The 55,297-nt window shown below is 57.8% G+C and carries 57 protein-coding genes and 4 pseudogenes (2 of these 61 running past the window's edge); 39 read left to right on the top strand and 22 right to left on the bottom strand.

The window, feature by feature from the left end:
- Nucleotides 1-90: the end of a carbonic anhydrase gene (locus RBB80_RS11380; RefSeq protein ID WP_433968281.1), read on the top strand. It extends 555 nt beyond the left edge of the window; only the last 90 of its 645 coding nucleotides appear in the window; its start codon lies beyond the left edge, outside the window; it ends in the stop codon at nt 88-90.
- Nucleotides 87-1,001, top strand: coding sequence for a bestrophin family protein (locus tag RBB80_RS11375; protein ID WP_433968280.1), 915 nt, complete (start codon nt 87-89; stop codon nt 999-1,001). The genes RBB80_RS11380 and RBB80_RS11375 overlap by 4 nt, the downstream gene beginning before the upstream one ends.
- Before the next feature lie 49 nt (nt 1,002-1,050).
- Here RBB80_RS11375 and RBB80_RS11370 read toward each other — a convergent pair whose 3' ends face one another.
- The 3 genes and pseudogenes from RBB80_RS11370 to RBB80_RS11360 form a co-directional block, all read right to left on the bottom strand.
- Nucleotides 1,051-1,311 carry a hypothetical protein gene (locus tag RBB80_RS11370; protein ID WP_433968279.1) on the bottom strand — a complete coding sequence of 87 codons (261 nt, stop codon included), beginning with the start codon at nt 1,309-1,311 and terminating at the stop codon, nt 1,051-1,053.
- A gap of 136 nt (nt 1,312-1,447) precedes the next feature.
- A complete protein-coding gene (locus RBB80_RS11365; protein ID WP_433969619.1) occupies nt 1,448-1,786 on the bottom strand; it encodes a CorA family divalent cation transporter in 339 nt (112 codons plus the stop codon).
- A gap of 31 nt (nt 1,787-1,817) precedes the next feature.
- Nucleotides 1,818-1,970: pseudogene (locus RBB80_RS11360) on the bottom strand (CorA family divalent cation transporter); the annotation flags it as partial.
- Nucleotides 1,971-2,253: 283 nt separating this feature from the next.
- Here RBB80_RS11360 and RBB80_RS11355 point away from each other — a divergent pair.
- Nucleotides 2,254-2,856, top strand: a complete 603-nt coding sequence (locus tag RBB80_RS11355; protein WP_433968278.1) for a hypothetical protein — start codon at nt 2,254-2,256, stop codon at nt 2,854-2,856.
- Nucleotides 2,829-3,125, top strand: a complete 297-nt coding sequence (locus RBB80_RS11350; protein ID WP_433968277.1) for a hypothetical protein — start codon at nt 2,829-2,831, stop codon at nt 3,123-3,125. Before RBB80_RS11355 ends, RBB80_RS11350 begins: the two co-directional genes overlap by 28 nt.
- A 105-nt stretch (nt 3,126-3,230) precedes the next feature.
- Here the strand turns inward: RBB80_RS11350 and RBB80_RS11345 are convergent, their stop codons facing one another.
- Together RBB80_RS11345 and RBB80_RS11340 are read right to left on the bottom strand one after the other, a co-directional pair.
- Nucleotides 3,231-3,971 carry a JmjC domain-containing protein gene (locus RBB80_RS11345; RefSeq protein ID WP_433968276.1) on the bottom strand — a complete coding sequence of 247 codons (741 nt, stop codon included), beginning with the start codon at nt 3,969-3,971 and terminating at the stop codon, nt 3,231-3,233.
- A 326-nt stretch (nt 3,972-4,297) separates the two neighbouring features.
- Nucleotides 4,298-5,086: an ABC transporter ATP-binding protein gene (locus RBB80_RS11340; protein ID WP_433968275.1), complete on the bottom strand. Its 789-nt coding sequence runs from the start codon at nt 5,084-5,086 to the stop codon at nt 4,298-4,300.
- 24 nt (nt 5,087-5,110) lie between these two features.
- Here RBB80_RS11340 and RBB80_RS11335 point away from each other — a divergent pair, with 24 nt between their 5' ends.
- The 5 genes from RBB80_RS11335 to RBB80_RS11315 all read left to right on the top strand — a co-directional run bounded on the left by RBB80_RS11335 (nt 5,111) and on the right by RBB80_RS11315 (nt 10,015).
- The gene (locus RBB80_RS11335) at nt 5,111-5,716 is read left to right on the top strand and encodes a hypothetical protein (RefSeq protein ID WP_433968274.1); all 606 of its coding nucleotides are present in this window, start codon (nt 5,111-5,113) and stop codon (nt 5,714-5,716) included.
- 557 nt (nt 5,717-6,273) lie between these two features.
- Nucleotides 6,274-7,557, top strand: coding sequence for a hypothetical protein (locus RBB80_RS11330; RefSeq protein ID WP_433968273.1), 1,284 nt, complete (start codon nt 6,274-6,276; stop codon nt 7,555-7,557).
- A 73-nt stretch (nt 7,558-7,630) separates the two neighbouring features.
- Entirely contained in the window at nt 7,631-8,038 is a 408-nt protein-coding gene (locus RBB80_RS11325; protein ID WP_433968272.1) for a hypothetical protein, read from the top strand.
- Nucleotides 8,038-8,718, top strand: coding sequence for a C39 family peptidase (locus tag RBB80_RS11320; RefSeq protein WP_433968271.1), 681 nt, complete (start codon nt 8,038-8,040; stop codon nt 8,716-8,718). Before RBB80_RS11325 ends, RBB80_RS11320 begins: the two co-directional genes overlap by 1 nt.
- A gap of 16 nt (nt 8,719-8,734) precedes the next feature.
- Nucleotides 8,735-10,015, top strand: coding sequence for a transporter (locus RBB80_RS11315; protein WP_433968270.1), 1,281 nt, complete (start codon nt 8,735-8,737; stop codon nt 10,013-10,015).
- Here RBB80_RS11315 and RBB80_RS11310 read toward each other — a convergent pair.
- Nucleotides 9,921-10,397: a hypothetical protein gene (locus RBB80_RS11310; RefSeq protein ID WP_433968269.1), complete on the bottom strand. Its 477-nt coding sequence runs from the start codon at nt 10,395-10,397 to the stop codon at nt 9,921-9,923. The two genes, RBB80_RS11315 and RBB80_RS11310, sit on opposite strands and share 95 nt — an antisense overlap.
- Nucleotides 10,398-10,536: 139 nt before the next feature.
- Here RBB80_RS11310 and acpS point away from each other — a divergent pair, with 139 nt between their 5' ends.
- From acpS to RBB80_RS11270, 8 genes and pseudogenes are all read left to right on the top strand, one after another.
- On the top strand, nt 10,537-11,007 hold the full coding sequence (gene acpS / locus RBB80_RS11305; RefSeq protein ID WP_433968268.1) for a holo-ACP synthase: 471 nt from the start codon (nt 10,537-10,539) through the stop codon (nt 11,005-11,007).
- A gap of 222 nt (nt 11,008-11,229) precedes the next feature.
- Entirely contained in the window at nt 11,230-12,090 is an 861-nt protein-coding gene (locus RBB80_RS11300; RefSeq protein WP_433968267.1) for an MlaD family protein, read from the top strand.
- Nucleotides 12,090-12,314 carry a hypothetical protein gene (locus tag RBB80_RS11295; RefSeq protein WP_433968266.1) on the top strand — a complete coding sequence of 75 codons (225 nt, stop codon included), beginning with the start codon at nt 12,090-12,092 and terminating at the stop codon, nt 12,312-12,314. The genes RBB80_RS11300 and RBB80_RS11295 overlap by 1 nt, the downstream gene beginning before the upstream one ends.
- A 196-nt stretch (nt 12,315-12,510) precedes the next feature.
- Nucleotides 12,511-12,951: a hypothetical protein gene (locus RBB80_RS11290; protein ID WP_433968265.1), complete on the top strand. Its 441-nt coding sequence runs from the start codon at nt 12,511-12,513 to the stop codon at nt 12,949-12,951.
- 35 nt (nt 12,952-12,986) lie between these two features.
- Nucleotides 12,987-13,738 (top strand): annotated as a pseudogene (locus RBB80_RS11285) (M13 family peptidase); the annotation flags it as partial.
- Nucleotides 13,730-14,587: a M13-type metalloendopeptidase gene (locus RBB80_RS11280; protein ID WP_433969618.1), complete on the top strand. Its 858-nt coding sequence runs from the start codon at nt 13,730-13,732 to the stop codon at nt 14,585-14,587. The pseudogene RBB80_RS11285 and the gene RBB80_RS11280, both read left to right, overlap by 9 nt.
- Before the next feature lie 276 nt (nt 14,588-14,863).
- Entirely contained in the window at nt 14,864-16,090 is a 1,227-nt protein-coding gene (locus RBB80_RS11275) for a beta-propeller fold lactonase family protein (protein ID WP_433968264.1), read from the top strand.
- 104 nt (nt 16,091-16,194) lie between these two features.
- Nucleotides 16,195-17,514, top strand: a complete 1,320-nt coding sequence (locus RBB80_RS11270; RefSeq protein WP_433968263.1) for a lactonase family protein — start codon at nt 16,195-16,197, stop codon at nt 17,512-17,514.
- A gap of 698 nt (nt 17,515-18,212) precedes the next feature.
- On the opposite strand, the gene RBB80_RS11265 is transcribed toward RBB80_RS11270, so the two are convergent.
- The 3 genes and pseudogenes from RBB80_RS11265 to pyrH all read right to left on the bottom strand — a co-directional run bounded on the left by RBB80_RS11265 (nt 18,213) and on the right by pyrH (nt 20,353).
- Entirely contained in the window at nt 18,213-19,034 is an 822-nt protein-coding gene (locus RBB80_RS11265; protein WP_433968262.1) for an acyltransferase family protein, read from the bottom strand.
- 71 nt (nt 19,035-19,105) lie between these two features.
- A pseudogene (locus RBB80_RS11260) lies at nt 19,106-19,396 on the bottom strand (acyltransferase family protein); the annotation flags it as partial.
- A gap of 252 nt (nt 19,397-19,648) precedes the next feature.
- Complete coding sequence (pyrH, locus tag RBB80_RS11255) at nt 19,649-20,353, bottom strand: UMP kinase (RefSeq protein ID WP_433968261.1); 705 nt, start codon at nt 20,351-20,353, stop codon at nt 19,649-19,651.
- Nucleotides 20,354-20,541: 188 nt separating this feature from the next.
- Here pyrH and RBB80_RS11250 point away from each other — a divergent pair, with 188 nt between their 5' ends.
- From RBB80_RS11250 to RBB80_RS11240, 3 genes are all read left to right on the top strand, one after another.
- Nucleotides 20,542-21,003 carry a hypothetical protein gene (locus RBB80_RS11250; protein ID WP_433968260.1) on the top strand — a complete coding sequence of 154 codons (462 nt, stop codon included), beginning with the start codon at nt 20,542-20,544 and terminating at the stop codon, nt 21,001-21,003.
- A 138-nt stretch (nt 21,004-21,141) separates the two neighbouring features.
- Nucleotides 21,142-21,543, top strand: a complete 402-nt coding sequence (locus RBB80_RS11245) for a hypothetical protein (protein ID WP_433968259.1) — start codon at nt 21,142-21,144, stop codon at nt 21,541-21,543.
- 243 nt (nt 21,544-21,786) lie between these two features.
- On the top strand, nt 21,787-22,257 hold the full coding sequence (locus RBB80_RS11240; RefSeq protein WP_433968258.1) for a hypothetical protein: 471 nt from the start codon (nt 21,787-21,789) through the stop codon (nt 22,255-22,257).
- A gap of 124 nt (nt 22,258-22,381) precedes the next feature.
- Here the strand turns inward: RBB80_RS11240 and RBB80_RS11235 are convergent, their stop codons facing one another.
- The 8 genes and pseudogenes from RBB80_RS11235 to RBB80_RS11200 form a co-directional block, all read right to left on the bottom strand.
- Nucleotides 22,382-23,044 carry a translation elongation factor Ts gene (locus tag RBB80_RS11235; RefSeq protein WP_433968257.1) on the bottom strand — a complete coding sequence of 221 codons (663 nt, stop codon included), beginning with the start codon at nt 23,042-23,044 and terminating at the stop codon, nt 22,382-22,384.
- 143 nt (nt 23,045-23,187) lie between these two features.
- Nucleotides 23,188-24,123 carry a 30S ribosomal protein S2 gene (rpsB, locus tag RBB80_RS11230; protein WP_433968256.1) on the bottom strand — a complete coding sequence of 312 codons (936 nt, stop codon included), beginning with the start codon at nt 24,121-24,123 and terminating at the stop codon, nt 23,188-23,190.
- Between the two features lie 260 nt (nt 24,124-24,383).
- Nucleotides 24,384-24,778, bottom strand: a pseudogene (gene rpsI / locus RBB80_RS11225) (30S ribosomal protein S9).
- A gap of 76 nt (nt 24,779-24,854) precedes the next feature.
- Complete coding sequence (rplM, locus tag RBB80_RS11220; RefSeq protein WP_433968255.1) at nt 24,855-25,211, bottom strand: 50S ribosomal protein L13; 357 nt, start codon at nt 25,209-25,211, stop codon at nt 24,855-24,857.
- Nucleotides 25,150-25,356 (bottom strand): uL13 family ribosomal protein, encoded by a 207-nt coding sequence (locus tag RBB80_RS11215; RefSeq protein WP_433968254.1) that lies wholly within the window; start codon nt 25,354-25,356, stop codon nt 25,150-25,152. The genes rplM and RBB80_RS11215 overlap by 62 nt, the downstream gene beginning before the upstream one ends.
- 858 nt (nt 25,357-26,214) lie before the next feature.
- On the bottom strand, nt 26,215-27,720 hold the full coding sequence (locus RBB80_RS11210) for a hypothetical protein (protein WP_433968253.1): 1,506 nt from the start codon (nt 27,718-27,720) through the stop codon (nt 26,215-26,217).
- Between the two features lie 59 nt (nt 27,721-27,779).
- Entirely contained in the window at nt 27,780-28,976 is a 1,197-nt protein-coding gene (locus tag RBB80_RS11205; protein ID WP_433968252.1) for an acyltransferase family protein, read from the bottom strand.
- Nucleotides 28,977-29,024: 48 nt separating this feature from the next.
- On the bottom strand, nt 29,025-30,704 hold the full coding sequence (locus tag RBB80_RS11200; RefSeq protein WP_433968251.1) for a hypothetical protein: 1,680 nt from the start codon (nt 30,702-30,704) through the stop codon (nt 29,025-29,027).
- Nucleotides 30,705-30,883: 179 nt separating this feature from the next.
- On the opposite strand from RBB80_RS11200, the gene RBB80_RS11195 reads away from it, so the two are divergent.
- On the top strand, nt 30,884-31,054 hold the full coding sequence (locus tag RBB80_RS11195) for a hypothetical protein (protein WP_433968250.1): 171 nt from the start codon (nt 30,884-30,886) through the stop codon (nt 31,052-31,054).
- Entirely contained in the window at nt 31,051-31,887 is an 837-nt protein-coding gene (locus tag RBB80_RS11190) for a hypothetical protein (RefSeq protein WP_433968249.1), read from the top strand. The genes RBB80_RS11195 and RBB80_RS11190 overlap by 4 nt, the downstream gene beginning before the upstream one ends.
- Nucleotides 31,888-32,002: 115 nt before the next feature.
- Here the strand turns inward: RBB80_RS11190 and RBB80_RS11185 are convergent, their stop codons facing one another.
- Nucleotides 32,003-34,837: an ABC transporter permease gene (locus tag RBB80_RS11185; protein WP_433968248.1), complete on the bottom strand. Its 2,835-nt coding sequence runs from the start codon at nt 34,835-34,837 to the stop codon at nt 32,003-32,005.
- A 437-nt stretch (nt 34,838-35,274) separates the two neighbouring features.
- On the opposite strand from RBB80_RS11185, the gene RBB80_RS11180 reads away from it, so the two are divergent.
- From RBB80_RS11180 to RBB80_RS11160, 5 genes are all read left to right on the top strand, one after another.
- Entirely contained in the window at nt 35,275-36,294 is a 1,020-nt protein-coding gene (locus tag RBB80_RS11180; RefSeq protein WP_433968247.1) for an acyltransferase family protein, read from the top strand.
- Nucleotides 36,295-36,544: 250 nt separating this feature from the next.
- Nucleotides 36,545-36,961, top strand: coding sequence for a helix-turn-helix domain-containing protein (locus RBB80_RS11175; RefSeq protein ID WP_433968246.1), 417 nt, complete (start codon nt 36,545-36,547; stop codon nt 36,959-36,961).
- Nucleotides 36,962-37,060: 99 nt separating this feature from the next.
- Complete coding sequence (locus RBB80_RS11170) at nt 37,061-38,224, top strand: acyltransferase family protein (RefSeq protein WP_433968245.1); 1,164 nt, start codon at nt 37,061-37,063, stop codon at nt 38,222-38,224.
- Nucleotides 38,225-38,360: 136 nt separating this feature from the next.
- The gene (gene metK / locus RBB80_RS11165) at nt 38,361-39,533 is read left to right on the top strand and encodes a methionine adenosyltransferase (RefSeq protein ID WP_433968244.1); all 1,173 of its coding nucleotides are present in this window, start codon (nt 38,361-38,363) and stop codon (nt 39,531-39,533) included.
- Nucleotides 39,534-39,684: 151 nt separating this feature from the next.
- Nucleotides 39,685-40,614, top strand: a complete 930-nt coding sequence (locus RBB80_RS11160; protein WP_433968243.1) for a transglutaminase-like domain-containing protein — start codon at nt 39,685-39,687, stop codon at nt 40,612-40,614.
- Here the strand turns inward: RBB80_RS11160 and RBB80_RS11155 are convergent.
- The gene (locus tag RBB80_RS11155) at nt 40,596-41,114 is read right to left on the bottom strand and encodes a DUF3455 domain-containing protein (RefSeq protein WP_433968242.1); all 519 of its coding nucleotides are present in this window, start codon (nt 41,112-41,114) and stop codon (nt 40,596-40,598) included. The two genes, RBB80_RS11160 and RBB80_RS11155, sit on opposite strands and share 19 nt — an antisense overlap.
- Before the next feature lie 93 nt (nt 41,115-41,207).
- Here RBB80_RS11155 and RBB80_RS11150 point away from each other — a divergent pair, with 93 nt between their 5' ends.
- The 5 genes from RBB80_RS11150 (at nt 41,208) to ahcY (ending at nt 46,039) form a co-directional block, all read left to right on the top strand.
- Nucleotides 41,208-42,329 (top strand): bifunctional transcriptional activator/DNA repair enzyme AdaA, encoded by a 1,122-nt coding sequence (locus RBB80_RS11150; RefSeq protein WP_433968241.1) that lies wholly within the window; start codon nt 41,208-41,210, stop codon nt 42,327-42,329.
- Nucleotides 42,330-42,359: 30 nt separating this feature from the next.
- Nucleotides 42,360-42,662, top strand: a complete 303-nt coding sequence (locus tag RBB80_RS11145) for a hypothetical protein (RefSeq protein WP_433968240.1) — start codon at nt 42,360-42,362, stop codon at nt 42,660-42,662.
- Nucleotides 42,663-43,071: 409 nt separating this feature from the next.
- On the top strand, nt 43,072-43,308 hold the full coding sequence (locus RBB80_RS11140) for a hypothetical protein (protein ID WP_433968239.1): 237 nt from the start codon (nt 43,072-43,074) through the stop codon (nt 43,306-43,308).
- Nucleotides 43,308-44,306: an MFS transporter gene (locus RBB80_RS11135; RefSeq protein WP_433968238.1), complete on the top strand. Its 999-nt coding sequence runs from the start codon at nt 43,308-43,310 to the stop codon at nt 44,304-44,306. The genes RBB80_RS11140 and RBB80_RS11135 overlap by 1 nt, the downstream gene beginning before the upstream one ends.
- 290 nt (nt 44,307-44,596) lie before the next feature.
- Nucleotides 44,597-46,039, top strand: coding sequence for an adenosylhomocysteinase (gene ahcY, locus RBB80_RS11130; RefSeq protein WP_433968237.1), 1,443 nt, complete (start codon nt 44,597-44,599; stop codon nt 46,037-46,039).
- Nucleotides 46,040-46,324: 285 nt separating this feature from the next.
- Here ahcY and RBB80_RS11125 read toward each other — a convergent pair whose 3' ends face one another.
- The 3 genes from RBB80_RS11125 to RBB80_RS11115 all read right to left on the bottom strand — a co-directional run bounded on the left by RBB80_RS11125 (nt 46,325) and on the right by RBB80_RS11115 (nt 50,278).
- Nucleotides 46,325-47,110: a DUF4397 domain-containing protein gene (locus tag RBB80_RS11125; RefSeq protein ID WP_433968236.1), complete on the bottom strand. Its 786-nt coding sequence runs from the start codon at nt 47,108-47,110 to the stop codon at nt 46,325-46,327.
- 114 nt (nt 47,111-47,224) lie between these two features.
- Nucleotides 47,225-49,852 (bottom strand): SpoIIE family protein phosphatase, encoded by a 2,628-nt coding sequence (locus RBB80_RS11120; protein ID WP_433968235.1) that lies wholly within the window; start codon nt 49,850-49,852, stop codon nt 47,225-47,227.
- A 117-nt stretch (nt 49,853-49,969) separates the two neighbouring features.
- Complete coding sequence (locus tag RBB80_RS11115; RefSeq protein WP_433968234.1) at nt 49,970-50,278, bottom strand: ComEA family DNA-binding protein; 309 nt, start codon at nt 50,276-50,278, stop codon at nt 49,970-49,972.
- A 333-nt stretch (nt 50,279-50,611) separates the two neighbouring features.
- Between RBB80_RS11115 and hisI the strand changes: the two genes are divergently transcribed.
- The 7 genes in view from hisI to hisH are tightly spaced (at most 47 nt apart) and all read left to right on the top strand, a layout consistent with a single transcriptional unit that may run on beyond the window.
- Entirely contained in the window at nt 50,612-50,953 is a 342-nt protein-coding gene (gene hisI, locus RBB80_RS11110; protein ID WP_433968233.1) for a phosphoribosyl-AMP cyclohydrolase, read from the top strand.
- Nucleotides 50,950-51,831, top strand: coding sequence for an ATP phosphoribosyltransferase (hisG, locus tag RBB80_RS11105; RefSeq protein ID WP_433968232.1), 882 nt, complete (start codon nt 50,950-50,952; stop codon nt 51,829-51,831). Before hisI ends, hisG begins: the two co-directional genes overlap by 4 nt.
- Before the next feature lie 45 nt (nt 51,832-51,876).
- Nucleotides 51,877-53,136 (top strand): histidinol dehydrogenase, encoded by a 1,260-nt coding sequence (hisD, locus tag RBB80_RS11100; protein ID WP_433968231.1) that lies wholly within the window; start codon nt 51,877-51,879, stop codon nt 53,134-53,136.
- Nucleotides 53,133-53,501, top strand: a complete 369-nt coding sequence (locus RBB80_RS11095; RefSeq protein ID WP_433968230.1) for an aminotransferase class I/II-fold pyridoxal phosphate-dependent enzyme — start codon at nt 53,133-53,135, stop codon at nt 53,499-53,501. The genes hisD and RBB80_RS11095 overlap by 4 nt, the downstream gene beginning before the upstream one ends.
- The gene (locus RBB80_RS11090; RefSeq protein WP_433968229.1) at nt 53,489-54,238 is read left to right on the top strand and encodes a pyridoxal phosphate-dependent aminotransferase; all 750 of its coding nucleotides are present in this window, start codon (nt 53,489-53,491) and stop codon (nt 54,236-54,238) included. The genes RBB80_RS11095 and RBB80_RS11090 overlap by 13 nt, the downstream gene beginning before the upstream one ends.
- Nucleotides 54,220-54,846 carry an imidazoleglycerol-phosphate dehydratase HisB gene (gene hisB / locus RBB80_RS11085; protein ID WP_433968228.1) on the top strand — a complete coding sequence of 209 codons (627 nt, stop codon included), beginning with the start codon at nt 54,220-54,222 and terminating at the stop codon, nt 54,844-54,846. Before RBB80_RS11090 ends, hisB begins: the two co-directional genes overlap by 19 nt.
- 47 nt (nt 54,847-54,893) lie before the next feature.
- Nucleotides 54,894-55,297 carry the 5' portion of an imidazole glycerol phosphate synthase subunit HisH gene (gene hisH, locus RBB80_RS11080; RefSeq protein ID WP_433968227.1) on the top strand. 208 nt of this gene lie beyond the right edge of the window, so only the first 404 of its 612 coding nucleotides appear in the window; its start codon is at nt 54,894-54,896; its stop codon lies beyond the right edge, outside the window.

Raw genomic sequence — 55,297 nt, 5'->3', positions numbered from 1 at the left:
GGTTGGGTCTACGACATCGGCACCGGTGAAGTGAGGATCTCGGAGGATGGCGGCCGAGCGTTTGTGCCGGTCGAGATTGAGGGCGAATGATCGTTCCGCGCGGACGACAGCTTATGCCGATGCTCAAGTATGTCGGCACGCCGCTACTGCTGCTGGTTCTGTACGACCTTGCGGTGGTGGCTGCGTATAAGTTGTTGCACTGGGACTGGGTGGCGCTCCCGCATATTCCGTTGGCGCTCTTTGGATCCGCGATCGGAATTATCGTTGCGTTCCGGAATCAGTCTGCCTATGCGCGGTGGTGGGAGGCGCGGATTCTGTGGGGCTCGGTTGTAAACAATTCGCGGAGTTGGGCGCGGCAGGTGACGACCGGAATGCTCTCACTGAAGGGTAATGACGTCGCGGAGTTGAGCGCGATGCAGCGGCGGATGGTGTATCTGCAGATTGCGTTTGTGCATGCGCTGCGGCAACATTTGCGGAAGCTGGAGCCGTGGGCTGAGTTGGCGCCACTGCTCGACGAGCATGAGTTGGAGGCGCTGCGGGTGGAGAAGAATGTGCCACTTGCCATACAGCAGGTGATGGGGAAGTTGCTACTGGAGTGCCAGACGCGGGAGTGGGTGGACGCGTTGCAGTGGCGCGCTATGGACGAGAGTTTGAACGACCTGGCAGATGCGCAAGGCGGTGCGGAGCGGATCAAGAACACGCCGATGCCGAAACAGTACGACTACTTCCCCCAGCTATTTGTGCAGATCTACTGCGTGTTGTTGCCGTTGGCGCTGGTGACGAGCATGGGATGGTTTACACCGCTCGGTTCGACGCTGGTTGGGTTTATCTTTCTGGCGCTGGACAAGATCGGCCGGGATCTTGAGGACCCGTTTGATAACACTATCTTCGATGTGCCGATGACTTCGATTACGACAACGATTGAGGTGAATCTTCGGCAACTGCTGGGCGAAACCGCCTTTCCTGCGGCGACGACACCTATTGACGGCGTGCTTTGGTAAGCGTCGAACGCTGAGGCCCGGCCCTGCGCCGGGGCCTTTTTGAGGAACGTCAGGCATGAGAAGCGCCATCGGAGCCATGAAGTTTTACGAGTTTGTTGTAGATGCCGAGGAGGAGGAAGGGCGCGGCCCACTGGCCTACGAAGAGCGATTCGTGCTGCTTCTTAGCGGCCTGAAGACCGACAGAGATTGCCATGGAGCCGAGTGCCAACGCCAGATACACGGTAGAGGGCACCTGCGAGGTCACTTTTTCGATGGCTGCGGTTATCTGATCTTCCTGAACATCCCCTTGGCTTACACGATAGTCGGTCATAAACAAATCTCCCTGGCGGCTTTGCCGTCATACTCCAGAAGATGCAAGATAGTGGTCGACCGCAGGAATCTCTTTCGTGCGAGTTTTGCGTGGTCAACAGGCGTTTAAATTGCTTTGATGAGGTGGAGCCGATGAGCTAAAGCCAGTTCAGCTTGCGAAGGACGTAGAGGAGGATTGCGGTGGCCAGGATGGTTATACCGGCGACCCATTCGGCTCCGTTCGGAGAGTCTTCAAAGGGGAGACCTTTGAGATTCATACCGTAGATGCCCGAGATGGCAAGCGCGGGTAACGCGATGGTGCCGAGGACGGTGAGGACCTTCATGACTTCGTTTGTCCGGTTGGAGACCGAGGAGGTAGATGTCGAACGTGTTATTGAGGAGGTCGCTGGGTTTCGACCGAGTCGAGCAGACGCGCGATGTGATCGTAAGTGTCGCGTACATAGGGCTGATAGTCGGCGTCGAGATGGTGTTGGCATCGCGCTGGAGGTGGAGCGCGGCATCGCGTGTATCGACAAGGACGCGACGAAGGTCGATGAGTTCTCGCTTGATGGCGAAGACCGCCTGAAGGATCTCGGGGGAGGGATCGTCGAAGACTTTGTCCTCAAGCTGGTCGATGCGGTCGTCGAAGTGGTCGATCGCGGGGAAGTAGAGATCGACAATGGTGTCGAGGATGAGGGAGACGAGTTTTCCGGGTTGCTCGTCGTCTCCGTCCCGCCTGGCATGGGCTGGTACCAGGGCATGAGAGTTCCTTGTTTTGGTTTGCGCTTGGCCAGAGACCGGTTTCCCCAGTCCATCGTACTGCGGCTTGCGTCTATGATCTAGAAAATACCCTCAGATTCTGGAAAGCGAGCCCCGCCCCGTTCGTCTACTCGTGTTGCTGTTGGCTGCCTTTTGGCTTGATTTGAGTGCGGACTTCGTTCTAGCGCAGAGCACTGTCAGTGCGATGTCTGGGTATGATCCGCGACTGACGTTTGCGCCGCGCACTCTGCCGAATCCGGTGAATGGATACCGCTCGAGCAATGGTGCTCGGGGCCCAAACTATTGGCAGAATGAGGCGGATTACGAACTGCATGCGGCACTCGATACCAAGTCGAAGCAGTTGAGCACGACAGAGATCATTGCTTACACGAACAATAGCCCGGATGCCCTAACAAGTTTGTGGGTGCAGGTGGAGCAGAACATCTACAAGAAGCATTCACGGTCGCGTATCGCCAGCGGCGGAACGAGGCGTAGACGTGGCGGTGATGAGACGGGGCCGCCGCCTTCGACCGAAGGGTATGGGTTCGACTCCGTAGAGGTTGAACAGGGGAAGCAGACTACGAAGGTAGAGTATCTGGTAAGCGAGACGCGGATGCAGATTCGTCTGGCGACGCCGCTGAACGGACACGGCGGCGAGCTGAAGATTCACATCAAGTATCACTACGCGATACCCGGATCGTGGGGTTCGACTGGGCGTTCCGAAAGTACATCAAGGACTGGGCGTTCAAGCACCCTTCGCCCTCGGACTTCTTTCGCGCGATGGAGAGCGAAGGTGGCGAGGACCTGAGTTGGTTCTGGCGGGGATGGTATCTGAGCAACTGGAAATACGATGTCGCCGTCGATAAGGTCGAAGGATCGGTGGTGACGATCAGCAATCGCGGACAGTTGGTGCTCCCCACTCCGGTTAAGGTGCGCTTCAAGAGCGGTGAGAAGTTACGTATGACGTTGCCCGCGGAGACATGGATGCAAAAAGGAACGTACACGTGGACGCTTGAGAGTAAAGCGCCGATTGCTGAGGTGATCATTGACCCCGACCATATGTTGCCGGACGGATGATCGCAGCAATAATGTGAAAAAGATGGATTAGCCCGTCGTTTGTTGCCTAGGCAAGAAGAATCCCTGCCGTGGCAGGGATCCTTGACGTAGCAGAAGACTGGGGGCCTACTTGTGTTGCAGTCCCTTGAGTGTCTTGGTGATTGTTTTGGCTCCAGTAAAGACGGCCATCTTGGTGTTGTCGATGACTTTGCTCTTGCCTGGAGGTGTGGGGTTGAGACCGAGTTTGCGTAACTGATGATTGACGCGGAAGAGATCCCTGTCAAAGGCAACTGACTCGTAGCCGATGCTGAGCGACATGGAGGAAGTGGGGCCGCTCTCGACCATGTGCGGGAAGTGCATGGGGATGTGGACGCCGGTTCCGGGCCCCATATCGAAGCGGACGCCGCGCGACCTGATCTCTTCGCGGAATGCGATCTCGTTCTGCGCCCAATACTTTTCTATATCGAGGTCTTTGAGAATTTCTTTGTCGCTTCCATCGAAGATGTAGATGGTCTTTGTGCCCTGAATCTGAAGGAGGAAGCTGTCTTCGCTGTCGATGTGATATGGAGTGAACTCGTTTGGAGAGGTGAGGAAGAGCGTCTCCATGGGCGCACGATACTCCTTGCCGAGGTCGACGTGAGTGAGCTCTGAAAGCTCTTGCGTCATAGTTTCGAGGACTTTGTCGTACTTCGGCTGGGTGTGAATGAAGCTGAGCTTCATCCTCATGCGGCTAAGGTCGGAGTGGCGGAAGGCTTCCACCAGGCTGGCCTTGTGGTCCTCACTGCCCCACTCTCTGAATTTTCTATCTAGATAGAAGAAGCCAGATTTGGTGTTGTCGCGGCTCCAGATTTCGGCCAGCTTCTCCACCGATTGGGTCGAGAAGAGATCATTGGAGTCCAGGTTGTGAGAGAACAGAAAGGGCTTTCGCCTGAAGCAATTAGAGAATTCTTTTTCTGGTTGAAAGTAAGTGTGATTCACAGGACCCCCGGCAAATCGCTGCAATCAGAATCTAGTTGCGACAAGCGAATGGTACAGGGGAGCGACGATTTACTTCAATTTTAAAGTGCTGTACTGCGCGATTTATGCGGTACTTTACGGGGCTTGAATAAGTAACCAAATCTCTAGTTACTTTCCTAACTAGTAAGCCAGCACTAGTTACATCGCGACATTCAGATTTCTGACTAGAAGGAATATTAACGTGTAACGGTTTCTATATGTGTGATTTCGCCATCACGCATATGGAGGATGCGATCAGCAATCTGGGCTGCCTCAGGGTTGTGGGTGATCATCAGGACCGTCTGGTTGAGTTCGCGGCTGGACTGGCGGAGCATTTTAAGAACAGCGTCGGAGTTTTTGGTGTCCAGGTTGCCGGTGGGTTCGTCGGCGAGGACGATGGCTGGACGGTTGATGAGGGCGCGGGCGATGGCTACGCGCTGCTGCTCGCCGCCGGATAACTCGTTCGGACGGTGGTCAAGACGGCCCTGGATGCCGAGGATCTCGGTGAGGTGGGTAAGGAGAGGGCGATCGAGTTCTCGCTTGGTGGAGGCGCCCAGGTTAGCGATGTCGTGGGCGATCTCGATGTTGCCCATAGCCGAGAGGGTGGGCAGGAGATTGAAACGCTGGAAGATGAAGCCGATCTTGGCGCGGCGAGTACGGGTTCGCTCGGCGTCGGAGAGTGTGGCGAAGTCAATGCCATCGATGAGGACGGAGCCGGTGGTTGCTCCGGTAAGGCCGCCGAGGATGTAAAAGAGCGTGGATTTTCCAGAGCCGGAGGGGCCGACGATGGCGACGAACTCGCCGGGTGTGATGGCGAAGTTGACCTTGCGGAGAGCGGGCACCTCGAGTTTGCCGGAGCGATAGGTCTTGCCCAGGTCGCGGGCGAGGATGACGGGCGTCGCGGCGCTGCCATCGGGCGTCGAGTTAAGAGGCGTTGTGGAGAAGGAGTCGGGCTGGGGGGACAACGTGGAAGAATGAGGAGACATGTACGTATAAGAAGTCTATCGCGAATGGGGTGGGGAGTGAGGCTGACGGGGCTTTTGCTGGTTGGAGTGGGGGGCTGGACGGCACTGGGAATGGTGGGCGTTGGGGTGTCATGGCTGCGAGGCGAGCGGCTGCGAGTGCGCCGTGGAATCGCGTGGCTGGCTGCGGTTTGGGTGGTGTATCTGGCGGTGTTGATAGGAGTTTCGCTGGGACAGAAGCAGAGAGTGTTGGCGGTGGGTCAACCGCAGTGCTTTGATGAGATGTGTTTTACAGTAGCTGGGGTCGAGGAGGTGAAGGGGTTTTTGGTCCGTGATGGACGGCGCCTGGTGCGAGTGACTGTTCGGGTTACAAATCGGGGGCGGTCCGCCCAGAGCGATCCTTTGATCCGGGTTTACCTGACGGATGCGCAGCGGCGGCGGTGGGACGAGTCGGCTGGAGTCAATGGAGTGGGATTGAGCACGAGGCTGGCTGGAGGAGGCTCAGTGATAAGCGAGCCCGTCTTCAAGGTCGCTGGAGACGCAACAGGCCTGAGGCTGGTTTTGACGCACGGGTGGAAGCAGCCGGGAGTGTTGGTGATTGGTGACTCGGACAGCGTGCTGCACCGCAAAACAGTGGTCGAACTTGGACGCTGATCGAGGACCTCGATGCTGGAGATTAGGACGCGCGATAGAGTAAAGCCGCATACGTTACGGCGGGAGCGGACCAGAGGGTTACGACCGTGGCAGACGCTTCGAGAGAATTGTTTTCTCGATATTTGCAAGTTGCTGCATGGTGTCAAACGAGATACGCAGAATCCCCTGTGGAATGCGGGGAAATAAATTGGCACTTAAATTGCACGTAGCCTAACGTCGGAAGTCTGAAAGATACTTCTGAAACGGGCTCCATCTGTCGCGCACTATCTGTTGCAAGACAGAGATGACATTCATATTGACGGGCTTCATGCACGAACTACATTACGAACGCGATCGGCTTGAACGACAATCTCATCGCATGCGTCACTACGCTTTTTACGTTTTGCGCTGGTTTTATTCAGCCTGAGTTGAAGCCTTAATCCGAACATTTACGCGATGTTCCCACTGCGTCCGCTCTCTTCCGTGCGCCCGCACTGTGGTGCGTCAATTTTGTCCCCTATGCGGCCGGCCTTGCTGCGTAGACGGTCGCGCTCGTCAACAATGCCCAGGAGGCAGACGTGAATAAAATCATTTGCACTCTCGTTACCGCATCGGTTCTTGTCGGCGGCTCCGCTTACGGCCAGAACAAGACCAAACCAACGAACCATAAACAGGCAAAGCAGGCGCTGCTTGACAATCAGATGGACAAAGTTACCGCTGCCGGCGAAGAGAACTCGTCGATCGCCGCCAATAACTCGACCGTGACTGAAAACAACACAGGCACAGTGAATCTCGCCGGAACCGCGTTGATGGGCGCCAGCGGCATCAACATCGTGAGCTCGACCGACGCGCTTGTTGCCAATGGCGTGAATGTATACGACAGCAGCGCGTTGACCAATGCCTCAACCAAACCAACCGATGTGTCGCAGGCCAACAGTATCTCGCAGGATAGCTCATCGACAGCCACTCTCGATGGCTACAAGCGGGGAGCAAATAGCCAGCTGAAAGTTAGCAAGAGCTCGAATGTGAGCAAGATGAAGAGCTCTACGTCGAGCCTTAACGCTTCGCTGAATACCAGCACGACTGATAGCTTTGCTAAGTCGAATGACCTGACCAAGAGCAAGAGCTTTACTGACACCTTCAGCAATGTGAAGTCGGCGGCCGCAACGTTGAACGCTGCCGAAATGGCTTCAGATAGCGCAAACAGCACATCGGCCTCCGATGCCACCGCCAATAACTCCACGGCGGCGACAGGCGGCAGCGCTGCTACAACGGGCAACTCGACGTCTAACAACACCTCATCGAGCGGCGGAAGCACCTCGGGAACAGTCGGCACTGCGATGAGCACCACGAAGGCTGCTAACGGTGGAAGTGCATCTAACGCTACCGCCGACAACTCAAACACCAATACGACGGCCTCGAACAACACCGCTTCGTTGGCAGCTACCTTAAACCTCTCTTCGAACAAGAGCAACAGCGTTTCAAAGATGTCGTCTTTGACTCACAACAAGAGCGTGACGAACGACTTCACCCACAGTCTGGCAACAACCCTTGCGACGACTGAGTCTGACACAAAGTCCTTCACGGCGGTGAGGAGCAAGTCTGTAAGTGAGGATATAGAGGGCGCAGTCAGCTTCGATTCAGCTGCCGCGAAGAACATCGCCGTTGATGGATCGACCATTAGCGACACCAATACCTACAGCGTGATACTTGCCGGTTCGGCAGAGCAGAATGCGAAGGCATTGAACATCGTCAACGCGGCCGGCGGTATGGTTGCCAATGGGCTGAACATTGCCCATACGACAAACCTCACCACCATGCCGACCCTTACCCAGGTCAACAGCATCTCGCAGTCTCGCTAAAGACGGCCGCAGGAAGGGGCTCTCCAACCAGGGAGCCCCGACCTACGCTTCTCTGTGGCATCAAGGAGGATTTATGCGTCGTCTTTTCGTGATTGCGAGTCTTGCGTTGCTGACCCAAGCAGGACTTGCCCAGACAGCACGGCATACTCCCCAACCGTTGAACGATGCCGCTATGGATCGGGTCACGGCAGCGGGTGTTTCAGCAAGCTTGTCGAATGGAGTCGTGCAGTTCCAAGGATCGGCGTCAACTGCCAACGGTCTAGTGACAGGTGCTGGCACGCTGCAGGTGCTGACCGGTCCGCTGACCTCAACCACTAACATGGGCACGCTCACGTTGAATGGCAGCGCGCAGCAGAATCTGAGTTCGCTAGTCAACATCAACGCGGTGAACTCCAACATCAATGTGCTGCTGAACCTAAACGTCAATCTGAATTCGACGGTAGGGACCATTGTGCAGTCCAACCTGACTGGAAAACACTGATGAACTGCTTGCGATCGATACTTACTGCTGGATTGGCGAGTCTTGTTCTCTTCCCTGCCCCCGTACGCGCCCAGAAGACGGGAGAAGCGACGGGGATGCAGGGAAGCAAGAACATTCGAAGCATGAAAGAGATTCGCGATGAGGGCGTGGTGAAGCAGCGTTGGGACGTGAGTTGCGGCGCCGCGGCGTTGAGCACACTGCTTACTTATGACTTCAAGGACGATACGCCTGAGACTTCGATCGTGGTCTGGCTTCTTCATCGCGTGGATGCGAAGCGCGTGCGTTCGCGTGGCGGATTTTCGCTGTTGGACCTGAAGCACTTTTCCGAGGCGCGGGGATACCACGCGGAGGCCTTCAGCGGCATGTCGATTGAGGATCTGGCGCTGGAGAAAACTTCGGTGATCGTACCGATACGAGAGAAGGGCTTCGATCACTTTGTGGTGGTGAAAGGCTTTGTTGCAGGGCATGTGATTCTGGGCGATCCGGGCTTCGGCAATGTGACGATGCGAGTCGACCGGTTTCAGACTTTGTGGAAGAACGGGATCGTCTTCGTGGTTCATCCACCAGACGACCGAATGATTGGAGACAAACGTCTTCCTGTGGCCGCACGGTTGGTACCGGATGAGTCGCTGATATCGCGCAAGATCGGAGTTACGGCTCCGAGCAACTATTTGTACTGAGGGGAAAGGCGGCTCGATGTTGCGGCGAAGAGTTCTACCAGGCATTGTGTTGTTGCTGGCGGCCGTGGAATCGCTCCCGGCCCAGACGACACCAGCTAAAGATCGGCCGCAGACGCAGGAAGTGGCCAAAGCTGCAGCTCCGATGAAAGACCCGGTGGATTTGAAGCTGCAGGAGGCGCTGCGAGAGCGCGATGCGATCATCCGCAACTTGCTGGAGCGGGTAAATGAGCTGGAATGGCGCGTCAACGGAGGATTTACTACTCCGGCCAAGGTTGATGAGCGTCCTGCTTTGCCCGCCAGCTCGACCAGTCGCGTGATCAATTCAGTGGTGTCGACCTCAACCTACGACAGCACGGAGCGGCAGGCGACGGAGGCTCTCGACCAGGCGTTGATCTTGCGCGGCGGATTGCTGCTGCCTTCCGGGACTCTGGAGGTCGACAATACGACTTCTTATTTCAGCGCCTCGTCTGACCATGTGACGGTGAATGGTTTCGCGCTGCTGCCGGTGTTAGTCGTGGGCGATATCGCTTCGGAGCGTATTCGGGAGGATTACCTGCTGCCCAACTTTACGGCCAGACTGGGGCTGCCGCATAAGTTCCAAGGCGACTTTACGATTCCCTATGGTTATGAACTGATCCGGACGGTGGATGCGAACAATATCCAGACCTCTTCGAGCAGCTTTGGACTGGGCGATATCTCTGCCGGCCTCTCCAGGCAGTTGACGAGCGAACATGGAAAGGTTCCCGACATGCTGGCGAATGTGCGCTTCAAATCGACGACCGGGAAAGATCCCTACAACTTGCAGAGCAGCGCGGTGGCGCTCGGAACTGGGTTCAATGCGCTTCAGGGAAATCTGACTCTGTCGAAGTCGAGCGACCCGGTGGTGTTCTTTGGAAATCTTTCGTATACGGCTAATTTGCCAGGCAACCATACCGTTTCGGCGAACGATCCCACCAACCCTTCGGCAACGATGGTGGGACACTTCAAGCCGGGTGATGCGGTGGGCTTCCAGATTGGGTCAATCCTGGCGCTGAATCCAGAGGTATCGATGACGCTGGGCTGGGATCAGCGGTTTACGCGCAGCACCACGTTGAACGGGGTGGATATCCCGGCGTCGTATCTGGTAGAAGGGGCGTTGCGGTTGGGAACAACCTACGTATATGCACCAGGGCGAACGATCGATCTGAGCTTTGGCGTGGGGCTCACGCCGGACACGCCGAACCTGCAGTTCTCCGTGGGTGTACCGTTTCGGTTTGGGTTGTGGGGGCCGAACAAAAAGAAGCTCGACGTGCACTGAGACTTGTGAAGGATGATTCAGGCGCACTCCCCGCGGAGAGAAAGAGAGACTGGAGGGTGGCATCTTCCAGGAAGCTAATCTCCAGACGGATGGTGATGATCTGGCCGAGGTCGGCCGGGGTGGTGAGGTTTTTGCGACACGTGCAGAGGTGAGTAAAGCCGAGGTGGCCGGCACGGGTGAGTTCGAGGCCCGAAGAGATGATGGAGGCGTAAAGGTCGATGACGGCGCGAAGCTGGATCTCGACGCGGAACTCCATGGTGGTGGGCGAGAGGGTTTTGCGGTTGAGGATCCATCCTCCGCAGTCTGCGAAGGCTGAGGTGAGCGAGGGCAGGAGGCCTTGGCGCTCTTCGTAGCTGAAGCCCTGAATATCAAGCGATTGCATGGGAATGTTGAGCCTCTGCCGATCGAAGTGTGCTTGCCGATAGGGTGTTCATCGGAAGGGGAAGCGCGAAGCGTGAGTCTCTAGTGCGGTACTCTGGTCATGTGGCGCTTGCGGTTTGATAATGTTGAAAAGAGATGACTTGCGATATCACTTCGAAACTTTGCGATTCGGCAGCGGTTTGTCTACTTTTAGTTCCATGACGAAGGAGATAGCGGCAGCGAGGTTCTTTATGGTGCTGGGCGTGGGAACGGATTTGATAGAGACGAAACGGATCGAGGAGAGTATCGACCGGTACGGCGAGCGGTTTCTGGAGAGGGTTTTTACTCCAGAAGAGATCGCCTACTGCATGCGCAAGAAAAAGAATGCCGCAGAGAGCTTTGCGGCCCGGTTTGCAGCGAAGGAGGCCGGTGCGAAGGCCCTCGGGACCGGAATCAGTCGAGGGATTACGTGGAAAGAGCTTGAAGTGCGGCGCCAGACGAGTGGGAGACCCACGCTTCACCTGAGTGGGAGGGCGGCAGAGTTGGCTGGGGCGATGGGCGTGCACAGGGTACAGTTGAGCTTGACCCATAGCCGGGAGTTGGCGATGGCGATGGTGGTCGTTGAGGACTAGACCGCAACGGGTAGCGGAAGTTGAAACCATTAGAGTGGTTTGGGCATCCATAAGAGATCAAGCACTTTAGCGCGACGTGACTCCCTGTGCTTTTCCTGAGGTGATTGGTTGGGAGGGTAATGTATTCTCCTAGTTACTGACACCCTGATTGCGCTACAGGTGGGAGGCGGCGGTGTGACGCCGTGGCAGTGAAGTTTTGCAAAAAGGTCTTAAAGGAGAGCTATGCCCAGCCAGCAGGAGGTCCGGTGGTCGCAGTTGAAGGTGGGCGTGATTGTACTGATTTCGACAGTGGTGCTGGTGACCCTGCTGTTTCTGATGACGAGTTCATCGGGTCTGGGAATTTTCTCGCATAAGCTGACGGTGGTGACGTTCTTCGAGAACTCGGCCGGGCTGAAGACCGGTGCGGCAGTGAACCTGGAAGGCGTGACGATCGGGACGGTGAAATCTGTGACGATCGACAACTCACCAGAGCACAAGCTGACTCCGGTGAAGGTAGTGATGAAGATGAACGAAAAGTTCGCCACCAATCTGAAGAAAGATTCGAAGGCTTCGCTATCGACGGTGGGAGTGCTGGGCGATACGGTGGTGGATATCAATAGCCAGTTTGCCGTCGGGCCCCCGCTGCAGGACGGTGATGTACTGAAGACTCTGGAGACGCCTAGTTTGACCGATGTCGTGAAGGCGAGCCAGGGAACGATCGAGAGCTTGAATGTGATTCTGGCGAAGATGAACATCATTGTCGACAACATTCAGTCCGGGAAGGGCTCGGTCGGGCAGCTGATCAATAATCCCGATTTGTACAACAAGGCGAACAATACCGTCGATGAGCTTTTGAAGCTGGAGAAGAATATTAATGCGGGTCGCGGGTCGATAGGCAAACTGATGACCGACGACACGTTGTACAACCGGCTAAACGGCACTGTGGCGAAGCTACAAAGTATCGCCGAGGGGATCGACAGCGGCAAGGGCACGGCGGGCAAGCTGATAAAGGACGATACCCTTTATAAAAATCTGAACTCGACTCTTGCACACGCGAACTCGCTGCTGGCCGATGCGGACGCTGGCAAGGGGGAATTGGGCTGATGCTGAAAGATCCCAAGTTTCGCCAGGATCTGAGCAACACGCTGACGCAGGTAAACACGCTGGTGACTGGAGTGAACGATGGTCGGGGTACGCTGGGCAAACTGGTGACTGACGATGCCGCCTACACCAACTTGAACAAACTGCTGGTGGCCAGCACGGACTTGGTAAAGACGATCCGAAGCGATCCGAAGAAATACCTGACGATCCATCTGAAGATCTTTTAGAGAAAATGCAGCAACGAGGGTGACGGGTTTGGGCTTTGGCCTGAGCCCGTTTTTTCTGCGTTTTACGGACCCCGAAACTTTGCGATACAGTGTCTCGTCTCTGTAGAACCGCTGAGAGTTGCGTTTTTGAGTAGACGAAGACTCGTCTCGCTCTTTGAATAGTTGCTCTTTATGGAGAGTTCTTGTGAGGAGAGAGATGATTTCTAAGTCTTTTGCAAGTCTGCTGATACTGTCTACGGGAGTGTGTGTCGGGCAGGGGTTTACGAACGCAGATGTAGCCGGTGGGCCGACTTCGGAGCCGAAGCAGCCAATCATCTTCGACCTATCCGCAATCGATAAGACAGTTGATCCTTGCACCGACTTCTATCAGTACGCTTGCGGCAATTGGCTGAAGAAAAATCCTATACCCGCAGACCAAGTACGGTGGGGAAGGTTTAACGAGTTGGCGGAACGAAATAATTATTTGCTGTATACGGAGTTGAGGGCAGCAGCCGATGCTCCGAAGACTCCCCTGCAGCGAAAGTACGGGGACTACTTCGCCGCGTGCATGAACGTTGATCTGGCGGACCAACTGGGAGTGAAGCCGTTGAAGCCAGTATTGGCGGTGATTGAATCGTTGAAGAACAAAAACAACTAGCGACGACTGTCGCAGAGTTACAGAGAACATATTCTGTGGGCGTGTTTTATGGGTTGAATGTGCAGCAGGATCAGAAAGACTCGAGTCAGCAGATTGCGACCGCCATCCAAGGGGGCCTTTCGCTGCCAGACCGGTCGTACTATCTGACCGAAGATGAGAGGAGCCAGAAGCTGCGGGATCAGTATGTCGAGCACGTCGCGAAGATGTTCGTACTATTAGGCGATGCTCCTGAGAGAGCTGCGGACGAGGCTAAAAGTGTAATGACCATCGAGACGGCACTCGCCAAGGGCTCAATCGATCGCGTCGAGCTGCGAGATCCGGCGAAGGGGTACCACATTATGTCGAGGCAGGACCTTGAGGCACTGTCACCCGATTATGACTGGCAGGCCTATTTGCAGGAAGTCAAGATCGGAGAGTTCAGTACTCTGAATGTCGCGACGCCGGACTACTTCAAGACGATGAATGTAGCGATCGATGCGGCGAGTTTGGATTCGATTAAAAGCTATCTGCGCTGGCAGGCGTTGAGGACCGCTGCGCCAGCTTTGTCGAAGGCATTTGTGGATGAAAACTTCAACTTCTTTTCAGCGACGCTGCAAGGCCAGAAGGAGCAGGCGCCACGTTGGAAACGGTGTACGCATACCACAGACGCGGCACTAGGCGAGGCCGTAGGACAGGACTGGGTGAAACAATACTTCCTCCCGACGCGAAAGCCAACATGGACAAACTGGTTGCGGCGCTCGAGCAGGCGCTGAGACAGGATATTCAACAGCTGCCATGGATGAGCGATGCGACAAAGCTAGAAGCGAAGGCAAAGCTGGATGCGATTCGGAACAAGATCGGTTATCCGGAAAACTGGCGCGACTACAGCACACTGACGGTGAAGCGTGACGACTATCTCGGAAACGTGGAGCGGAGTCAGAGTTTTGAGCGGGCGCGGAACTACGCCAAGCTGGGCAAGCCAGTCGACGAGAAGGAATGGACTATGACGCCGCCTACGGTCAATGCGTACTACAGCCCTCCGAATAACGATATCAATTTCCCTGCCGGTATTCTGCAGCCTCCTTTCTTCGACAACAGCAAAGATCCAGCGGTAAACTTTGGCGGCATCGGCACTGTGATCGGGCATGAGATGACGCATGGTTTCGATGACCAGGGATCGAAGTACGACCCGAAAGGGAATGTGCGGCCGTGGTTCACAGCGGAGGACCGCGCGAAGTTTACCGAGCGCACCGATTGCGAAGTGAAAGAGTATGACGGGTTCAAGGTTGCCGAGGGACAAAACCTTAACGGGAAGTTGACGCTTGGCGAAAATACAGCAGACAATGGCGGGATTCGGATTGCATTCCAGGCGCTCGAAGCATCTCTCACGCAACAGGGAGCCGCTGCTGAGCCAGGGTATGTTGATGGGAAGCGTGATGGATATACCGCGCAGCAGCGCTTCTTTATCACCTTCGGACAGCTATGGTGCCAGAATCAAACGGAACAGAACGCGCGTGTGCTGGCCAAGACGGATCCGCACAGCACAGGCGAGTGGCGGGCGAAGGGTACAGTGCAAAACTTCGATGAGTTCGGCAAGGCCTTTGGCTGTAAAGCAGGACAACCGATGATGCTGGTAAACTCCTGCCGCGTCTGGTAGAGGATAGAAGTGAGGCAGAGGTCCGGGCTGCGGCCCGGTCTTTTTGTGGCTGTTTTATGCCGGTGAAGTTGGCAGTAACCATGGCGTGGTGACCTTGTGGGCGAAGGATAGACCAACCAGAATGAGTTGCATAAGTGGCACAAAGTCGCGACAGCTTCTACAATAAGCGAAGGAATCGTACCCTACAGAGTTGCTCGCGGCAAAAGGTGGACGGAAGACGTTCACTGGCGAGGATTAAGGAAGCGCATGAAGTTGAGCAGGATTGGCCGGGTTTCAATGGCCTTGGTAGTGTCCGTAGCGATGGGTCTGGGCATGACGGCGTGCGGTGGTGGCACGATCGGGTTCATGTGGGTTCTTGGAACGCAATACAACCAGATCGCCGGCTTCAAGATCGATGACTTTACGGGAAACCTGACGACGATTCCTCATTCGCCGTTCACCTCCGGCGGAGCGAACCCGGTGTCGATCGTGGTGAAGCCGGGTGGCCGCTTCATCTATGTGGTCAATAAGGGTGGCGGAAACGGAACAACAACCAACCTACCTTGCGGGACCGCCGGCAGCATCAGCGAGTTCAGCGTTGGCGGACAGGGTGTGCTGACCTTTCAGCAGTGCTTCACAAGCCAGGGGACTACACCTGTCTGGGCAGCGGTCGATACTACGGGTAACTTCCTGTATGTTCTGGACCAGCAGGCGCCCCCGCTCGATGGAGCAACTCCACCTCCCAATGGAGACATCACGGTGTTTTCTATCGATCCCAATACGGGGCGATTGACTCTGGTGTTGAACCAGCAGATCAAGGATCCCGCGACCGGCTTGCAGCTGACTTACTTCCCCGTTGGGCAGACGCCGACGATGTTGGCGGTCTCGGGCGGATGCGTGTTAACGCTCAATACGGCTGACCAGACGGTCTCACCCTACGCGGTTGGAACCGCCGGACAGCTGACGCTGACGACTACGCAGAAGTTCAACTCGGGAGCTGTACGGCCCACGTCGATTATTGCCGGTGGAAGCAATATTTACATTACCGATGCGGGTGCTCCCAATACGAACAGTCCGGGGCAGCTTATTCCGTTTACTGTTGGGAGTACGTGCTCGTTGAACACGATCAACAACGGAGTTCAGCAGAATCCCTCACCAGCGGCAAATCCGGTCTATTCGTTGGTCGGCGGGACGGGTTCTGCGAAGAATTTCGTATATGTCGCGAACCAGTCGACCACCGACACCACGAATCCGAATAGTTCGATTTCGGCGTTCAATATCCAGTCCAACGGAGCACTGCAGCTGCTGAACGATCCGGGGAACAACCCGTACCCGGTAGGTGCAGGGCCGGTTTGTATGGTCGAGGACCCGTCTAATCAGTACATCTACACGTCAAACGGAGATGGGACGGTGACCGGGAAACAGATCTCGACAACAGGCACTCTGTCGGATCTACGCCGAGGATCGAAGTTCACGGCGACCGGACAAACGACGTGCCTCGCAGTAAGCGGAAACGTAAACTAGCTGGCAGGGCGCAGCTGGAGAACCAGGACAGAATGTCGGTAGGAATTCTGAGTATCGGGACAGCAGGAACGGGCGGAAACGATTTGCCCCGGAGTTAGGCAAGCATGAAGTGGATCAAAATGGGTCGCGGAACAGTGGCCTCGATATTGTCTTTTGCGTTGGTGAGCGTAACGGCGTGCAGCCGCGACTACACGCTGGCGTATGTCTATGCGACTACTGCAAAACCGTTGACGAGCACCTCTCCCAACGGTGGGATCAATGCCTACGCGGTGGACTTCCAGATCGGTTCGCTGACGCCGCTGGCGGATTCACCGATACCTGCGGGCAGGAATCCGGTGACGCTGGTGGCCTCTCCAAACGGGCTTAATCTGTATGTTGCCAATCACGACGATTCGACCATCGGAGAGTACTCGATCGGGACCGACGGAAAGATCTACCTGCAGAACACGTACAACATAACGGGAAGCAATGCTACCGCGGTTGCGATGGACGCAGCGGGGGCCTTCCTTTACGTCACCTTCCAGTATCAGCTGGGTCCAAATGGACAGCAGCTTTACTCGACCGCTTCTCCCGGGCCGGGTGGTATTACGATCTTCCCAATCAGCAAGGACGGCTCGCTGGGAACACCTAAGACCGTCAACGTCGGTAACACGCCTGTCGGGGTTGTGGTCAGCCGTCCGCGCTGCGAACCGTCGGCCGCCTACAATGCCGGCAATCCGACCTGCACTTTGACCGATGGCTCGGGATCTGGGCTGCAGAGCTCCTTTGTGTACGTCATCGATCAGGAGACACCGACGACGCCGAAGGCTGCGCTGCTGGGCTTCTCACAGAACATGTCGACGGGCGCATTGACTCCAACTCCCGGGACCACTATCACAACCGATGCTACGGGCAAGACGGTGGCGACCGGATATGGCGTGGGAATTACACCGAGCGCGATCGCGGAAGATCCTTCTTCCCGGTTCGTGTATGTCACGGACCAGGCGGCCAATGTGCTCTACGGCAAGACAGCCAATGCAGATGGGTCGCTGACCCCGATGATCAACAACCAGTTTCCCACCGGTTTGTTCCCGGTAGGCGTGACGGTCGATCCTCGAGGCAAGTTCCTGTATGTTGCGAACTTCTCCTCGGGTACGGTCGGCGCCTATACGATCGATCAAAACTCGGGGAATCCGACGGGGTCTGTCGGTTCTGCTTCGACGGCCACGGGTACGGGTCCAACCTGCGTTGCGATCGAGCCGGCGTTGGGCGTTTACCTCTATACGTCGAACAACCTCGAAGGCGATGTCTCGGCGTTTCAATTGGCCCCTCAAAACGGCACGCTGAAGCAGGTGCAGAACACGCCGTTCCCCTCGGGCGCGCTGCCAACCTGTGCCGTGGCAGTGGCGAATGGTTCGCATCCGACGCAGATCATAGTCGAGTAACCGGCGTTCCTGGTTGTGCAAAAGGCCCCGCTATTGCGGGGCTTTTTTGCGCTCCTGCCGGCTTTCTTCTGCTTCTCTAGAGTCCGTGACTGCGCATGCGACTGTGTTCATTCGACGGGCTGACCCCGCTCGTCCGTATCTACGCCTTTCTGTGAGGCACCCCCCACGGGGGTATTTTCTCCTAAGCCATTTATTTTCAATAGATTAGGCTTCGGAGGCATCACGCAAAATTGTCATTCTAAACGGGTTATGGCTAAATTTGTCTAAACAAAGGGGTTAGGTTAACTCTTAAAACATGAAGCCCTCGGACTTGTCCGAGGGCAGTCTTGAACTCTGAATTAAGTATAGCTGATTGACCGAAACTAATACGCCACGCGTTTCTCCTTGTCTGGCGCGGTGATTTACGATTTCGGGGCTTGACATGATTCTGAGGGTTCGAGGACGGCGGCTTGCTTTGAACCGGGGCGCGCTTGCGACGATTCAGACTGCCACTGCCTTTCAAAACGCATCGGCGGGGGCGTTGGCAAACAGAGGGCGAAATATGTGGTCTTCGCTGCGCTCGGAAATGGCAGGCGCGACCTCCGGAACGGCCAGCGCGGTGACGGGGAACCCGGTGACGAAAGGAACAACAGCAACAGCAGATCCCTACGGGATGACAACAAAAGAACAAGCAAAAAAACGAACGGCTGCGGAGGTCGCTAGTTGGAGGCGGGTGACAGCGTAGGGGATTTGCGGGAGAAGCGGGTGAGGATGGCGTTGCGGGCGGGAGTTTCTACGAAGTGGAAGGCTGCCAGAGCTAACAGGATGAGGATTCCGTAGGAGAGCCAGGGTTCAAGGGCAGCCAGGTGGAGGTGCTCCGGCACATGGTAGAGGTGGAGGAGCTGGAAGACGTTGAAGTGGAGCAGGTAGAGGCAGTAGCTGCTTTCACCGATGAGCAGAAGAGGTCGCCACGAGAAGAGGGCCGAGATGGCGTGAGGCCCGCTGAGGCCCAGAACCAGAGCGGCGAAGACGGGAGTCATGAGCCCGCCGTGCATGAGGAGGTACGGCGTGCGGAGGACGAGGGCGTAGAAGAAGACACCTACGAGCGCGAGGCTGACGAACGAGAGCAGGAGGCGCTGCCGTGAGGTGAGGGTGAGGGCGTGCTGGAGTTTGCCCAGGGTGACCCCGATGAGGAAGGTGCAAACGTAGGGGAGCGGGGTGTATTTGAGGAAGCGGATGAGCTGGGTGGAGCTGTAGCGGTCGACGGGACCGACGATGTGGTCGGGGTTGAGCCAGAGATAGAGGGAGTGGGGGATCAGGCCGATGATCCAGAGAGCTGCGAGAAGAAGAACCAACTGGATCGGCTTTTTGGGCCATGGAAGGCGAATGAGCCAGGGGAAGGCGACGTAGAGGACGACCTCACTCGAAAGCGTCCAGGCGACGGTGTTCCAGAAGGTGGCGACGGAGGGGCTCCAACCCTGGAGGACGAGGGGGTGAGGACGATTCCCTGCCAGAACTCGAAGCGGGAGCGGGCGTGCCACTCGTCCTGCACCATGCGGAAGGAGATGAGGAGCACGAGCAGGTAGATGGGGTAGAGGCGGGAGAAGCGGGCCAGCCAGAACTCGCGCTTGACCAGGGTGTTTGCGCGGTCGGCGTAGTTGTAGGTGAGTACGTAGCCGGAGATGAGAAAGAAGACGCCGACGAAGACGTAGCCGTTGTCGATGATGGGATAGAGGAGACCGAGGTGCGGCGGCGTGAAGTGAAAGAGAATGATGAAGATGGCGAGCAGAGTGCGGATGCCGGTGAGAGCCGGCAGAGGCGGCTTGCGGATGGTGATGGCCGCGGGTGGTGGAACAGGGCTTCGCGGCTGCTCGATCTCTGGTTCCAGAAGGCTGAGATTCACTATACGTCCTGCTTGAGTGGGATAGTACCGTTCAACTCTGTCTAACGCGGTTTCTTAGGATTGGACGCACGAGAGTACACGGAAGACGACATAATTCGCATCAACTGCGTGATTTCGAGCCGGAGGTCATGGGGCTACGACAGATTTCTCCGCTTCGCTACGAAAGAAAGGGCGTGGGCAGCAACGAACGTCGATCCCTGGCGGGATGACAACAAGAGGCAGACGACAGCGAGAACGACCAATCTCAGCCGGTCACGCGGTGACGAGAGAACCGATCTTTTCGCCGCTGACGACGCGAACGATATTGCCGGGCTCGCGCATGCTGAAGACCATCATGGGCATGTTGTTGTCGCGACAGAGGGAGACGGCGGTGGTGTCCATGACGCGGAGGTTGAGGCGGAGCATCTCGCTGTAGGTGATCTGGTTGAATTTGGTGGCGTCGGCATCGACCTTGGGGTCGGCGGTGTAGATGCCGTCGACGGAGGTGGCTTTGAGGAGGATGTCGGCTTTGATCTCCATGGCGCGGAGGCTGGCGGCGGTGTCGGTGGAGAAGAAGGGGTTGCCGGTTCCGGCGGCGAAGATGACGATGCGGTTCTTTTCGAGGTGGCGCATGGCGCGGCGGCGGATGTAGGGCTCGGCGACTTCGTGCATCTCGATTGCGGACATGACACGGCAGTAGAGGCCTAGCTTCTCGATGGCGTCTTGCAGTGCGATGGCGTTGATGACGGTGGAGAGCATGCCCATGTGATCGGCTGCGACGCGGTCCATGTCGATGGCCTGCTGGGCGACGCCGCGGAAGAAGTTTCCACCGCCGACGACGATGGCAATCGCGCAGCCGAGGGCGTGGACGGCGGCGATCTCGGCTGCGATTTTGTGGATGAAGACGGCGTCGATGCCAAAACCTTTGCCTGCAGCCAGGGCTTCGCCTGAGATCTTGAGGAGGACTCTTTTGTACATGTCAGAACTAAGTATCGCATGGTGCAGGGGGAGATTTTGGGCGATTAAATTCGTGCCTACAGACGGCTCGAGGCCAGGTTTTGTTTACAACTTTGGTGAAGCTTGTGAAGGTTGTGCACAACTTTGCGGGGTAAGGTGGGTATTGCTGGGTGCGGGCACGATACGACGCAGCCCAAGGAGAAAAGTAAATGTTCAGCACAGTACGTTTGATGGTTTTGACAGCTGGTATTTTTGCGACGGCGGTACCGACGATGCAGGCACAAGAGGTTCCGGGGCCGCACCCGGCTTATCTGCATGCGCTTAGCGATCTTCGCGCGGCACGGCACTATTTGAATGATGGATGGGCGTGGGCGCCAGTGAAGCGTGACGATAATGAGGCGATTCACCACATCGACGCGGCGATCAACATGATCAAACAGGCTTCGATCGATGATGGCAAAGGCATGAACGATTCCTTCCACATCGATACCGGTCTGAACGCGCATGATCGCTTCCGCAAGGCGAATGAACTTCTGGCTGCGGCGCACAGGGATCTGGAGCATGCGGAGGATGTACCGCAGGCGCGTCAGCTTCGCAATCATGCGATCGCCGAGATCGATTACGCGCATACCATTGTGGACAATGCGCAGCGGACGGCACACTGGGAGTAAGTGGCGTCTATCAAAGCAAAAGAGGGGAGCCATGATGCTCCCCTCTTCTCTTTGTGCTTTAGTCTGAGCACGCCTGGAAATCTTTTTCCATTCGGGTGATTTGAGCGGAAGAGAGAATTGAAAGATAGAGAAGAGGCGATGAAGCGGCAGCAGGGTGGGTCGCGATTCAATATAAAACTGGACGCGCGAGGGATGGGAGATTCGCTGACACCGCAGGTGATTCAGAATGCACTGGCGGAGTATGTGTCGTTTCCGGGGAATACGGTCGGAGCTGCGGGGGCAGCACCCGCTGGAGACGCACCAGGAGTCCCGGGACTTGCCGTGCGTCCTGCGGACAATGGTTCTGATCCGGCGCAGAGTTTGAAGAAAGGGATGAGCAGAGAGCAGGTGGAGACTCAGTATGGCCTGGCGGTGGAGGCGCATGACCGAACAGAGAATGGGATGTCCATGACCTCCTGCACTTACAAGAGCAAGGATGAGAAGGTTCAGGCGGATTTTGTGAATGGGGTGCTGGTCCAGTACTCCGTTTCGTCACGTTGAACCTAATGGACGGATTGCGCTGACGGGCATTTAGCTTCGCGGTCCTACCAGATAGCATCGTCTGGCAGGGCGATTTTTGGTGCCGGGACTTCCCCACTGGACAACATCTGCATCTACCACTGAAGTATCCCTGTAGTTCTTTCGCCCCGCTTTGGCGTACGGAAGGTTGTCCCATGTATGGGGAACTATTACTGGATCGGCGATCCAGTTATTCCCTTATTTTTTTCACAGATGTACAAGGAGATGAATATGGTATTGAATATGCGTTTTGCAGTTTTGGCCGCGAGTCTGATGGTTGCAGCGGCTCCGGCCGTGCAGGCACAAGGGGCTGCGGGACCTCATCCGGCTTATCAACATGCACTTAGCGATCTGCGGGCGGCGCGGCGTTATTTGAATGAAGGAATGCCGACCTCGGTCCCTGTGAAGCGGGATGCCGAGGCTGCGACGAAGCACATCGATGCGGCAGTGAATGAGATCAAGCAAGCTTCGATCGATGAAGACAAGAGTCTGCACGATTCCTATCAGGTCGATCCTGGCCTGAGTCCTCGGGACCGTTTCCACAAGGCGAATGAGTTGCTTCTCGCGGCGCACAAGGATCTGGAGAATGCGGAGGAGCTGCCGCAGGCGCGTCAACTTCGAAACCATGCGATCGGGGAGATCGACTACGCCCATACGATCGTCGACAACGCGGAGAAGGCTGGGCATTGGCAGTGATCGGCTGCCTGCGTCACGACTTCGGTCGAGATGAAGTTTTTTGCAGGTAAGAAGCTTGACGGCACACTGATACACAAAACCCGGGCTGGTGGCCCGGGTTTTGTGTATCGGTGATAGTTACAGATTAGGAGGCGGCTTCTTCAGTGCTGGCTGCCTTGGCCTGGGCTACTGTCCAGTCGGTGGCGCCTACTTTGAAGCGGGCGAAGCGACGGACGCTGATGTTCTCGCCGAGCTTTGCGACCTTGGAGGCGATGAGCTGGCCGATGGTCTGCGAGGCTTCCTTGATGAAGGGCTGGTCGAGGAGGCAGAACTCTTCGTAGAACTTGGCGAGCTTGCCGGTGAGCATCTTCTCGATGATCTCGGCGGGCTTGCCGGAGGCAGCGGCCTGGGCGCGATAGACGTCCTTCTCGCGCTCGAGGTCGGCTTCGGTGACGTCCTCGCGGCTGACGAAGCGCGGGTCGACGGCGGCGATGTGCATGGCGACGTCGCGGAGCAGCTCCTGGAAGTCGTCGGTGCGGGCTACGAAGTCGGACTCGCAGTTGAGCTCGAGGAGAACGCCGATCTTTCCGCCGGCGTGGATGTAGGTTCCGACTGCGCCTTCGTTGGTGGTGCGGCTGGCCTTCTTGGCGGCAGACGCCATGCCGCGCTTGCGGAGGACGACGAAGGCGGCTTCCATCTCACCTTTAGCCTCTTGCAGAGCTTTCAAGCAGTCGCCCATGGGGGCGCCGGACTTTTCACGGAGTTCTTTGACGAGTTTTGCGTCGATCTTTACGGCGGTTTCAGTCATTGTGAGTTTCCTTGAGTTGCGGTTTCTGCGAAAGGGGGCGCGGGCTGGATGCCCGCGCCCCCACCAAAATAACAAGAGGCGGTTACGGCACGGCTAATGCCCTGCCCTTTCCTTGTGGCGACCTCTCGGCACGAAGAGATGCGTTAGACGGCGGCCTGGGCGGAGATGGACTCGTTCTCTGCTTCGGGCTCGCTGGCGGCGGAAGGTGCTTTGCGGATGTTTCCGCCGAGGACTGCAGCTAGGTCGACGGTCTCATCTTCTTCGGGAGCAGCTTCGACGGGCTCGGCAGCGGCGTGGATCTCGCCGGGCTCGTACTCGCCTTCTTCTCCGATGTGCTCGGGGGAGACTTCGAGAGGCTGAACGTCAGCGGACTCGGTGGCGAATGCCTTCTCGGAGACCATCTGGACGCCTTCGTAGGCGGAATCGGCGATCTTCGTGGTGAAGAGGCGGATGGCGCGGAGGGCGTCGTCGTTGCCGGGGATGACGTAGTCGACGACGGTGGGATCGCAGTTGGTGTCGACGACGGCGACGACCGGGATGCCAAGCTTGCGGGCTTCGGCGACGGCGATAGCTTCGTTGTTGGAGTCAACGACAAAGATGGCGTCGGGAAGGCGCTTCATGGTCTTGATACCGGCGAGGTTGGTGGTGAGGTGCTTGCGCTCGCGCTCGAGCTTGATGACTTCCTTCTTGGTGAGGAGCTCGTAGCGGCCGTCGGTCGACATGTCGTCGAGTTCGGTGAGGCGCTTGACCGACTTCTGCACGGTGACCCAGTTGGTGAGAAGACCACCGAGCCAGCGGCTGTTGATGTAGGGCATGCCGGCGCGGGTGGCTTCTTCGGCGATCGCGTCCTGTGCCTGGCGCTTGGTGCCGACGAAGAGGATGAGCTTGCCGGTGGCGGTGAGATCGGTGACGAACTTCGAAGCCTCTTTGAACATCTTGAGGGTCTTCTGGAGATCGATGATGTAAATGCCGTTGCGCTCGCCGAAGATGTACTCCTTCATCTTTGGGTTCCAGCGCTTGGTCTGATGCCCGAAGTGAACGCCAGCTTCGAGCAGTTCTTTCATAGTGATGTTTGCCATGTAGCTCCTTGGTTTAAGACAGCCGGACCGATGCTCCGGTGCCTGGATTGATCCCTCGTAAGGGAGATTTGACTCCTTGCCTCACGATGCTCTGAGAGGGTGGTGCTCAAGCGGTGATTCCTTTTCGCCGCTTTGATACAGGGCCCTTGGTGCTGCGGTGGAAGCCGGGCTGACGCCTCGGCTTCCACTTGAAAAGCAAAAACAACGGCAAGTACAGAAGCAGATCCCCTTCGGGGATGACAACCAATAAAGCGAAGCGATTAGCGTTTGCTGAACTGGAAGCGAGCGCGAGCGCCCTTCTGACCGTACTTCTTACGCTCTTTACCACGCGAGTCGCGGGTAACGAGGCCTTCTGCCTTGAGCGCCTTGCGAAGCTCGGGGTTGAATTCCATGAGTGCGCGTGCGATGCCGAGCTTGACTGCGTCGGCCTGGCCCATGACGCCGCCACCCTTTACGGTGGTGATGACGTCGAAGGTCTCGCCGATGTCGGCGATGCCGAGCGACCGCTTGGCGGCTGCGCGCTGTTGTGCGGTGACGAAGTAGACGTCACACTCTTTTTGTTGACGGTGAATTTGCCGCTGCCTGGACGCAGGAAGACGCGTGCGATCGAGGACTTGCGACGGCCGGTTCCGTAGTACTGAATCAGATCTACCATGGTGCTCCTTGAACTTTTGAAAACCCGGGGCCGATGCCCCAAACTTCGTTAGCTCCCGAAGATCGGGAGGGGACGCTTAGCCTTCGAGGGAGTGAGCCGGATGCGCCGGCACCATGACCTTGGAGGTGAGAACCTTGGGCGCGTTGGAGGCATGGAAGTCCATGGCAACGGGCTGCTGGGCGAGGTGGGGGTGCTGTGCTCCCTTGTAGACCTTGAGCTTGGTGGCCATCTGGCGGCCGAGCTTGGACTTGGGAAGCATGCCCTTGACGGCCTGCTCGACGATGGCTTCGGGGCGACGGGCGAGAAGCTTGATGAAGGACTCTTCGCGAAGACCACCTGGGAAGCCGGTGTAGCGGCGATAGAGCTTCTGGTCAGACTTGAGGCCGGTCAGCACGATCTTTTCGGCGTTGATGATCACGACGTGATCGCCCATATCGATGTAGGGGTGTAGAGGGGTTGGTCTTGCCGGCGAGGACGGAGGCGGCCTGTGTGGCGAGGCGACCGAGGGTCTTACCGCTGGCATCAAGCACGTACCACTTGCGCTTAATATCTTTGCCACTCGGAATCGTGGTGGACATCGTTTGGGTTACTCCTTGTTTCTGCCGTCTTCAGTGTTCGGCCTGGTGCATGAAGAAAGTGGTGCCGTTGATGGTGCGCCAATTTTAAAGAGCTCAAAAGAACGTTTGTTCCAGAGCAAGGCGACGTGCGGGAAGGAGAATTTCTCTCCAAACACGCGGAACGGCCCGCTTGGCCTGGACTACAGCTGGACGACGCACAACCTATGGGATGGGTGCTTCAGGGGCGGCTATGCTGAAAGCTGCTCCCCAGTGGATCCACCACGGATGTCTCGGTGACCTGACTCGCCTGAGAGATGTGCTGACACAGACGTACAGACGCGAGACTGCGCGAGATTTAATCTTACTGGCGCTCCGGGGCCTGCGTCAAGGATTGTTTGGTTTGTTTTCGGGGGTTTGTGGGGCTGACTATGGCGTGGCCTGCCGGCCGGGCCCGCTGCGCGCGGCGCGGTCACTTCGTGACGGGTATACCCCTTCGGTTGGCGCTCCCGTTGGTCGCCTTCTACCGACTATCGGGAGGCTAGGTCTAGGACGTAGATCTGGCCGTCGTCGTAGAGATGGCGGCGGGTTTGGGCTAGTTCGGCGTACTGCTGGTGGGAGCGGAGGATGATGGCCTGTTCGCTGTGAATCCACTGGGTGCGGCTGGGGTCGTGGAGGACTTTGACGGCTTCGTGGTCGAGGGGGATGAAGTCGGCGTACGAGCAGACAAGGTACCGGAGGTTATGGGCCAGGAGGTATTGGGCGAGGGTGTCGCCGTCGCCCTGGGAGGGCCAGCCAGGGGGAGGCTGGCGGCTCCGGGATAGTCGGCGATGCTGATGGAGTTGGCGCGGTAGTCGAGGAGGAAGCTGTTGGTGACGGTGGCTATGGCGCCGGCGTCGGTGGGGATGGCACGCTGGACGGCGGCGTACTCGGCACTGACGCTGGGGGGGACGATGGGGGTGTCTTGTAGGGCGGCTTTGAGACCGAGGGGGATCTGGTCGTATTCGTTGGTGAATTTGTTGCGCCAGGTGGTGATGGCGGTGTAGGCGATGAAGGCGATGGTGAGAGTCTGCAGGATGGGCCAGCGGCGGGAGCCCGGGAAGGTGTTCCGGCGGCGGCTGAAGACGATGTAGAGAAGGAGTATCGCTGGGATGATGCAGGGGTAGTTGTAGCGGCGGACGGAGTCTCCACCGGTGCCGATGCCGACGAGTAGGGTGGCGCAGAGGGCGGCGGCCGAGAGAGCGAGAACGGCTTCGCCCTGTTCATCGCGGTCCCCGAGATACCATTCGAGGCCCAAGAGGAAAAGGAGGGGGCGCAGAAGGGGACGACCTTGCGCAGGATGATGGAGAGGCCTGCTCCGGAGGGCGCGGGGTAGAGGCCGTAGGCGCTGTATTGGTAGCCCTTGCCTAGTGAGGGGTAAAACCAGGTGCCGGAGGTGGCGTGGCTAGCCATCATCCAGGGGGCCATGACGATGAGGCAGGAAAGGGCGGCGAGGACCAGGGCTTTTGTGGCGGCGGAGAGGCCGCGGCGGCGCGCCTGGAAGAGAGCAAAGCAGGCGATGAAGATGACTCCGTGCGGCAGATAGGTGGACTTGGTGGTGGCGAGGACGCCGGTGACCGCGCCGAGGAGAAGCGCTTGGAGGGTTGGGTCTTCGGCGAGGAGCTTGCGGTTGGCGGCGAGGCATACGAGGGCGAAGAAGAGAGCGCTGGGTAGAAGGACGAAGGTGAGATTGAAGACGAGCTGCGGGGTGGTGAAGAGGAGGAGCGCGAATACGGCTCGCTGGGGTGGGGTGAGGCGGAACTCGGAGGCGAGAGCGAAGGCTAGGAAGGCGAGCAGAAGGAGGCCGAGGGCTCGGTCGGCCATTTGGACGTCGGCGAGGGGGAGGACTGCGAGGACGAGGGTCTGAAGGTAGTAGTTGCCGCCGATGCTGGACATGATGCGGCGCTCGCTGAAGGGATCGGCGGCGTAGTGGTGGAGCTGGAGCATCTTGGCAGGGGCGGCGAGGTAGAAGTTGTAGTCGTCGGAGGCCTGGTAGGACTGGGTATGCACGGTCGCGGCGATGCGGACGATGAAGACCAGGGCTGCGACCAGCAGGAGGATGGGGACCGCTTTCGATACCGCTGAGGGCTTCTGGAGGAACGGGGTTGGGCTGGGCGTGTCGGTTCCGTTGATGGTGATGCGCAGGAGAATGGCAGCGAGAAGGCCGAGGATCGTAAAGGTGATCAGGACGGGGGAAGTAATGGTACGGAGGAGATTAAGGCAGCCGCCGAGGAAGATGACGACGCCGAAGCCGCTGGTGGCTGCGAGGGTGAGGGGGCTCTGCGGATGCCGAAGAGGCGAAGGAGAAGGGCTCCGTAGCCTGCGATGGATAGAAAGAGGAGAGCGCACCAGACGAGGGCCTCAAGGAAGTGCAGCAGCGAAGCTGGGGTCATGAAACGTTCTCCAGTTTACTTGTGCGATTCGGACGCGACAGGGAGCAGCGTCGCCGATGTACGGGGCCTTGCGGGAGTTGTGAGGCGGCGACCGAGCTGCATGGTGGGCCGCTCGATCAGGCGGTAGAAGATCTCCGTGACGAGGAGGGTGATCGCAAGGTAGAGGAGCAAGAGGAGGTCGAGGCGGACTCGTCCCATGAGGGTGTGGATGAGGGTGAAGAGGATGGTTCCATGGATGAGATAGAGGCTATACGAACGCTCTCCAAGGTAGTGGATGGAGCGGCTGGTGAGGAAGCGGTGGAACGGACGGTTGTTGATCGCGAAGACGATGAGCATGACGGCTCCGACGGCAACGAGCCAGTCGAACATGTCCTGAGGAATAGCGGGAAAGCGTTGGACCAGGCTGCTGGCGTTGCCGAAGCAGTAGAGGCTCAATGAGACGAGAGCGACGATCGCGACCTGACTGAGGGTGAGCCGGGCGTACCAGCGATTGACTGCGGGAAGATGCTTCGCCAAAAGCGACCCGATGATGAAGAAGGCGGCGTAGTGGAGCGTAAGCATCGTGTTAACAGCTGTCTCGTGCGTGCAGAGGCGCGATACGTTGGAAGACAAGTCGGCGAGGGGGAAACAGGCGACAGAGAGTGCGACCGCAGCGAGAATCAGCCAGATGGAACGAATGCGAAGGACCGCGACTGCAATGAGGGGGAAGACGAGCGAGATCCGCATCTCGTAGACAAGGGACCAGAAGGCGGTGTTGAACTGAGCCCAGTCGTAGTTGCCGAGAAACAGGATGTGCTGGGTCACCAGATGCGAGGTGACAGGCTCTGACCAGGTGGAGTTGATCCAGTAGTTGTCAGAAGGCTTAGCCGGGAGATAACGGTCACAGACGACTGCGAGGGCCAATGCTCCCAGATAAGGGAGGTAGATGCGGCAAATTCTCTTTAGAAGGAAAGGGCCATAGTTGAGGCGATTTTTTTTCTGGTAGGGGAGGGTGAGGACGAAGCCGCTGAGGAAGAAGAAGAGGATGACGGCCTGATGTCCGGCGATGAGGATTCTGAGGGGAGTCCGGATGAAGAGGTGGGTGATGCTGTCTGGACAGATGCGCGAAAAGTGGTGGAAGACGACGGTGAGAGCGGCCACGCCACGGAGAGAATCGAGCTCGTAGAAGCGCCTGGATTCGCGCTCCGGGCGCTGATTTGTCTCGTCTGGCATGGTCACGCCAAGTATAGCTTGGGGACTGAGGAGCAATGGCGGACGGCCTTAGTGTTCGAGTTGGATGGGGCTGGGCTGCTGGCCGAAGCTGGTTTGAAGGAGGCGGGGGATGGCGGGTTTGTGGTGGCGGCGCGGGGGCGTGCCGGGGGTGGCGGGGTCGAGGCGGTAGAGGATGAGGAGGTTGCGTTCGGGGTCGTCCATGGCGGGGAAGGCGGCGACGCGCTGCAGGTGATAGGTGGGGGCGAGAGCGTCCATCTTGTCGTCGTCGACCTGGTTCCAGGCTACGTACCAGCCGGGATGGTAGGCCTGGACGCGGACGGCGAGGTCCATGGTGCCGAAGTCGTCGCAGATGGAGGGCAGGCCGGTCATGAGGGAGAGGTTGGAGCCGCTGATGGAAAGGATGAGCGGGTTGTGGGTGTGGTCGGCAGAGACGATCTTGCGGATCTGCGCGGCGGCGGAGGTGAAGGTGTAGTCGGGGGTGCGGACGTAGTGGAGCGTCTGGCGGGCGTCGGTGACGGTGAGGATGGACAGGACGGCGACGATGCTGGCTGTGCCGAGGCGGCGAAGGTCAGACAGGGGCTCGGAGTTGGTTTGGGGGCGGGTCCAGAGTGTGGAGAAGACGACCGGGATCAGCAGGGTGAGTGGGATTGCGAGTACGAGGTAGTAACGGGGCTGGAGGTTGTTGTGATAGGCGAGGAAGGTTGCGTAGCCGGATGTCCAAAGCAGGAGAGCCGGGATGAGCGGGTTGCGGAGGAGGCGGGGACGTAGGAGGAAGGCGGAGAAGACGGCGAGAAGGGCAAGGGGGTACAGGATGTTGCCGATCCAGAGGCCGTCGGCGATGGTGTCGCCTAGAACAGAGAGGGCGGTGGCTGGGGTGATGCCGGTGTAGGCGTTGGCGCTGAAGAGATAGTGATAGTCGTCGAGGAAGTGTGGGCGGACGATGAAGGCGTAGTAGCCGATCCAGGTGACGGCGGCGAGCGCAGCGGCGGGGAGGGTCAGGCGCAGGAAGGGGCGGAGGCGGTAGCCGGCGCGGGCCCAGAGGATCCAGGCGATGGAGGGGAGGAGGAAGATGGCGGTGGTCTTGGTGAGGACCATGAGCGGGAGAAGCAAGCCGAGGGAGGCGATAGGAAGGGCTTGATGAAGGCGGGTCCGGAGAGTGGTGGGGGAGCTTTCTGGCTGCGGGCCGGCGTAGGAGGCGGCGAGGAGAGCGAGGAGAGTGAGAAGGATGAGCAGGGGCTCGAGGATCGCCATGCGGGTAAAGACGTAGCAGAAGGGACTGACGGCGAGAAGGAGGACGGCGATGGCGGGCGCAAGGGTTGTGGTGGGTTTGTGACCGGAGGGATCTGCGAGATTCTGCCAGCGAAGGAGCAGGAGGTAAGAGGCGGCGAGGATGAGGCCAAAGATGACGACGGTCAGGCCGCGGGCTGCGGTAAGGCTGACTCCGGTGAAGCGGAAGAGGGCGGCTTCGAGAAGGGGCCAGACGGGGAGAGCGGCGGCGGGGTTGAAGTCGCCGGGGACGTACCAGTGGCCGCGCTGGAAGTGGCGGATGGCTCCGTCGCCGTACCAGCCCTCGTCGGTGTATTTGGCCCAATCCATCCAGGGGGAGTGGTTGGGGAAGTCGGCGCTGAGGTGGAAGGCGTGCAGGATGAGGAAGATGGCCGAGACGAGGAGGAGGGCCGCTTCGAGGGCACGGAACATGGAGAACGAGATGGAGCCTGGCCGCTTCATGTGTACAGTCGATTAAACGCAGATATGTCGTGAGAGTTCAGAGTATTACAGAATTAGTACGGAAAGATGCAAAGAGTTGCAGAAGGGTTGGCGCCGGAGGTGCTTGCAGGGGGTGGTGGGCGTCTTCTGGAGTGCTATTCTTCCTCTCAAAGCGCAGTGGGGAAGCGAGAAGAGAACGGATGATGGAGGGCCCAAAGAAGGTCGTCGGCGTTTTGCTGAGCCTTATCGTTCTGTCGGCGGGCTTTTTGGACTACTGGAGCTATAGTCAGGCGTTCCATACGGAGCCGGGGATCTGGATGGACGTGGTGGGGGGACGGCAAACGCGCCGAACCAGTATCGGATTGGAGTGATCGATACCGCTTACTTTCTGGCGCAACATACGCATCTGGCGCTGCGGCATATGCTGACGATGCTGGATGTGATTGCGGGCTTTATTGCTGTGTTTGCGCTGTTTCTGGTGTTGCGGCGGTCGGCGGTGTATCGCGAGGCTAGTCTGGCTGGGCAGTGGTTTGGGGCGGCTGGATTTGTGGTGCTGGTGCAGTTCTACCTGGCCTGGCTGCTTTGGTATCAACGTCCGGAGACGCTGCCTACGGCGGCGATTTTGGCGCTGGCTCTGCTTCTGCTGGCCGTGCCTTTGCGTGCCGGGACGGCGGTGTTTGGGTTCTTGCTGTTGGCTGTGGCGCAGGGGTTTGTTCGCGCCGATGTGGCGTTTGCGCTGCATGCCGGGATTCTGCTGGTCTGCTTGACGCCTTTGGGGCGCGGGTTTGCGTTGCCACGCGGCTTGCAGGTGGGTACCAGCGTGGTTTCGCTGCTGATGGTGGTGGGGATACAGTATTGGCTGATGCGGCGGATGTTTCCGCAGGCGACCTATGGCAGTACGCCGGTGTTTCAGCTGCTTTTGAATTTGAGTTCGGCGGCTTCGTGGATTCCGTTTGTGCTTTTTATGTGGCCATTTGCCTGGACTGTGTGGACGATGGGGCGTCGGCGGTATCGGATGAACGCGGGTGGAGTGGCGGTGTTGGCCGGGGCGTTGATCTTTCTGGGAATGTGGCTGATGGTGGGGAGGGTGAAGGAGGTGCGGATCTTTTTGCCGTTCGCCCTGGCGTTAGCTCCTCTAACGGTGGAGTTCGCGATGCAGCGGTTTTTGGTTCAGGAGGACCCGGGAAGTTCGCGCTCCGTTTGAGTGATCGGCGCCCCGCCAAGGTCCTTGTGAGTTGATCCCGAGAGAGACGTCCTGCCGGACGGTCCCACTGCGCGTGGAGCGGTCACTTCGTGACTTTTATATCGGCTGGATGCGGCTACTCGTAGGAGAGGGCGTCGATCGGATCTTTGCTGGCGGCTTTGAGGGCTGGGTAGAGTGCGCCGAGGAGGGCTCCTATGAAGGCTATGAGGGTAGCTTTCCAGACATAGGGGACATTGATGACGAAGTCGAGCGTGGGGAAGCGGGCCTCGAGCGCTGCGCTGAGGGCGAAGCTGGCTGCGATGCCGATCACGATGCCGATGGTGGCGAGGACGCCGGTCTCCCGGAGGACGATGCCGACGATGTAGGAGCGTGAGGCTCCCATCGATTTTAGGATGCCGATCTCGCGGGTGCGCTCCATGACGGCGGTGTACATGGATTGGAAGATGACGAGGAAGCCGATGATGACGGCGATTCCGATGACGACCTGGAGGCCGATGTTGAAGCCGGGGAGGCGGTCGGGCGAGATGGAGGAGAGATACTCCTCGGCGGTGGCTACGTTGTAAGTGCTCATGCCGGGTGTGGCGAGGATGTCTTTGCGGACTTCGTCCTGGTACTTCGGCTGGTCTTCGGTGCGGAGGTAGAACATGGTGGCCTTGCCCTCGGTGCCGGTGAGCGAGCCCATGGTGTCGATGGGGACGAACTTGCGGCCGCCTTTGCCGTGAGCGACGATGCCGGAGATTCGGAACGGATGGTTGAGGATGCTGATGTGGTCGCCGACTTTCTTGCCGGCGGCGGCGTAGTCGTCGAGGATGACGTCGTCGGGGCCCTGGAAGGGTGTGCCGGAGAGGAAGGTGAAGGGCAGGAGCGCGTCGAAGCTCTTGAAGTCGATGCCGTAGATGGTGTCGAGGGAGCTGTTGATCTGGACGTTGACGGGGGCGGAGACGACGACGTGGGGGATCTTGGCGAGGACGTCCGCGACTTTGATGGAGGCCCCGGCGGGGCTCATGCCGATGAGGTTGCTGGCGGTGTTGGGGCGGACGAACATGTCCATGCCGATGCCGTTCTGGCGGGTCTTGAAGCCGTTGAGCTTGCCCATGAGGATCGCGGTGATGGAGAGGATCATGATGACCTCGATGGCGATGGCGAGGCAGCTGATGAGCGAGCGGAGGGGACGGTGGACCAGATTGCCGGCAACTAATTTGTTCATTCTTGTACCAGTGTATGGGAATGTCCTGCCGGACGGGCCCACTGCGCGTGGAGCGGCCACTTCGTGGCGGGTATACCGCTTCGCGTGGTCCTCCCATTGGTCGGGATCAACCGTTTCTCCGGCCAACGGGAGGACCACCGTAGATAGTCGGCTGCAAGAAGAGGTATACCTGTCACGAAGTGACCGCTCCACGCGTAGTGGGCCGCCTCGTGGGGTGTTAGGAGGCGGGATTCTGATCCGGCTTTGGGGGAGGGGGAGGAGGAGCCGTCCGGCGATGCTTCGGACAGATCCTCCCTTGCGGAGTTCGATGCCTTCGGGGCCGATAAAGAGGGTTCCGATCAGGGGTGCAACATAGGAGCCCACGATTGCGGCAAAGACGATGCCGAACGCGGCGTAAGTGGCTGTGTATACCAGGTTGCCGATGTCGCCCTCCGGGGCGGTATGGCTATAGAGGACCAGGACGAGGAGCCCCCACGGAGTTTGCCGGGTGTCTCCGCAGAGTGATTCGAAGACAAAGAAAAGAAGGAACCAGATGGCGGGGGCAAGAAGAAAGATCCCCTTCCACCCCGCGAGATGGTACGCGGTCGAGGTGGAAGAAAACGAGACGCCGGTGCTCTCGTCCTGTTCTCCGAGGAGCCCGACTTCATGCGCGTAGATGTTTCCGGTTAGCAGGACGGGTTTATTCGGCCAGATAAAGTGAGGGACCAGATTTTCAAAGGCCTCGATGATGGGATAGAGGCCGAAGGTTCCGAACTGCGCGGTTCGGTTGATGAGTGCGTCATCGATCGAGATCATTTGCAGGCGATCGAAGAGCCCCTGGGGATTGTTGAAGTAGCCGAGAACGCGGTAGTCATAAGAGTCGGCGGAGGTTTCTAGAAACTGCTGGCGCACGTAGCCGAGGTTTGAGAGGAGAGAGATCGTGGTCGCGAGGCTGGCGCCACCATTTTCCTCGCGAAATTGTCTTCCGTATTGAGCGTAGGGGACGAGGTATCGTAAGACGAAGATGGTCACGAGGATTGCGCCGGCGACCTGAGCGCGACTGAGTTTGTATCGCTGGGAGGCTACAGCAAGGATCCAGCTGGCGAAGGGAGCAAACATTCCCTCTTTAGAGAAACCAAAGAGGCCAATGATGAACATGATGGCGCCGGCAAGCAGCACAGGCAGGTTGACGCTGCGTCTGCCGCCGCTGCGGCGAACCGTGTTGATGACGCCGAGTACGATCGCCATGGGGAAGAAGCGGTTGAGCTGACTGAGAGCGCTGAGGACCGACCCGCTGCCGGAGGGGATGAAATTGAACGCGACATTGAGTAAGATGCCCGCGATGAGACTGCCGACGGTAGCTGTCTGCATCTTGGCGTCGGTGACCATTTTTCCCAGGAGCGGGCGCCGGGGAGCGAATCTCTTAGTGAGGTAGACGGCCAGCAGCATCATGCACATTCCGGCGAGCAGGACTCTGATGGTGAGGTCGGGAGCGAAGAGATTGGAGTCTGCCGGCTCGTCGAGATAAGCCTTCACGCAGAGGCCAAGGATGACGCCGAGTACGGAGTTGAAGAAGATGAAGGCTCCGGAGGTTCGAGTGAACCCGCCGGCGACGTTGAAGGCGTGCGCGGCGACCAAAACATAGAAGAAGCAGCCTAGAGCGAAGGTAGGGCTGGTGCCTTGAGAGAGCTGGATGACCAGAAGGGTCGCCGCAAAGAAAAATACGGGGACGATCGGAATGCTTTCGGGAAAGGGTAGGCGCACTCGTTCTCTTTCACAACCAAGGACTTGGGACGACTTCCTGAAATCCACGACAGATACACGGAACGAGGGATCTTACGTTTGCCAGCCGAAAGACCGGGAGAACCAATCGATCGAAGTCTCAACGACTTTCAACGACGATGATAGCGATTGCGGGGCTGGCGCGTCAAAAACCGAAGCGGATCGAGTCAATGCACCGCCCAAGCCATTTGTCGGACTGGTTTTAGACAACCGGGACTAGGCTATTCTTGGGTATCGATGGATCCATTGATTCGGGAGCTGCTTGGCTAGACTACTTCAAAAGCACATGCCGGAGTTGGACGTGTTGCGCGGTCTTGCGGTCCTTGCTGTGCTTTTCTACCACGGTCTTTATTGGTCGAATGCGTCCTCGTCGAATCACCTGGCAAACCTCTTCATCAAGGCGACTGTCGTCGGTTGGCTTGGCGTCAATCTTTTTTGTACTCTCCGGCTTTCTGATCACCGGGATCCTGATTGATACAAAAGGAAGACCGACCTTCTATCGGAAGTTCTACATTCGCCGCGCTCTTCGCATCCTGCCTGCATATCTCCTACTTGTTCTGTTTCTTGTATTTACTGGCTGGCTGACGTTTGGATCGGCGGCGGTGGCCCTATTATTTCTCACCAACTACAGTCTCCTGTTTACGCTGTTCCACCTGGGCGGCTATGGCCCTTTGTGGTCGCTATCGGTCGAAGAACAGTTCTATCTCGTCTGGCCGTCAGTCGTCGGCCGGGTGAGCGTCCGTATCCTCACCTACATCTCGATCGCGCTATGCCTGGTTGAACCCTTTCTTCGGTGGCTCGTTGCGTCCGGCCATCTCCATCTGGGAGATCTCTCCCAGGCGACCTATCTGATTGCTGACAACCTCGCCCTAGGGGCCTTGGCTGCGATCTTCGCCCGTTCGAGTTACGGCACCCTTCGCAACGGAGTAAGAATTGGGCTGGGGTTGTGTCTGGCAGGACTTGCCATCTTCGCGGCCGGCTATCCCTTTGGCATCATGCACCGCACCAACGTCGTCGGCAACACCTTGCAATCAGTCCCATGGAACATCTTCTTTGCCGGCACCCTGCTTCTTTGCCTTGGTCTGCGAAGCCCCCTTGCCTCCAGTCTGTGGGCCGCTCCTCTACGTTTCTTCGGATACATCAGCTACGGTCTGTACCTCGTCCACTTTCTGATCTTTGTCAGATACGACGACAAAGTGACGCGAATTTCCGATCCTTCCTTGCGTCATCTGCTAGAAGGAGCGTTCACTCGCTTCTTTCTGGCTGGCGGATTATCAATTCTCATCGCATGGCTCTCACGAAGGCTCTATGAAGAGCGCTTCCTGCTGATGGGGAGATCGGCTCCGGTTGAAAATGAGGATCCACTCGTGTTGAGTTTCACCCAGGAAGACCGGGTCCCCGATTCTTCGCCCGCGACAGAATCGCCTCTGTCTAATTGATTGGATAGAATGACTTTTTCAATATCTGAGGCCCGGGGGCCGAATGACCGCCTTAGCGCGGGTAACCTGAGCGGCGCCGAGGGGCGAACTTGCGAACGAGGCCTAACTAGTCTGGTTCCAATCTGGTAACGGGAAGCCTTATGACCCAAAAGTAGCTTTGACTTTGACAAATGCGCCGGTCTATTCTTCGATGAATTAGCGTGTACTGCGCAGGAATGAGGCCTGCGCCGATAAGGGTTAGACGGAGCGAATGGAACGATTCGGCGACGAGCTGCGGCGGGAGCGCGAGAGGCGCAAGGTGTCGATGGAGAGGATCTCCGACGAGACGAAGGTGTCGCTGCGTCACCTGGAGGCGCTTGAGGCTGGAGAGTACGACGCTTTGCCGGGCGGAGTGTTCCGGAAAGGTATTGTTCGCAGCTATTTAGCAGCGGTTGGGCTGGAGGAGGCTCCGTGGATCGAACGGTTTGAGGCGACCCTGAGGGAGAGCGGCGGGGGCAGCGAAGATACCGATTGGACTGAGTTCGCGGAGAATGTGCGACGGAATAGAAGTGGCGTCGAATCGAAGACGAACATGCGATGGATGGGCGTCGGAACCATGGTGACGATGCTGGGGGTCCTGGGCTGGGCTGTGTGGAAGTTCGCGCTGCATGGCCGGTTGATCCCCTAACGACACATTCCGATAGAGCTTCTCTCTTACCGGAGCAGAGACGTTTCGCTGGCCAGGAGCGGCTGTCTGCTGCTCCATTTACAATTTCGTTGAAACCGAGTGGGGAGATCCATCGCAAACGGGGACGCACGCTTTTCAGCGCGACACATCGCGAGCCTGGATGGGCTTCGCGGTCTCGCCTTTCTCATGGTCTTCTTCCGTCACTATGGAATGACCTCCCATTTAAATAGTTCATGGGCTAAATTTGTTTTTTCTCTGTGTTTCGGCGGATGGATGGGCGTGGATCTGTTCTTCGTGCTGTCCGGGTTTCTGATTACTGGAATTTTGCTGGACACGCGAGAGCTTCCTGGATATTTCACGAACTTTTATGCGCGACGAGCGCTCCGCATCTTTCCTCTCTATTACACGGTTCTTGCTGTGCTTTTTGTGATGACTCCCTGGCTTCACCTGCAATGGCATACGGGACATCTGGCTTATCTGTTTTATGCGGGGAACATCGCTTTCAACCTGAATGAAAGTCTTGCGACGGTGCAGCCCTCTGTGTCGTTTCTGCATTTGTGGTCGCTGGCGGTGGAAGAGCAGTTTTATCTGATATGGCCGCTGGTTGTGATGCTGGTGGGAAACCGACGAAAGCTGGCATGGATCTGTGGGGGACTCTCTGTTGGCGGGCTGATTCTGCGGATGGGGCTGCTGCTGTGGCTGCCTCGCGGGGACGCCTACGAATGGTGTTATGCCCAACTTCCGACGCATATGGACGGCCTGCTCTATGGAGCGCTGGCCGCAATCGGCGTGCGGGCGATTCCGTTGGAACGGATGCTGCAAGGCGTGCGGAGAGGGCTACCGTTTGCACTGGCTACTTTGCTGGCTGTGATCGCAGCAGGCGGAATCGATTTCCACTCCTTGCCGATGATCCTGTTTGGCTTCCCTGCACTGGCTGCGACATTTGCGGGTGTTGTGCTTCTCGCCCTGAAACCGGGGGGCATCGTAAACCGGATCGGTACGCTGTCTGGGCTGCGGTTTGTCGGCCGGTACAGCTATGGGATGTATGTTTATCACATTCTTTTCTGGCCTGCATTGACTTGGATTCAGCCGTGGCTTCAAGCGCGTTTGGGTTCCGTGATGCTGGGTGGGCTGTGTTTTGTGTTAATGATGTTTGTGGGGACAATGCTGGTTGCGGTGGCCAGCTACGAGGTGTACGAGAAGCAATGGCTCAGGTTGAAGGGGCGATTTGCGTATCAGCGAACTAGAGAGTTTGCCGGTTGATGCAGGATCTCGCCGTTGAATGATCATCTTCGCCGACGAATGCGTCCCTTTGCCCGGTTTGGCGAGCGTGGGTAGAATAGACAGAACGCACGCTGTTCCGGGCTAAGTGTCCGGACAGGTACTCTTTGGAGGAGTTTTGGCTAAACGCGACCGTTTTCTGTTTACGAGTGAGTCTGTCACTGAGGGGCATCCGGATAAGATCGCCGATCAGATCTCCGATGCGATTCTGGACGCCTGCCTGGCGCAGGATCCCTATAGCCGCGTGGCCTGCGAGACACTGACCTGCACAGGTCTGGTCGTTATCGCCGGGGAGATCACGACGAAGGCTTATGTGGATTTTCAGAGCCTGGTGCGCGGGACTGTTGCCGCGATCGGGTATGACAACGCGCTGTATGGGTTCGATTCGAACACCTGCGCGGTGATCTCGACGATCAATAAGCAGTCTGGCGATATCGCCATGGGTGTCGATACGGGCGGCGCCGGCGACCAGGGCATGATGTTCGGCTATGCGACGAACGAGACCCCGGAGCTGATGCCGACGCCGATCTCGCTGGCGCACAAGCTGGCGCATAAGCTGAGCGAGGTTCGCAAGAACGGGCTGATGTCGTACCTGCGGCCGGACGGCAAGAGCCAGGTGACGGTGGAGTATGACTCGGACAACAAGCCGAAGCGGGTGGATGCGGTGGTGATCTCGACCCAGCATGCAGAGAATGTTGGCAACGAAGATCTGCGCGCGGATATTTTGAAGCACGTGATTCAGGCTGTGATTCCTGCGGCATTGCTGGATCAGGATACGAAGTACCACATCAATCCGACGGGCCGGTTCGTGGTCGGAGGACCGATGGGCGATACGGGCTTGACGGGGCGGAAGATCATCGTCGATACGTATGGCGGCATGGGACGGCACGGCGGCGGAGCCTTCAGCGGTAAGGATGCGACCAAGGTGGATCGCTCGGCGGCTTACATGGCGCGGTACGTGGCGAAGAACATCGTCGCGGCTGGGCTGGCGGATCGTTGCGAGGTGCAGTTGGCCTACGCGATTGGCGTCGCGGAGCCGGTGAGCGTGCTCGCGGATACGTTTGGCACGGGCAAGATCGATGAGTCGAAGCTAGAGGACCTGGTGCGGAAGAACTTCTCGCTGACGCCGAAGGGCATCATCGAAGGGCTCGACCTGCGTAAGCCGATCTTCAAGGCGACGGCTGCGTACGGTCACTTCGGACGCAAGGGCGAGGGCTTTACCTGGGAGAAGACTGATAAGGCTGCTGCACTGGCTGAGCAGGCCGGGGTGAAGCAGTTGGCTTCCAAGTAGATTCTCTCCTGGATGGTTTTGAAATATGGGCGGGCCTTCGGGCCTGCCTTTTCTTTTGCTGGTGGGGATTTGTGAAGATCGGGTTAGACTGCTGGCTATCGCTTAATTGCATCACATTTAATATCAACCCCAGTAGAGAAGAGGGTTTTCGATGCTTGTTAAGTCTGAATACGATATTCAATTTCATCTTCCTATGCCCACGCCAATGGTGGCGATGCTGCATCTGCACCCGTCGCTGGAGCCGCAGGTGCGCGCCGGGAATGAATTGAAGGTCGAACATATCGACCAGGAGACGAAGACAAATGTTCCGGTGTCCGAGTATCACGATGTGTTTGGAAATCGGTGCACCCGGTTTGTCACGCCTGCGGGCGCGATTCGGTTGAGCGGGGCGAACGTTGTCGAGATCGAGGGGTTGGCTGATCCGATCAACGCCTATGCGCAACAGGCTCCGGTGGAGAATCTGCCGTCGGAGGTGTTGCAGTTTTTGCTGGCGAGCCGGTACTGCGAGGTGGATAAGTTTGGGCCGATCTCGCAGGATCTCTTTGGCTGGATGACGCCGGGGTGGACGAAGGCATCTGCAATACGCGACTGGGTCCATGAGAAGGTGATGTTCGACTACAAGACGGCGCGACCGACGAAGACGGCGATGGATGTTTTTGCGGAGCGGATTGGAGTGTGCCGGGATTATCAGCATCTGGCGATTGCGCTGTCGCGTAGTCAGAATATTCCAGCGCGGTATGTGACGGGATATCTCGGAGATATTCGCTGGCCCTACAGCGGTCAGGGGGATTTTAGCGCGTGGTATGAGGTGTTTCTTGATGGGCGCTGGATGACGATGGACGCGCGGCATAACGAGCCGAGGGTGGGGAGGGTGCTGATGGCTGCGGGACGGGATGCTGCGGATGTGGCGATCACGACCTCATTCGGGAATGCGATTTTGACGAACTTCTATGTGGACAGCTATGAGGTGCTCGAGGATGGGACGACGGTGCCGAGTCTGCCGGGCACGATAGCGCAGGAGCCTCTGGTGACGTCGGTGAATCGCGGCTCGGCGGGGGCGGTTCAGGGCTTCGCGGAGTAGAAGGTGTAGGTGGCGGTGTAAGGGACGCGGGTGGTGGTGGTGAGGTGTTGGGCGTCGCAGCCGGTGGTGGGAGCGATGCCGCCGTGGGTGTCGGAGCGGCGGATGAACTCAACGCGGGCCATGATGCCGGAGCCACTAGTGCTGGCGGCTTTGAGGAGAAGCCAGGGGATGGCTTGGGGTTCGGGTGAGGGACTCTTCTGGAGGAGATCGCCTTTGACGGTGCTGCCGTCCTGTGACGTCCAGGAGGGCCCAGCTCCATGGGTACCTACGGGTGTGCCTGATTCGTCAGTGAGAGTGGCGTCGGGCGCTTTGAAGATCCATTGGGGGCCGGAGTCGGTTTGCTGGCAGGCGTAGACCTGCGCTCCTTTGCCGGTGACTGTGAGAATCGCGTGTTGCGTAGGCGGCGGCACGGTGAGTGACGGATCGGTGGGGCTTTGAGCGGAGGAGAAGGCGGCAAAGAGGATAGTCGCAGAGAGGGAGACAGGGAGACAGATTCGCATTTTCATCGAGCATAGACTACGCCGAAGAGGTTTGACTACTTTGAAGACACGAAACGGAGCGTGCAGATTTTCGGCGGGTGGGAGGATACTGGAATGATAGAGACAATGACGATGACGAGTGCAGCTAAGAGCGATGTGGTGGTTCCGAGCTACTTTCCGGGCAAGCAGTGGCAGCAGGTGCTGGGACGGGATGCGAGCGCGGACGGGCAGTTTGTGTATGCCGTGAAGTCGACCAGGGTGTATTGCAAACCTAGCTGTGCGAGCCGGCGGCCTTCGCGGAAGAATGTGACGTTCTTCCCTACCCCGGCGCTGGCCGAGGCTGCGGGTTACAGGGCCTGCAAGCGGTGTGAGCCGGAGAGTACCGAGGCGAAGGCCGATCCTCAGGCGGGCGCGATCGCGGCGGTGACGGAGTATTTGAAGGATCATGCGGAGGAGAGGACGAGACTGGCCGATGTGGCGAAGGCTACGGGGGTAGGGCGGCTGACGATTCTGCGTGGGTTCAAGCGGGTGCTGGGGGTGAGTCCTGGGCAGTATGCGAAAGAGGCGCGGCTGGAGCGGTTCAAGAGCAGGGTGAGGGAGCCGAAGAAGGTGAAGGCGCCGATTACGGATGCTATCTATGAGGCGGGGTTTGGGTCGAGCAGCAGATTGTATGAGAAGAGTGCCGCGACGCTTGGGATGACTCCACGGGTGATGCGGGAGGGAGGGGCTGGACTGCTGATTCGGTACTGCACGGCGGCTAGTCCGTTGGGACGGATGCTGGTGGCGACGACAGATGTGGGGATCTGCTCGATTGCTTTTGGTCGTGATGATAAAGAACTGATTGCGGGGTTGCGGGAGCAGTTCTCGAAGGCGCAACTGGTGGTGGCCAAGGGGAATACGGGATGGCTCGCGGATGCGGTTGCGTTTGTGGCGAGTCAGCTTGGGGAGCATCCTCTGGCGGCTACGTTTCCGCTGGACGTGAGGGCTACGGCGTTTCAGCAGAGGGTTTGGAAGGCGCTGCAGGCGATTCCTCGTGGAGAGACGAGGAGTTACTCGGAGGTGGCGTTGCAGCTTGGTGCGCCTTCGGCTTCGCGTGCGGTGGCGGGGGCCTGTGGAGCGAATCCGGTTGCGATTGCGGTGCCTTGTCATCGTGTGGTGGGCAAGGGTGGGGCGATCACTGGATATCGTTGGGGAGTGGAGCGGAAGAGGCGACTGCTGGAGGCTGAGCGGGCGTGAGGTTTGCTGGTGAGCGACAATGATTGCACGATGAGTGTTGCCAAGAGCAAATCGCTGCCGGATGGTTTCAAAGGTTGGATTATCGCGAGTGTGAGCGTACTGCTGCTTTCGCTGGTTCTGGTGTTGGGGGATGTTGTTGCGGCGTTCGCTTACTTCTCTGATAAGACAAACCCGCTCTGGGTGACGCTGCTGGGAGTGGTGGGAGCGATGGGCGTGGGGCTAGGGTTTGCGGGGCTGTTTGTGCTGTTGGCCTTCGCTGGGTGGCGATCGTATTTAGAGTCGAAGAGGGTGCAGATCATTTCGCCAATGCGCGAGGACCAGGGCCAGCGTTGAGCAAGATTGAGCAGTCGAAGGTGGGACAAATGCTAAAAGCTAGCGCCTCCCCCGCCGCTATCTCCGCCGCCGAAACCGGAGAACCCTGAATCGGATGCAGGTGGAGTGGAGACTGCGTCTGAATGGGGAGGAGTTGAATAAGAATTCGGCAAGCTACTAGAGTTCCAGTAACGTCCCCATGTTTTCGCAACGCGCGCTTCCGCTGATCGGCAGTGTGTGCAGTTCTGAAGGTATTTGGAATGCGCAGGACAGTGTTGGGGAGTGCGTTCCACGCCAAGAAGCTTGCGCATAAGTCTTCCAAAACTGAACATTTGGTAATTGTACTCACCAAGAATGTCTCTTAAGTACTCCGTTGTATCTGCCGGAGAAGAATCTCGATCTTGCTCGCCTGAAAGACTAGAGTAGAGCGATGGCAGAGGCGGTTCGTGAGATGGCGGTGGATGGACGGGCGCTTTACTCGAAGATTACGTGGCGGCTGATCCCTTATATTTTTCTGCTCTATATTGTGGCGTATCTTGACCGGGTGAATGTTGGGTTTGCTGCCTATGATCTGCAGCGGGATCTGCACTTCAGCAATACGGTGTATGGGACTGGGGCCGGGATTTTTTTCTGGGGTCGGTGCTGTTCGATCTGCCGAGCAATTTGATGCTGACGCGCGTGGGAGCGCGGATATGGATTGCGCGGATCATGATCTCGTGGGGCGTGATCTCGACCTGCATGATGTTTATGCACTCGAAGGAGTCGTTTTATGTGCTGCGATTTTTGCTGGGAGTGAGTGAGGCGGGATTTTTTCCCGGGATGATTATTTACCTGACGTACTGGTTTCCTACGCAGGAGCGGGCGCGGGCGGTGGCGAAGTTCATGACGGCGACTTCGCTGGCGGGCGTGGTGGGTGGGCCGTTGTCGAGTTATCTGCTGAAGCTGGATGGTGTGGGTGGGCTGGCGGGTTGGCAGTGGCTGTTCGTGTCGGAGGGAGTTCCTACGGTGCTGCTGGGGATTTCGGTGCTGTTTGTGTTGAAGGACGGGCCTGCGAAGGCTGGGTGGCTGCGGGCGGAGGAGAGAGTATGGCTCGAGGGCGAATTGCAGCGGGATAAGGAGCGGTTTGGGGCTTCGACGCATCACAGGCTGCTGGATGCGTTTCGGTTGCCGGCGCTTTGGGTGCTTGCGGGTGTGTATTTTGTGAGCCAAGTGGGGGTGTACATCGTGAATCTGTGGATGCCGCTTATTCTGCAGAGCTTCTCGCATGGTGGGGAGAGGGATGCGATCTTGATTGCTCGGTATGCGACGCTTCCTTACCTTGCAGCGGCCGTGATGACGGTGGTGGTGGGGTGGAGTTCGGATAGACGGAATGAGCGGCGATGGCATATCGCTGGATGCCTGACGCTGTCGGCGGTGGGTTTTGCGTGGGCGGCGTGGGCGCATGCTTTGGTGGTTGCGTTGTGCGCGATGACACTGGCGGCGATTGGGCTCTGGAGCATGATGGGGCCGTTCTGGACGTTGGCGACGAGCATGCTGAGCGGGACAGCAGCGGCTGGAGCTGTGGCGATCTTGCAGATGGTGGGTGGAGTGGGTGGATTTGCCGGACCTTATATGACGGGGCGGCTGCGGGATGCTACGCAGAGTTTTACCGGGGGCTGTATTTGATCAGTGCGATGGCGCTGGGGGCTGCCGGGCTGGCGCTCGTAGCGAGAAATAAAGAGAGTCGGTCGGTTGCAGAGAGTGATCTCTAAGTATTTTTGACTGCGAACTTTTCATCAGGCTACGACTAGTGAATGAGGGTTAAGAAGAATTGGGACTCGTTCACGTCATCTCACTGAAAAGACTCAGGAAGAGTTCGATAAGGCGAACCGCGGCAGCTCTTATTTCACCGGCGAATCGTGGTCGCGATGATATTCTGGATCAAGTAAAAATTCAGCATTTTGAGGTTCCCTACTATGGCGACAGCGACGATCGATAAGGCAGCAGCGGATTACAAAGTAGCCGATATTTCTCTGGCGGATTTTGGCCGGAAGGAGATTGAGATCGCCGAGCAGGAGATGCCCGGGTTGATGTCGATCCGCAACAAGTATGCCGCGGGTAAGCCGCTGGCTGGCGTTCGCGTGACGGGCTCCCTGCATATGACGATCCAGACCGCGGTGCTGATTGAGACGATGGTGGCGCTCGGCGCGAATGTTCGCTGGGCGAGCTGCAATATCTTCTCGACCCAGGACCATGCGGCTGCTGCGATTGCCGCGGCGGGTGTGCCGGTGTTTGCGTGGAAGGGCGAGACGCTTGAGGAGTTCTGGTGGTGCACGAACGAGTCGCTGAAGTTTCCTGATGGTAAGGGCGGATTGCTCGGGCCGCAGCTTGTGATCGATGATGGCGGCGATGTGACGCTGCTGATCCACAAGGGCGTTGATATGGAGAAGGGCGACAAGTGGATTGATTCGCCTTCGAGCTCGACCGAAGAGGATGTAATCAAGGCTCTCCTGAAGAAGGTACATGCGGAGCATCCGACCCGCTGGCAGGATGTGGCGAAGGAGTGGCGCGGCGTTTCGGAGGAGACGACGACGGGCGTTCACCGGCTGTACAAGATGCTGGAGAAGGGCACGCTTCTGGTTCCGGCGATCAATGTCAATGATTCGGTGACGAAGTCGAAGTTCGATAACCTGTATGGCTGCCGCGAGTCACTGGTGGATGGCATCAAGCGCGCGACCGATGTGATGGTCGCGGGTAAGGTCGCTGTGGTTTGCGGGTACGGCGATGTGGGTAAGGGCTCGGCGGCTTCGCTGCGTGGGCTCGGGGCGCGGGTGATTGTGACGGAGATCGATCCGATCAATGCGCTGCAGGCTGCGATGGAAGGCTATGAGGTCACGACGATTGAAGAGACTCTTGGCCGCGGCGATATCTACGTGACCTGCACGGGCAATGTCGACATCATCACGGTGGAGCACATGAAGCTGATGAAGGATCAGGCGATCGTGTGCAACATCGGCCACTTCGACAACGAGATCCAGATGGAGCCGCTGAATGCGCTGAAGGGCGTGAAGAAGCTGAACATCAAGCCCCAGGTAGACAAATACACGTTCGAGAGCGGCAACAGCATCTTCGTTCTGGCTGAGGGCCGGCTGGTGAACCTGGGCTGCGCGACTGGGCATCCGAGCTTTGTGATGTCGAACAGCTTTGCAAACCAGACGCTGGCTCAGCTCGACTTGTGGAAGAACAAGGATACGTACAAGATCGGGATCTACATTCTGCCGAAGAAGCTGGACGAAGAGGTTGCACGGCTGCACCTGGAGAAGATCGGGGTGAAGCTGACGACGCTCTCCAAGAAGCAGGCGGATTACCTGAGCGTTCCGGTGGAAGGACCATACAAGGCGGACCATTACCGGTACTAAGCTTCAAGAAGAAACAAAGGGCCGCTGAGGAGTTCCTCGGCGGCCTTTTTGTTTGCTGCATGGAGAGAGAACAAGACAGGTTGATTCAGTCTTCAAGGATTCAGTGGGAGTCCGGGGAGGCGTGTCCGTCACCGCTTACGGAGGGAATAGACACGGGGGTTTTGCGAGTGTTGTGGCAAATCGAAGAGGTATATTTTTTCGAAAAGGCGCGACTTTCGAGTGTTCTCTGGGTTAGCGCGAGGCTTGCTGTGGGATTTTACTTTTGCGAGAACAGCCTGGCGGGCGTTAGTTCGTGGCGGGGTCGAAGTCGCTGGCGGTTATGACCTGCAGGCCCGGTGCGGAGGTCGGCTGTTGATCGATGAGGATGATGGTGTGGGCTGAGCCGGAGGAGTATGTGACCTGCGAGCCGTTGTAGACCGCGAGAGATGAATTGGGGGGAACGGTTGCGGTGGGCAGAATGACGAAAGAGTAGGCACCGGCCGGGATGTTGAGGTAGCCGGTGTTCGCGCCGAAGGGGATGTTGGTCACCGTGGGGGCGACGGCGGTGAGTTTCTGACCAGCGGGGACGAGATAGATGTCGACGGCGCCCGAGCGCGTGGCCTGGTTGAGGAAACGGAGCGCGATCTGGCCCTGGGGTGCGGGCTGGCTCTGGTCGGTGAGTGTGAGCTGCTGCATCGTGGCGGCGGCGCTACCGATGAGAACGGTGTATTGGCCGGAGGCGGCGAAGTTCATCCTGGATATGGAGAGAAGCTGCCTGGTTCCGGCGGTGTTGGCGGCGATGGTGTCGCTGCCGGGCGAGAGCGGAATGTAGGAGGTGATGGTGCCGAAGCCGAGATTATGAGCGAGGGGGTTGGAGCCCTGATAGATGTCGAGCCTGGGAGCATCAGGGGAGGCTGTAACAACGCGAACCTGGGGTGCGGGAGCGCTGCTGACGATGGCTCCGCATCCGGCGAGTGTGAGCAGGATTGCTGTGGCCGCGACAGCGCGAGCGACAGGTCGGACGAGATGAATGAGGTTGAACATAGACCGTCGACTGGTGATCCTCAGATTGATGGAGGCGCCGCGCTCCATCCACTTTACTTGATTTCACTACGCAGAAGAGTGCTGAACGGATGGAGAGGATGAGCAATCTGGGGGATACGAAGGAATTATCAGATTTTGTTTGCACAGTTGCCGTTCTAGATCTCAGCTATTTGTAGCTGTGTGGCCGATGGTGAAGACTAGAAGGGTCATGTCGTCGTGCTGCGCAGCGCCGGCGGTGAATCTGTCAGCAGCGTCGAAGATGCAGGTGAGTAGTTGGTCGGCGGTTGTGGTGCAGTCGGGCCGGTTGAGGAGTTGGCGGGCCGATGCAAGCATGTTGTCTTCGCCCCACTCTTCCTCGTCGTGGTTCATGGCTTCAGAGATTCCGTCGGTGAAGGCCAGCAGGACGTCGCCGGGATGTAGTTGGAGGGCGGCCTGGGAGTACTCCGCATCGGGCAGGAGGCCCACTACGGTTCCGGTGGGTTCGAGGGCGATGGTTTCGGCGCCGCGCAGGACGTAGGGAGGGTTGTGTCCAGCGTTGACATAGGTGAGGAGATGGTTGACTGGATCGTATTCCGCGTAAAAGAAGGTGGCGTAGCGATTGGTGGTGGAGGACTCATAGACGATTTTGTTGACGTTGGAGATGAGAGCGGCGAGATCGCTCTGCTGCAGGCCGGCGATGCTGCGGAGGCTGGCCCGCAGGCTCGCCATGAGGAGCGCGGCGGAGATTCCTTTGCCAGAGATGTCGCCGAGGGCGAGGGCTAGACGGGAGTCTGTGGTTGAGTCTGACGGAAGGAGGAAGAAGTCGTAGTAGTCGCCTCCGACGACCTGAGCGGGGCGGCAGAAGCCGGCGAGATCTACACCTGGAATTTTGGGATAGGTCTGCGGGAAGAGGCGCTCCTGAACCTCACGGGCGATCTCGAGCTCGCGGGAGATGCGTTCGCGTTGAGTGACCTCGGTGGTGAGGTTTTCAAAGAGCTCGGCGTTTTCAAGAGCGAGGCCGGTTTGGGAGGCGATGGTCTGGAGGAGTTGGCGGTCGGTTTTGGTGTAGGGCTCCTCGGAGCTTTTGGGGCCGAGGGCGATGACGCCGGCGAGGCGAGTGCGGCCGGGGAGAGGGACGAGGAGTTCGGTGGAGAGATCGTTGAGGGCGCTGCGTTCGGCGTCGGTGGCGTCTATGAGCCAGCTGGAGGGGTCGTCGCGATAGACGTTGGCGGGGGCTTTGGCGCGGGTGAGTGTGGTGATGGTGGTCGAGGCAGCTGGAAGAGAGAAGATCTGGGCTGCGCCTGGGGTCATGGGCATTCCGGTGGCGAGTTGGAGGTGGTACGTATCGCCGGAGCGGAGGAAGACGGCGATGCGTTCGATGTGGAGCGTGGAGCCGAGACGGCGGGTGATGGTTTCGAGCAATGGGGTGACTTCGGTGAAGTTGCGGGCTTCGTCGGAGAGCTCGGAGAGGAGCTGCTCGGTGGAGTAAGCCTCGCGGAAGAATCGCTGGTCGATCATCTTTTGCAGGCGATTCGAGAGGAGAAAACGGAAGGCGAAGAAGACTCCAATGATGAGTAAGATGCGGATGATGTCGTTGCGCTGATGGTCGGGATGTTTGAAGAAGTCGTTGAGGGAAAAGGCCATCCATATGGCGAGTCCAACTCTTACCACCGTAAGAAATTCGCGGGCGAAGGCGTAGCGGGTTCCCTGGCGAATGATGATGCGAAGGTCCATTGCACGCTGAACTACGACAACGTAGGCAAGAGAGAGCGGGAAGAGAAGGAGAATGACGAATACAGAAATATTGACCCACTCAGGGGTTCCCTGCCCGACGTCGCTTTTGGTAACGATGGATAACAAGAGAAGGAGAAATAGTGGGGTGAGTCCGACCGAAGTTCCGACTAAGAGAATCCGGAGGCGGCGGCGAGCATCGCCGGTGGCCTGGCCGATCTTTGGACCGAGATTGAAGAAGAACCAACTGATTGCGATGGCGCCCAAGACATTTTCCGCAACGTTGACGGGGTACATGTAAGGAGCGAACCAGGAGATCGAAGCGAAGCTCCACATGTCGCCGAAGATGGCGATGAAATCTGTAAAGGATAAAAGCATAAGGGGAATCGCTACGAGCCACTTGACCCAGGGGAACTTGATATCTGTTTGTGAGCGATCGGGAAAGTAGACCCCGAAGAACATGAGGCAGATCGGCATTGCGGTCTGCGCCACGATATTCCAAATCAAGGCGATGGGGAGGAGGTAGGGTCCGACGATCAAGGTCGGGTTGTTGATGATAGCGTCGAAGTAGCAGAGAATTCCCAGAATAAGCCAGGCATTCAGATTTCTCGGGCGAGCGAAGACCACCCATAAACCGATGAGGAGACAGAAGAAAGTCAATAGGGCGAACACCAAGTTGACTGAGATTTGCAAGGGCGAGAGCTTCTGGGGCTCAACCGCGGCCAGTCGGATGCTCGTCGACTCGACCGCTGCGTCAGAGCCGCGGCGGTAGGTGATTGTCATTGGGTCGCCCGGCGAGGCGCGACGGATTTGACCAAGAAGCATATTGCGACTGGTGTATGGCTGGCCATTGATTGTGAGGACGGTGTCGAAGGGTTCGAGACCTGCGGCAAGAGCCTCTTCGCGGAGGTTGGTCGTTGTCGCAAGGCGCGAGCCGCTTTCGAACGGGGCTCGAACGATGGACTGGCCGTGCACCATAACGTTGAAGACGCGGATAGCAGCACCGTACGCATGCAGGAGCGCTAGCGCGGCTACGAGGGCGAGAAGAAAATACTGGAGGCGTGCGGATCTCTGGGGCATAGGCCAGTTGGAGAGATGGTAGCAGCGGCGTGGGAGTTTCGAGGATAAAGATAATGGAGTTGAATGGGACGGGCATCCTGGTCCGGATGCCCGTCTGAGCAGGGCTGCAGCTACCGCCTACTTTTTGGGGTGGCTGGCGATGATCTGGTCCTTGATCTTGTCGTAAGTGGCCTTGGGAAGGACACCCTTGGTGACGAGCTGATTCTTTGCGGTGTAGGGGCGGCCGTCGATGATGCGCTTCGAGTAAGCATCGCCGATGCCTGGGAAGGCCTTGAGCTGGTCGGCGGTGGCGGTGTTGATGTCGAGCGGCGTGGTGGCCGCGGCGGCGGCTGGCGCACCTGCTTTGGAAGCCTGGGCAACCGAGAAAACCGGGGCGACGGAGAGCAGGAGCGCGGCGGCGAGAAGTTTGCGGCGAAGATTGATCATCTGAGATCTCCTACTTTGGGCTGAATACTTTACAGCGGAAGAGTACGAGAGAGTGTGGGCTGCGTCAACGGACAAGTTTCAGCTTTGTTGACTTTGAAGCTTGCGGCAGGGGTAACGCGGTTTGACTTCTCCATGACTGAAAGCTACCCTGAAGGGGAGATGAGCAGACTGCACCTCCATCACGGCCATTCGCATCATGACGCAACGAGCGTGTTGGCGGCTGTGTCCGGAGTGGCGAAGTAACGAACGCTTACTAAGGATTTCGAAAGGCCCGCTGACGCGCATACCGCGAGCGGGCCTTTTTCGTGCCTACATGGAAATGGGGAGACAGAGATGGTGAATTCCGTGAAGATAGATTTTGCAAAGATGGATGGCCTTGTCCCGGGTATCGTTCAGGATGCGAAGACGGGCGAGATGCTGATGCTCGGTTTTTTGAATGAGGTCAGCTATGCGAAGACGCTGGAATCTGGATTTGTCACTTTCTGGAGCCGGACGCGGCAGAAGCTTTGGATGAAGGGCGAAACCAGCGGCAATCGGCTGCGAGTAATCCAGGCGTCGACCGACTGCGATAACGATGCGCTGCTATTCAAAGTTGAAGTCGAGGGCGATGGGCTGGTTTGTCACGAGGGAACGGTGAGCTGCTTTACGAAAAATATTGCGACGGAGGCGAAGTGAGCGAGACGAAGCGGTTGAAGCTGGGAATACCGAAGGGCAGCCTGCAGGACGCGACGATTGCGCTGTTTGAACGCGCTGGATGGCGGATCTTCGCTAATGGGAGGAGCTACTTCCCTTCCATCGATGATGAGGAGATTGAATGCATGCTGGTCCGGGCGCAGGAGATGGCGCGATATGTGGAGCATGGGGCGCTGGATGCTGGGCTGACGGGCAATGACTGGGTGCTGGAAAATGAGAATGAAGTGGAGTATGTCACCAGCCTTACGTACTCGAAGCAGAGCCGGCAGAAGGTGAAGTGGGTGCTGGCGGTGCCGGAGGACTCACCGTTCCAGAAGCCTGGGGACCTTGCGGGGAAGATTATTGCTACGGAGCTTGTTGAGTTTACGAAGCGGTACTTCGCCGGAAAGAAGATTCCAGTAACGGTGGAGTTTAGCTGGGGCGCGACCGAGGTGAAACCTCCGACGCTGGCTGATGCGATTGTTGAGGTGACAGAAACAGGGTCGTCGTTGCGCGCGAATCGGCTGCGAATTATCGAGACGCTGATGGAGAGCGAGACCCAGTTGATTGCGAATAAAACGGCCTACAGAGAGGGTTGGAAGCGGGAGAAGATTGAGAATATCTCTTTGATGCTGAATGCCGCGATTGCTGCGCAGGGACGAGTCGGTTTGATGCTGAATGCGCGGAAGGTTGATTTGGAGAAGATCGTTGGTGAGTTGCCTGCGTTGACCTCGCCGACAGTGTCGCAGTTGAGCGATCAAGAGTGGGTCGCGTTGAATACGATTTTGGATGAAGCTTTGGTGCGTGAGGTGATTCCGAAGCTCAAAGCTGCTGGTGCTACCGGCATTGTTGAGTATCCGCTGAGTAAGGTTGTGCTGTAAAAATCGTTCTGCCTTGGGCTAACGAGTTGCCTCTGGAGTTTTGTGATGAAGCTGGTAAGGACGTTTGGTCGCGGCAAAGCTGCGGCAGATGCATTGATCGAATCTCTGGAACGGCGGGGCGCTGTGAATACGGCGCGCGTGGAGCCAGTGGTGCGACGCATTCTCGCAGCAGTGCGCAAGGGCGGCGACCGAGCGTTGGCGAAGTATGCGGTACAGTTTGATTGGCTTGCAAAGGGTCAGACGTTGGTGGTGTCGCGTGGGGAGATGAAGGAGGCTTGGGATTCGACAGCGCCGGCACTGCAAGCGGCGATGATGGTGGCGCGAGGAAATATTCTTGCGTTCGCCGAGTCGCAGCTGCCACAGGAGTGGACGATCTCTCCGGTGGATGGTGTGAGGACGGGACAGATCGTGCGGGCGTTGGGCAGCGTTGGGTGTTATGTGCCGGGAGGGCGCTATCCACTGCCTTCGACGCTGTTGATGACGGTGATACCTGCGCAAGTCGCTGGGGTGGAACGAATTGTGGTGTGTTCGCCTAGGCCTGCAAAAGAGACGATGGCCGCGGCATGGCTCACCGGGGTAACGGAGTTTTATCGCGTGGGCGGCGCGCAGGCGATTGCAGCTATGGCTTACGGCACGACTACGATTGAGCGAGTCGATAAGATTGTCGGGCCGGGAAATCTTTATGTGACTGCGGCAAAGATGCTGGCTTCAAATGAATGTGGGATCGATATGCCGGCGGGTCCCACGGAGATTGTGGTAACCAGCGAAAATGGGGACGCGGCGGGGATCGCGGCAGATCTGATTGCGCAGGCAGAACATGACCCGGAGACATTGGCTGTTCTGATTACGAGCAAGGAAGAGTTGGCGAAGGCTGTTGAGGCAGAGGTGAAGTTACGCGCGCGAGATAATGAGATTGGGAAGCAGTCACTGGCGGCACGCGGATGCTTATTTGTGACCGCCTCAGTACGCGAAGCTCAGGAGCTAACGAACCGGCTCGCGCCAGAGCATTTGACCGTCGATTCGGAGGCGGATCTAAAGTGGGTTCAAAACGCTGGATCCGTTTTTGTCGGAGAGTTCGCGCCGCAGTCGATGGGAGATTACGTCTCTGGCCCGAATCATGTGTTGCCAACCGGGCGCTTCGGGCGGGTCCGAGGTGGCTTGAGTGTGATGGATTTCGTAAAGGTTATTACAGTGCAGCAATACACGAAGTCAGGGTTGAAGAAGATGGGTCCCCACGCGATCGCACTGGCGGAAGCAGAGGGACTGAAAGGACATGCAGAAAGCGTGCGGGTGAGGATGAAATGAGTCTTGCTACTGACTTGGTTACATACAGGAAAATTGTGCAGGCGCGCAAGGCTGTATTGGAGATGCCTGAGTATCATCCCCCGTTGGCTGGACGTGACGCATTGCGTCTGGACTTCAACGAGAATACGTTTGCGCCGTCGCCACGGGTCGTCGAGAAGTTGTTGGCGCTTACAGCCGAGGGGCTAACGAAGTATCCCGAGAGGGAGCCGGTGGAGAGGATCGTCGCGACACATTTCGGATTGAAGCCAGACGAGGTGTTGCTGACAAACGGCGTCGATGAAGCGATTCATCTGATATGTGTGGCGTTTCTCGAGACGGATGACGAGGCGCTGATTGCGACCCCGACTTTTTCATGTACGACGTGAGCATCAAGATGATGACGCCTCACCTGCGAAAGGTACAGGCAGATGCGACGCTGGCGTTTCCGTTCGAACGCTTCATGTCCGCTATCACGGATAAGACGAAGCTGATTATCATTGCTTCGCCGAATAATCCGACTGGAGCAACGGTAAGCAAAGAGCATCTGCTGGCGATTGCCGCAGCGGCTCCTCAGGCGGTATTGATGGTCGATGAGGCTTACTATCACTTTCACGGCGAGTCGACGCTTGAGGATCTGGTGACGATACCGAACCTGATCGTGGCCCGAACGTTTTCGAAGGCCTATGGATTGGCGAGTTTGCGAGTCGGCATGTTGGCTGGGAATGCAGCGCTCTTGAAGAGTGTGCGCAAGGTGTCTTCTCCGTATAACGTGAATGGAGTAGCGTTGGCTTGTCTGCCAGTTGCTGTTGCCGACGAGGAATATCTTTCCTGGTACACAGAGCAGGTCCGTATTGGACGGAAGAGAATGATGGATGGCCTGCGAGAGCTGGGGGTTCCCTTCTTTCCTAGTCATGCGAACTTTGTCCTTATGAATATTGGGCCAAGGCATGCTGCGCTTGTGGATGCGATGAGAAGGCATGGGGTGTTGCTGCGGGATCGATCGACCGATCCTGGATGTGATGGTTTTGTGCGCATCACCATTGGCATTGAAGAACATGTCAATCGTGGACTGGATGCGTTGAAGACTTCCCTGCGGGAGATTGAATGGAGCGCTACGGTATGACAGGGGCGAAGGCTTTGAAGGTGCGCTCTGGAGTAATCAAGCGCGATACTACAGAGACGCAGATTGCGTTAAAGCTCGTTGTCGACGGCCAGGGTGTGTACAAAGTGTCGACCGGGATTCGTTTTTTTGATCACATGCTGGAGTTGTTTACACGCCATGGGGGGTTTGATCTGACGTTGAAGTGTACGGGTGATCTCGATGTCGATCAGCACCATACGGTCGAAGATGTAGGGATTGCTCTTGGCGAGGCATTTGGTAAAGCGCTGGGTGATAAGAAGGGCATCATGCGCGCCGGATATTTTGTGATGGCGATGGATGAGACGCTCGCCGTCGCAGCGGTGGATCTTAGTGGACGAGTTGCTTACGTTGTCGACGATAGAGTGAAAGTGCGTTTAGTCGGAGATTTTCAAAGCGAGTTGCTGACCGACTTCTTCGATGGCTTCGCCCGCGGAGCCAAAGCGAATGTACACGTGAAAACGATGTATGGGCGCAGCAATCATCACAAGATCGAGGCGATCTTCAAGGCGTTCGCCAGGGCGCTGCGTGGGGCCTGTTCGCGGGATGAGCGGATGAGGGACATGTTGCCGAGTACCAAGGGGCTGCTTTAGCGGGCTTAGTTTTCTTCTGCGTTACATGAACGAATAGGGCTGACGGCATGATCGCGATTATCGATTACAGAGCGGGAAACCTGACCAGTGTTGTAAAGACGCTGAACTATCTTGGTGCGCGCGAGATCGTTGTGACACAGGATCCCGCGATGGTGGCGAAAGCGGCGAAGGTGGTACTTCCAGGGGTGGGACACTTTCGTGCTACTTCCCTGTTGTTCGAGCTTGGCTTGGCGGATGCGGTGCGGGAGAGTATCGCCAAGGGCACGTGGTTCCTGGGGATCTGCGTTGGGTTGCAGTGGTTGTTTGATGGGTCGACAGAGGCTCCGGGTGTGGCAGGGTTGGGGCACTTTGCTGGGAGGTGTGAGCGGTTCCCTGCTCTGTTCGAGGGCGCGGAGTTGAAGTCGCCGCATGTGGGATGGAACTCGCTGGAGATGATGAGTGCTGATTCGAG

It is taken from the genome of Tunturiibacter gelidiferens, assembly GCF_051013345.1.
Taxonomy (GTDB): domain Bacteria; phylum Acidobacteriota; class Terriglobia; order Terriglobales; family Acidobacteriaceae; genus Edaphobacter; species Edaphobacter gelidiferens_A.
The sequence above is the reverse complement of the archived record's forward strand: the minus strand, read 5'-3'. Positions and strand labels throughout refer to the sequence as shown.

What these genes read in the sequence shown, in the direction of transcription:
- hisI (WP_433968233.1), top strand. Translation starts at nt 50,612, where the DNA reads ATGGTGAATTCCGTGAAGATAGATTTTGCAAAGATGGATGGCCTTGTC.
- RBB80_RS11310 (WP_433968269.1), bottom strand. Translation starts at nt 10,397, where the DNA reads ATGCAATCGCTTGATATTCAGGGCTTCAGCTACGAAGAGCGCCAAGGC.
- RBB80_RS11155 (WP_433968242.1), bottom strand. Translation starts at nt 41,114, where the DNA reads ATGCGAATCTGTCTCCCTGTCTCCCTCTCTGCGACTATCCTCTTTGCC.
- RBB80_RS11270 (WP_433968263.1), top strand. Translation starts at nt 16,195, where the DNA reads ATGAAGTGGATCAAAATGGGTCGCGGAACAGTGGCCTCGATATTGTCT.
- RBB80_RS11215 (WP_433968254.1), bottom strand. Translation starts at nt 25,356, where the DNA reads ATGTCCACCACGATTCCGAGTGGCAAAGATATTAAGCGCAAGTGGTAC.
- RBB80_RS11200 (WP_433968251.1), bottom strand. Translation starts at nt 30,704, where the DNA reads ATGAAGCGGCCAGGCTCCATCTCGTTCTCCATGTTCCGTGCCCTCGAA.
- RBB80_RS11235 (WP_433968257.1), bottom strand. Translation starts at nt 23,044, where the DNA reads ATGACTGAAACCGCCGTAAAGATCGACGCAAAACTCGTCAAAGAACTC.
- RBB80_RS11205 (WP_433968252.1), bottom strand. Translation starts at nt 28,976, where the DNA reads ATGCCAGACGAGACAAATCAGCGCCCGGAGCGCGAATCCAGGCGCTTC.
- hisD (WP_433968231.1), top strand. Translation starts at nt 51,877, where the DNA reads ATGAAGCTGGTAAGGACGTTTGGTCGCGGCAAAGCTGCGGCAGATGCA.
- RBB80_RS11355 (WP_433968278.1), top strand. Translation starts at nt 2,254, where the DNA reads ATGTCTGGGTATGATCCGCGACTGACGTTTGCGCCGCGCACTCTGCCG.
- rplM (WP_433968255.1), bottom strand. Translation starts at nt 25,211, where the DNA reads ATGGGCGATCACGTCGTGATCATCAACGCCGAAAAGATCGTGCTGACC.
- RBB80_RS11280 (WP_433969618.1), top strand. Translation starts at nt 13,730, where the DNA reads ATGAGCGATGCGACAAAGCTAGAAGCGAAGGCAAAGCTGGATGCGATT.
- RBB80_RS11090 (WP_433968229.1), top strand. Translation starts at nt 53,489, where the DNA reads ATGTACGACGTGAGCATCAAGATGATGACGCCTCACCTGCGAAAGGTA.
- RBB80_RS11275 (WP_433968264.1), top strand. Translation starts at nt 14,864, where the DNA reads ATGGCCTTGGTAGTGTCCGTAGCGATGGGTCTGGGCATGACGGCGTGC.
- RBB80_RS11325 (WP_433968272.1), top strand. Translation starts at nt 7,631, where the DNA reads ATGCGTCGTCTTTTCGTGATTGCGAGTCTTGCGTTGCTGACCCAAGCA.
- RBB80_RS11350 (WP_433968277.1), top strand. Translation starts at nt 2,829, where the DNA reads ATGGAGAGCGAAGGTGGCGAGGACCTGAGTTGGTTCTGGCGGGGATGG.
- RBB80_RS11245 (WP_433968259.1), top strand. Translation starts at nt 21,142, where the DNA reads ATGAAGCGGCAGCAGGGTGGGTCGCGATTCAATATAAAACTGGACGCG.
- ahcY (WP_433968237.1), top strand. Translation starts at nt 44,597, where the DNA reads ATGGCGACAGCGACGATCGATAAGGCAGCAGCGGATTACAAAGTAGCC.
- RBB80_RS11335 (WP_433968274.1), top strand. Translation starts at nt 5,111, where the DNA reads ATGGGGTGGGGAGTGAGGCTGACGGGGCTTTTGCTGGTTGGAGTGGGG.
- RBB80_RS11240 (WP_433968258.1), top strand. Translation starts at nt 21,787, where the DNA reads ATGAATATGGTATTGAATATGCGTTTTGCAGTTTTGGCCGCGAGTCTG.
- RBB80_RS11125 (WP_433968236.1), bottom strand. Translation starts at nt 47,110, where the DNA reads ATGGAGCGCGGCGCCTCCATCAATCTGAGGATCACCAGTCGACGGTCT.
- RBB80_RS11320 (WP_433968271.1), top strand. Translation starts at nt 8,038, where the DNA reads ATGAACTGCTTGCGATCGATACTTACTGCTGGATTGGCGAGTCTTGTT.
- RBB80_RS11175 (WP_433968246.1), top strand. Translation starts at nt 36,545, where the DNA reads ATGGAACGATTCGGCGACGAGCTGCGGCGGGAGCGCGAGAGGCGCAAG.
- rpsB (WP_433968256.1), bottom strand. Translation starts at nt 24,123, where the DNA reads ATGGCAAACATCACTATGAAAGAACTGCTCGAAGCTGGCGTTCACTTC.
- RBB80_RS11290 (WP_433968265.1), top strand. Translation starts at nt 12,511, where the DNA reads ATGATTTCTAAGTCTTTTGCAAGTCTGCTGATACTGTCTACGGGAGTG.
- RBB80_RS11095 (WP_433968230.1), top strand. Translation starts at nt 53,133, where the DNA reads ATGAGTCTTGCTACTGACTTGGTTACATACAGGAAAATTGTGCAGGCG.
- RBB80_RS11120 (WP_433968235.1), bottom strand. Translation starts at nt 49,852, where the DNA reads ATGCCCCAGAGATCCGCACGCCTCCAGTATTTTCTTCTCGCCCTCGTA.
- RBB80_RS11315 (WP_433968270.1), top strand. Translation starts at nt 8,735, where the DNA reads ATGTTGCGGCGAAGAGTTCTACCAGGCATTGTGTTGTTGCTGGCGGCC.
- RBB80_RS11250 (WP_433968260.1), top strand. Translation starts at nt 20,542, where the DNA reads ATGTTCAGCACAGTACGTTTGATGGTTTTGACAGCTGGTATTTTTGCG.
- RBB80_RS11365 (WP_433969619.1), bottom strand. Translation starts at nt 1,786, where the DNA reads ATGCCAACACCATCTCGACGCCGACTATCAGCCCTATGTACGCGACAC.
- RBB80_RS11300 (WP_433968267.1), top strand. Translation starts at nt 11,230, where the DNA reads ATGCCCAGCCAGCAGGAGGTCCGGTGGTCGCAGTTGAAGGTGGGCGTG.
- RBB80_RS11115 (WP_433968234.1), bottom strand. Translation starts at nt 50,278, where the DNA reads ATGATCAATCTTCGCCGCAAACTTCTCGCCGCCGCGCTCCTGCTCTCC.
- hisB (WP_433968228.1), top strand. Translation starts at nt 54,220, where the DNA reads ATGGAGCGCTACGGTATGACAGGGGCGAAGGCTTTGAAGGTGCGCTCT.
- RBB80_RS11370 (WP_433968279.1), bottom strand. Translation starts at nt 1,311, where the DNA reads ATGACCGACTATCGTGTAAGCCAAGGGGATGTTCAGGAAGATCAGATA.
- RBB80_RS11140 (WP_433968239.1), top strand. Translation starts at nt 43,072, where the DNA reads ATGGCAGAGGCGGTTCGTGAGATGGCGGTGGATGGACGGGCGCTTTAC.
- RBB80_RS11150 (WP_433968241.1), top strand. Translation starts at nt 41,208, where the DNA reads ATGATAGAGACAATGACGATGACGAGTGCAGCTAAGAGCGATGTGGTG.
- pyrH (WP_433968261.1), bottom strand. Translation starts at nt 20,353, where the DNA reads ATGTACAAAAGAGTCCTCCTCAAGATCTCAGGCGAAGCCCTGGCTGCA.
- RBB80_RS11340 (WP_433968275.1), bottom strand. Translation starts at nt 5,086, where the DNA reads ATGTCTCCTCATTCTTCCACGTTGTCCCCCCAGCCCGACTCCTTCTCC.
- RBB80_RS11145 (WP_433968240.1), top strand. Translation starts at nt 42,360, where the DNA reads ATGAGTGTTGCCAAGAGCAAATCGCTGCCGGATGGTTTCAAAGGTTGG.
- RBB80_RS11195 (WP_433968250.1), top strand. Translation starts at nt 30,884, where the DNA reads ATGATGGAGGGCCCAAAGAAGGTCGTCGGCGTTTTGCTGAGCCTTATC.
- RBB80_RS11295 (WP_433968266.1), top strand. Translation starts at nt 12,090, where the DNA reads ATGCTGAAAGATCCCAAGTTTCGCCAGGATCTGAGCAACACGCTGACG.
- RBB80_RS11375 (WP_433968280.1), top strand. Translation starts at nt 87, where the DNA reads ATGATCGTTCCGCGCGGACGACAGCTTATGCCGATGCTCAAGTATGTC.
- RBB80_RS11160 (WP_433968243.1), top strand. Translation starts at nt 39,685, where the DNA reads ATGCTTGTTAAGTCTGAATACGATATTCAATTTCATCTTCCTATGCCC.
- RBB80_RS11135 (WP_433968238.1), top strand. Translation starts at nt 43,308, where the DNA reads ATGCTGACGCGCGTGGGAGCGCGGATATGGATTGCGCGGATCATGATC.